Below are 40,507 nucleotides of genomic sequence, written 5' to 3' on the forward strand. Positions count from 1 at the left end.
GCCGGCTGCGGGTCGCACGCCGGTGGCGGGGTCTGCGGTACGGCCGCCTCGGCCGCGCCGACGGTGAGCGAACCCCGTACGGACCTGGTCGCCGTACGCCGCCGAGGCGCCGGAACGGATCTCGCGCCCAATGCCTGATCTGCCCGGTCTGCCGGTGCCGGAGCTGCTGGCGCTCGACCGGCGGCACGTGTGGCATCCGTACGGTCCGATGCCCGGCCGGGTCGACCCGCTCGTCGTGGAGTCGGCGAGCGGGGTGCGGCTGAAGCTCGCCGAGGGCCCGGAGCTGGTCGACGGGATGTCGTCCTGGTGGTCGGCGATCCACGGCTACAACCACCCGGTGCTGAACGAGGCCGCGCGCGAGCAGCTCGGGCGGATGAGCCATGTGATGTTCGGCGGGCTCACCCACGAGCCCGCCGTCCGCCTCGCGAAGCTCCTTGTCGACATGTCTCCCGACGGCCTGGAGCATGTCTTCCTCACCGACTCGGGGTCGGTGTCGGTCGAGGTCGCGGTGAAGATGTGCCTGCAGTACTGGCGCTCGCTGGGCCGCCCGGGCAAGCGGCGCCTGCTGACCTGGCGCGGCGGCTACCACGGCGACACCTGGCAGCCGATGTCGGTGTGCGACCCCGAGGGCGGGATGCACGAGCTGTGGTCGGGGGTCCTGCCCCGCCAGGTGTTCGTGGACGCGCCTCCGGCCGAGTACGAGGAGTCGTACGCCGACGAGCTGCGCGGGGCGATCGAGCGGCACGCGGACGAGCTGGCCGCGGTGATCGTGGAGCCGGTGGTGCAGGGTGCGGGCGGGATGCGGTTCCACTCCCCCGCGTATCTGCGGGTGCTGCGCGAGGCGTGCGACGCGCACGACGTGCTGCTGGTGTTCGACGAGATCGCGACCGGGTTCGGCCGTACGGGCGCCCTGTTCGCGGCGGAGCACGCCGCGGTGACGCCGGATGTGATGTGCGTGGGCAAGGCGCTGACCGGCGGTTACCTGACGATGGCGGCGACCCTGTGCACGCCGGGGGTGGCCGACGGCATCTCGCGCGGCGAGGTCCCGGTGCTCGCGCACGGCCCCACCTTCATGGGCAACCCGCTGGCCGCGTCGGTGGCCTGCGCGTCGATCGGGCTGCTGCTCGGGCAGGACTGGCTCGCCGAGGTCAAGCGGATCGAGGCGGGGCTGCGGGAGGGGCTGGCGCCGGCTCGTGAGCTGCCGGGTGTGAAGGACGTACGGGTTCTCGGCGCCATCGGGGTCGTACAGCTGGACCATGACGTCGACATGAAGGCCGCGACGGAGGCAGCCGTGCGCGAGGGCGTGTGGCTGCGGCCGTTCCGCGACCTCGTCTACACGATGCCGCCGTACGTCACGGGTGACGAGGACGTGGCACGGATCGCGCGTGCGGTGTGCGCCGCCGCGCTGGAGGGATGACATGCCGGTACTGGTGATCACGGGCACGGGCACGGAGGTCGGCAAGACCGTCACCACGGCCGCGGTGGCCGCCGCCGCGCTCGCCGCCGGACGGACGGTCGCCGTCCTGAAGGCCGCGCAGACGGGCGTACGGCCGGACGAGCCCGGGGACGCCGAGGAGGTGGCGCGGCTCGCGGGTGCCGTGACGAAGGCCGAAGTCGCCCGCTATCCCGAGCCGTTGGCGCCGGCGACGGCCGCGCGGCGGGCCGCTCTCGAGCCGGTGCGCCCGCATCAGGTCGCGGAGGCCGCCGCCAAGCTGGCCGTCGAGCACGATCTGGTCCTGGTGGAGGGGGCGGGCGGGCTGCTCGTCCGCTTCGACGACGAGGGCGGGACGCTGGCCGACGCGGCGGAGCTGCTGCGGGCGCCGGTCCTGGTCGTGGCGGCGGCGGGACTGGGCACGCTCAACACCACGGAGTTGACGGCCCGTGAACTGCGGCGCCGTCGGCTGGAGTTGGCGGGCGTGGTGATCGGCAGCTGGCCCGACTCCCCCGATCTCGCCTCGCGCTGCAACCTCGCGGATCTGCCGGACGTGTCCGGGGCTCCGCTGCTCGGGGCGCTGCCGGCCGGGGCAGGTGGGCTGGCGCCCTCCGCCTTCCGTGCCGCGGCTCCGGGTTGGCTGGCCCCGCGGCTGGACGGAACGTGGGACGCGGCGGCGTTCGGGGTGCGCGACTTCGCCCGGTGAGTGTCCGCAGGGGTGCGACGGGGTCCCGCGGGGGACAATGGCGGTGAGGTCAGTCCTGTCCTGCGAGGGAGGCTGCCATGGCGCCGCGGCTCGCCGGTTCCGGCAAGGTGTCCCGGGACCCCGTCCACCATCCGCTGTTCGCCCGGTACTACGCCCGGGTCAGTGTCACCGCCGAGAGCAGATGGGGCATGGCCGGGGTGCGTGAGCGGCTGCTCGCCGGGCTGTCGGGGCGGGTGATCGAGATCGGCGCGGGCAACGGCCTGAACTTCACGCACTATCCCGGCGCGGTCTCCGAGGTGGTGGCGATCGAACCGGAGCGCCGGCTGCGGCGGTTGGCGGTGGAGTCCGCCCTGCGCGCGGAGGTGCCCGTCGACGTGGTGCCCGGGGCCGCGGAGGCGCTGCCCGTCAAGAGTGAGGCCTTCGACGCCGTGGTGATCTCGCTGGTGCTGTGCAGTGTGCGCGATGTCCGGCGGGCGCTCGGCGAGGTGCGCCGGGTGCTGCGGCCCGGCGGGGTCGTGCGGTTCTTCGAGCACGGCAGAGGTGGCGGCCCGGCGATGCGCTTCACCCAGCGCGCCCTGGACCGCACGGTGTGGCCCCCGCTCAACGGCGGCTGTCATCTGGCCCGCGACCCGGTCGCGGCCCTGCGGGAGGCCGGCTTCGAACTCGGCCCGTACCGGCGGGTGCTGATACCGGAGAAGGGGCCGACGATGCCTACGTCCTTCTGCGTGCTGGGCACCGCCTGGCGGCCGCCGCTTGAAGAGCCCTGATCACAGGGTCCACCTGCGCAGCTCGCGCGCGATGTCGTGCACCGAGGCGTCGCCCTTCTTGGCCACCTTGGCGAGGTCCCGGACGAGTTCGGGCGAGGTGACGACCCTCAGTCCGCTCGCGACGAGATAGGCGTACCCGACCGCGCAGGCGAACAGCACGTTGGTGCGCTCCAACGCCGGGACGTGGATGAGGAGTTGCAGCAGAGCGGCGGCGCGCAGGTGCGGGCTGTCGTAGACGGGGATGTCGAAGATCTCGGCCTGGTGGCGTGCCACGGCGGCGACCAGGGCGCCCCAGTCGGTGACCTGGGGATCGCCCGGGGTCTTCTGCTCGGCGAGCATCAGGAGCCAGGCGAGATCGATGTGCAGATCGCTCAACGAGTCTCGTGGTCCTTGCCGAACTCCTCCGCGAACACGGATTCGTACTGCTTCATGAAGTCGGCCGCGGCCTCCACGAAGGCCTGGCCCGCCTCGCCGGTGTCCTTCATGACCAGTTCCTCGATGTAGCGGTTGACGCTCACGCCGCGCGCGAGGGCACGTTCACGGGCGGCGCGGGCGGTGCCCTCGTCCACCCGCACGTTCAACTGAGTCTTCGCCATACCTCGAAGCTAGCGCCGAAGTGCTAGCAACGGCAAGAGGTGCCTGCGACGGGTGGAGGGTGTCCCTTACATCGATATCGGGGGCCCGACCTGCGGTGGAGACCGTCTCGACCCCACGGGGGATATCCGGTGTGGGGTGGGTCACATTACCCTCGGCCGGATGAGGACCGCCCGGTCCGCGAGCGACGTCACGAGCGAGGAGAGAGCCTTGTCCACAGCTGCTGCGGAGCACGCCCCGGCCGACACGATCGCGGCCCGCGCCCGTGGTCTGACGAAGGCCTACGGCTCGGGCGAGACGGCCGTGCTCGCCCTGGACTCGGTGGACGTCGACATCGCGCGGGGCCGCTTCACCGCGGTCATGGGGCCCTCGGGCTCCGGGAAATCGACCCTGATGCACTGTCTGGCGGGACTCGACACCGTCTCGGCCGGCCAGGTGTGGCTCGGCGACACCGAGATCACGGGGCTCAAGGAGCGTGAGCTGACCCGGCTGCGCCGGGACCGGATCGGGTTCATGTTCCAGTCGTTCAACCTGATCCCGACGCTGAACGCGGCCGAGAACATCACCCTGCCCATGGACATCGCGGGCAAGAAGCCCGACGAGAAGTGGCTGGACCAGGTCATCGACACGCTGGGCCTGCGGGATCGTCTCAAGCACCGGCCCTCGCAGCTCTCGGGCGGTCAGCAGCAGCGCGTCGCCTGTGCACGTGCGCTCGCCTCCCGGCCCGAGCTGATCTTCGCGGACGAGCCGACCGGCAACCTCGACTCACGGGCGGGCCTGGAGGTCCTCGGGTTCCTGCGCGAGGCCGTCGACCAGCTCGGGCAGACCGTCGTCATGGTCACCCACGACCCGGGCGCCGCCGCCCACTCCGACCTGGTGCTCTTCCTCGGGGACGGACGGATCGTGGACAGGATGGAGCGGCCCACCGCGGAGGCCGTGCTGGAGCGCATGAAGCGGTTCGACGTGATCCGCGGCCAGGTCGACGCCGACCGCGACGCCGCTCCCGGCGCCGCTCCCGACGAGGGATGATCCCGTGCTGAAGGCGACGCTCCGCAGTTTCCTCGCCCACAAGGGACGGCTGCTGCTCTCCGCGCTGGCCGTGGTCCTGTCCGTGGCATTCGTCTCGGGCAGCCTGATCTTCTCCGACACCCTGAGCCGCACCTTCGACCGGCTCTTCGCCTCGACCGCGCCCGACCTCACGATCAGCCCGAAGGAAGATCTGAAGGAGGCCATCCCGTCGGGCACGACGGCCACCCTGCCGGCCTCGCTCGCGGGCCGGGTCGCCCGCGTCGACGGGGTCGGCGCCGCACGCTTCGACGCGGAGGACGACGGGATCACCGTCGCCGACTCCGAGAACGAGTCGGTGGGCTCGACCACCGGCGCCCCCACCATCGGCACCGACTGGAACCCGACCTCGCGCAGCCCGGTCAAGCTCACCTCCGGCCATGCCCCGCACGGCCCGGCCGAGGCGCTGCTCGACTCGGAGACCGCCGACCGCAAGGACCTGCGCATCGGCGACCCGCTGACCGTGATCGCGGGGCCCGGCTCGTTCAAGGTGCGGATCGTCGGCATCGTCACGTTCACCACCACCAACCCCGGTGCCACACTGCTGTACCTCGACCCGCCGACCGCGCAGGCGAAGCTACTCGGCTCCGCCAAGGCCGCCACCAGCATCTCGGTCGACGCCGCCGAGGGCATGAGCAACGACCGGCTCAAGCAGCGCGTGGCCGCCGCGCTCGGCACGGGCACCTACGAGTACCGCACCGCCGAGGAGCAGGCGAAGTCGGACGTCGCCCAACTGGGCGGATTCCTCGACGTCATCAAGTACGTCATGCTCGGCTTCGCGGGCATCGCCGTCCTGGTCGGCATCTTCCTGATCGTCAACACCTTCTCCATGCTGATCGCCCAGCGCACCCGTGAACTGGGCCTGTTGCGGGCGCTCGGCGCGGACCGGCGCCAGGTCCGCCGCTCGGTGCTCACCGAGGCCACGCTGCTCGGCCTGGTCGGCTCCACGGTCGGGCTGGGCACGGGCATCGGGCTCGCCGTCGGACTCATCGCGCTGATGAACGCCTTCGGCATGAACATCCGGACGAGCGAGATGGTCATCGGCTGGGGCACCCCCGTGGCGGCGTACGTCGTCGGCGTGGGCGTCACCTTCGTCGCGGCCTATCTCCCGGCCCGGCGCGCGGCGGGCGTCTCCCCCATGGCGGCCCTCTCGGACGCGGAGATCGCCGGGATCGGACGGCCGCTCCGGATCCGCGCGATCGTGGGCGGCCTGGTGGGCGCGGCGGGCACGGCCGCGCTCGTCGGTTGCGCCCTGTCGTCCAAGACCGCCTCCGCGGCATCGCTCCTCGGCCTCGGCGTCGTCCTGACGCTCCTGGCCACCGTCATCGCCGGACCGCTGCTGGTGCGGCCGGTGATCCGGGTGCTGGGCGGCGCCTTCCCGGCCCTCTTCGGTCCGGTCGGGCGGATGAGCCAGCGCAACGCCCTGCGCAACCCCCGCCGCACCGGCGCCACCGCGGCCGCCCTGATGGTCGGCCTCGCCCTGGTCGGCGGGATGTCCGTGGCCAGCGCCTCCATGTCCAAGTCCTTCGACGACCAGATCGACAAGACCCTGGGCGCCGACTTCGTCGTGCAGAACGGCAACTTCCTGCCGTTCCCGCAGGAGGTCACGGACGCGGTGCGCAGGACCGACGGCGCCGGGCTCGTCGTACGGTCGAGGTTCGCACCCATCGCCGTACGGCTGCCCGACGGCAAGCGCGTCGAGACCACCGCTGCCGGGTACGACCCGCAGCTCGACGAGGTCGCCCACATCACCTACGCGCAGGGCGACACCGCGGCCGCGCTCGCCTCCGGGCACCTGGCCATGGATCTGGACTTCGCGCGCGACCACGACGTGAGGGTCGGCAGCAGGGTCCCCGTCGAGTTCCAGGGCGGGCGCCGGACCGAGCTGACCGTGGGCGCCCTCACCGACCAGGACTCGGCCGACGGGTTCGGGACGCAGGGCGGCATCTACTTCGGCCTGGACACGCTGGAGCGGTTCACGCCGGGCGGCCAGGACTCCGCGCTGTACGTCAACGCCGTCTCCGGCACCGGCGCCGACCGGCTGCGCGCGGGCCTGGAGAAGACGCTCGACCCGTATCCGCAGGTCCAGGTGCGCGACCTCGCCGACTACAAGGACCTGGTCCACGGCCAGATCGCGGTCCTGCTCTATCTCGTGTACGCGCTGCTCGGGCTCGCGATCGTCATCGCGGTGCTCGGCGTGGTCAACACCCTTGCCCTGTCGGTCGTGGAGCGCACCCGGGAGATCGGGCTGCTGCGTGCCATCGGGCTCGCCCGGCGGCAGCTGCGGCGGATGATCCGGCTTGAGTCGGTGGTCATCGCGGTGTTCGGCGCGGTCCTGGGGCTCGCGCTCGGGCTGGTGTGGGGGGTGTGCACCCAGCAGGTGCTGGCCCTGCAGGGTCTCAACGCGCTGGCGATCCCCTGGGGCACGATCGTCGCGGTCGTCGTCGGCTCGGCGGTGGTGGGCATCGTGGCGGCGCTGCTGCCCGCGTTGCGTGCATCGCGCATGAACGTACTGGCGGCGATCGCGCACGAGTGATGCAATCGCGGGGCAGACAACTCAAGTCGCTTGTCGCTGAGGAGAGTTCATGCCCCGCCCTTTTCGCTTCGCCGTCAACCTGACCGCCGCCGCCACCGACGCCGACTGGCGGGCCAAGTGCCGACGGGCCGAGGAACTCGGTTACGACGTGATCCTGGTCCCCGACCATCTCGGCAAGGTCGCGCCGTTCCCGGCGCTGGTCGCTGCGGCGGCGGTCACCGAGCGGCCCCGGCTCGGCACGTTCGTCCTCAACGCCGGGTTCTGGAACCCGGCACTGCTCGCCCGTGAGGTGGCCACGGTGGACGCCCTGACCGGCGGCCGCCTCGAACTGGGCCTGGGCACCGGCTATGTGCGGTCCGAGCACGACCGGGCGGGGCTGCCCTTCGGCTCGGCCGGTGAGCGGGTGGACCATCTGCGGCGCACGGTCGAGGAGTTGGAGCGGTTGCTGTCCTCACCGGACCATGTGCCGCAGCCGGTGCAGCGGCCCCGGGTGCCCCTGCTGATCGGCGGCATAGGCAACCGGATGCTGGAGCTGTCCGCCGAGCACGCCGACATCGCGGCCTTCACCGGGGCGACCCTGGTGCCGGGCGACACGGCCGGCAGGCTGACCCCGACCACCGCCGGGCAGCTCGACGAGCGTGTCGCGCGCTATCGGCGACTGGCCGAGGGACGCAAGGAGCCGGCCGAACTGAACCTGCTCATCCAGACGGTGGTCGTCACCGACGACCGCGAGGCCGTCGCCACCCCGTTCCTGCACCGGCTGCCGGACCTGACCCTCCGGGAGGCGCTGGAGCTGCCCATCATGCTGATCGGCACGGTCGACGAGATCGTCGCGCAGGTGCGGGCACAGCGCGAGCGGTACGGCTTCACCTATCTGACGGTGCTGGAGGCGTCCATGGAGGCGTTCGCACCGGTGATGGCGGAGCTGCGCGGCGGCCGGTAGCCGTCCGCATCGTGGAATTTCCCGTCCGGCGGGGAACGGGGGGTGATGGGATCGCCGTATGACCGATCTGCGGATACGGGCCGCGACGCCCGACGACCTCGACACCCTGCTGGCCTTCTGGAAGCAGGCCGCCGAGGGCACGAGCATCAGTGACGACCGGGACGGCGTGGAGCGGCTGGTCACGCGGGACCCCGAGGCGCTGATCCTCGCCGAACTCGACGGCCAACTCGTCGGCACGGTGATCGCCGGCTTCGACGGCTGGCGGTGCCATCTGTACCGGCTCGCGGTGCACCCGGAGCGCCGGCGGCGCGGGATCGGGACGGCACTGCTCGCGGCCGCGGAGGAGCGGTTCGTACGGCTCGGGGGGCGGCGTGGGGACGCGATGGTGCTGGTGCGCAACGAGACGGCACAGCACGCATGGCGTGCGGCGGGGTATGCGCCCGAGGAGAAGTGGCGGCGCTGGGTGAAGCCCCTCGCCGGGTAGGACGGGCGATCCTGGGGACCCTGTCCGATCATGGGACGGAGGTGACCCGATGACCGAAGTGCTCCTCCTGCTGCTGGCGATCCTGCTCTCGCTGGCCTGCGGTGCCTTCGTGGCGGCGGAGTTCTCGCTGACCACGGTGGAGCGCGGACAGCTGGAACGCGCGGCGGAGCGGGGTGAGCGGGGTGCGTCCGGCGCCCTGAAGGCCGTACGGAATCTGACGTTCCAGCTGTCCGGGGCGCAGCTCGGGATCACCGTGACCAACCTGGTCGTCGGCATGCTCGCGGAACCGTCGATCGCCGCGTTGATCGCGGGCCCCCTGGAGTCGCTCGGGATCTCACGGTCCACGTCCCGGTCGCTGGCGCTGGTCCTGGGCACCGCGCTGTCGACCGTCTTCCTGATGGTGGTCGGTGAGCTGGTGCCCAAGAACTGGGCGATCTCCTCACCGTTGGCCATGGCCAAACGGGTGGGCACCGCGCAGAGCTGGTTCAGCGCGGCCTTCCGTCCCTTCATCACGCACCTCAACAACACGGCCAACCGGGTGGTGCGCCGTTTCGGCCTGGAGCCCGCCGAGGAGCTGGCCTCCGCGCGCGGTCCGCAGGAGCTGGCCGCGCTGGCCCGGCACTCCGCCCGGGCGGGCGCGCTGGAGGCGGACACCGCCGAGCTGTTCGTACGGACGCTCAACCTCGCCGACCTCACCGCGGAGAACGTGATGACCCCGCGGGTGCAGGTGATCGCCCTGGACGTCCAGGCGACCTGCGAGGACGTGGCGAACGCGACGCGCGCGACCGGGCTGTCGCGGTTCCCCGTCTACCGCGGCAGCCTCGACTCGGTCGTGGGCATCGCACACATCAAGGACATCCTGGCGGTACCGGCCGAACGCCGGCCCCGCGCCTCGGTCGCCGAGCTGCTGCGCGAGCCTCTGCTGGTGCCCGAGTCGCTCACCGTGGACCGGCTCCTGGACCGGCTCTCCGGCAAGCGCACGATGGCGGTCGTCATCGACGAGTACGGCGGTACGGCGGGCGTGGCCACGCTGGAGGACATCGTCGAGGAGGTCGTCGGCGAGGTGCGCGACGAGCACGACCCGCACGAGACGCCCGACCTGGACCCCGCGGGCACCGACCAGGAGGGCAGGGAGCTCTTCCGGGCCGACGGTTCGCTGCGGGTGGACCAGCTGGCGCGCGTGGGCCTGCGGACCCCCGAGGGACCATACGAAACGCTGGCCGGACTCCTGGCGACGGAACTCGGCCGCATCCCGGCCGTCGGCGACTCGGTGGAGGTCAACGGCTGGCAACTCGACGTGCTGGACGCACAGGGCCGCAGAGCCGCGAGGGTGCTGCTGCACGCACCTCTGGCCGGGGAGGGGACGGGATCATGACAGCTTCTCGGTCGGCGGAGGGGGCGGCCCGAGCGGGGGCCGCCGGCCCGCCGCCCCACAAGGTGCGGCCACCCCGCGAGGGGAGGGATGAGCGATGACCGCCGTCCAGTTGCTCATCGGTCTGGCGACGCTTGTCGTGAATGCCTTCTTCGTGGGGGCCGAGTTCGCGCTGATCTCCGTGCGGCGCAGTCAGATCGAGCCCTATGCCGATCAGGGGGACCGGCGTGCGAAGGGCGTGCTGTGGGGGCTGGAGCACGTGTCCGCGCTGATGGCGGCCGCGCAGCTCGGGATCACGTTGTGCACGCTGGTCCTGGGTGTGGTCGCGGAGCCCGCGATCGCGCATCTGCTGGAGCCGGTGTTCCACGCCGTGGGCGTGCCGGAGGGCGCGGGGCACGCCGTGTCCTTCGTCATCGCGCTGACCCTGGCGACCTATCTGCACATGCTGCTCGGCGAGATGGTCCCGAAGAACATCGCGCTCGCGGAGCCGGTGCGCAGTGCCCTGCTCCTCGGCCCCCCGCTGGTCGCCCTGGCCCGCGGACTGCGCCCCGTGATCTTCGCGGTCAACGCCTTCGCGAACGCCCTGCTGAAGCTGCTGCGCGTGGAGACCAAGGACGAGGTCACGGCCACCTTCTCGGACGCCGAGCTGGCACGGATCGTGCGGGACTCCGGCGAGGCGGGACTGATCGACGAGCGCGCGCGGGAGCGGCTGCACGACGCGCTGGAGCTCGGCCGACGGCCGGTACGGGACGTGGTACTGCCCCTGGAACGCGTGGTCTACGCGCGCGTGGGCGTCACCCCCGAGGAGCTGGAGGCACTCTCGAACGAGTCCGGGTTCTCACGGTTCCCCGTGGTCGACGAGGGACGCCGGATCGTCGGCTACCTCCACGTCAAGGACGCCCTGGACGCCTCACCGCGGGATCTGCCGTTCCCGGTACGGGACATGCGGCCGATCGCACGGATCCGGGAGAGCACACCGCTGGACGACGTGCTGACGGCGATGCGGCGCAGCCGGACGCATCTGGCCGCGGTGCTCGGCGCCGACGGCCGGCTGGCCGGACTGGTGACGATGGAGGACGTACTGCGGGAGCTGTTCGGACGGCAGTCGTGACGACCCGAACCCACCGACCGGCAGGTATGTGACCGCGTTACCATTTCTTCCGCCATGCAGACGAATCCCACTTACTCCAGCCTGGTCGCGGTCGGCGACTCCTTCACCGAGGGCATGTCGGACCTGCTTCCGGACGGCTCCTACCGGGGCTGGGCCGACCTCCTGGCCGGCCGGATGGCCGCCGTGACACCCGGCTTCCGGTACGCCAACCTCGCCGTGCGCGGCAAGCTGATCCAGCAGATCGTCGAGGAGCAGGTCGACGTGGCGGCGGCGATGCAGGCGGACGTGATCACGCTGGTGGGCGGCCTCAACGACACCCTGCGGCCCAAGTGCGACATGGTCCGGGTGCGCGACCTGCTGACGGAGGCCGTGGAGCGGCTCGCCCCGTCCTGCAAGCAGCTCGTCCTGATGCGCAGCCCCGGCCGCCAGGGGCCGGTTCTGGAACGCTTCCGGCCGCGCATGGAGGAACTGTTCACGGTCGTCGACGAGCTCGGCGCCCGGCACGGCGCGGTGGTCGTCGACCTGTACGGCGCCCCCTCGCTCTCCGACCCGCGCCTGTGGGACGTGGACCGGCTGCACTTGTCGGCCGAGGGCCACCGCCGCGTCGCCGAGGCCGTGTGGCAGACCCTCGGCTACGACCCCGAGGACACGGAGTGGCGTACGCCGATCCCGGCGACGGTCCCCCCGAGGTGGCTCGCCCGGCGCATCGCGGACGCGCGCTTCGCCCGACAGCATCTGCTGCCGTGGATCGGACGGCGCCTGACGGGCCGCTCCTCGGGCGACGGCCTGCCGCCGAAGCGGCCCGACCTGCTGCCGTACGAGCACCTGCCGTACGAGCACTGAGGTCGTCGTGCACACGCGCGTGGTCAACGTCAGGGGCCGTATCCACGAGGTCGGCCCCCGCCTCGAACACGCGCCGGCCGACCTCGTCTACGTCGGCCGCCGCTGGACCATGGGCGACTGGGACCTGCCGAAGCACCCGCTGTACAACCCCTTCGCCTACGACACCCCCGCGCGCCGCAGGGACGGCACGCGGGCCGAGGTGATGGCGAAGTACCGGGCGTATCTGCTGGGGCGGCCGGATCTGCTCGCCCTGGTCCCCCCTCTGCACGGCAAGGCGCTGGCCTGCTGGTGCGCGCCCGAACCGTGCCATGCCGAGGTCCTGGCGGAGCTCGCGGAAGCGCTCTCGTACGACGAACGGGGCCCGGGCGCCGGCCTGCACGAATCGCCAGTAGAATCCGCAGGCAGATTCTACTGATCAATCCGAATGCCCAGGTCAGAGGGTCTTTATTGCTCCCTGCGGGGGCACGTGTCTCACATTCCTGTCACCGTTTGACGGCTCTATGGCGGGAGGGTTGTCGCCGTGCCTGTCGCGACTCGCCGCGGTAGGAGCGTCCGTCGATGGGTGTGGGCGGCCCGGCTGGAATGCCTGAGCCCGTACGCATTCGGCCTCACTGCTGAGTGGGTCGCAACTCGACTGCGAGTCACTGCGATCGGGCAGGATCTTTTCGTGGACGCCCACAAGATCCGATTGTGCCCGTAGTTGAGGGCGCCGGCACCGGCGAAGAAGTCGATGAAGGACCGTCCGGACTCGTCGAGCAGGACGGCGCCGCGTCCGGTGGTGAACACGGTGGGCCAAGCCCTGCTGTAGCTGCGGACCTCTGATTCCATGGTGCCGAGCTGGTGCGTGCGGGTGGGGCAGGTGGCGTGGCCGGGGTCAGTCGGCTACGGCGTGCTGGTGGCGCTGGTAGAGCACCAGGGCCGCGGCGGTGGGGTCCTGGGCGGTCCACAGGACCCGGCCGATCAGCAGGGTGTGGTCGAGCACGGTGGGCGCCTGGTCGAGGCGGCATACCACGGTTGCGGCGGTGGCCGCCAGGACCGGGCAGCCCTGCTCGTCGCGGTGGGGGACGCCGTCGAAACGTTCCGCCGCGGGAAGCCGGGCGAAACGGTGCATCAAATCCCTTTGCTGCCAAGTGAGGATGTTGACCGCGAAGCCGCCGTGTGTGCGGGCATGCCGTACGGTGCGGCCGCTGGTGGCGAGCGAGACGAGCACCGAGGGCGGTTCGGTAGACAGGGAGAGCACCGCGTTGGCGGTGCAGCCGACCGGGCCGTCGGGTCCGGCGGTAGTGATGACCGCGACGCCGGTGGCGAGCTGCGCCATGGCGGAGCAGAACTCCTCACGGCCGGGCAGGGCGGTGGGGGTGGTGGGCGCGGTCACGTCACCGGGTTCCTTCCGGGAGGCGGGTGCAGTGGGTGCTGATGGCGGGCGGGCCCTTGGGAGTGGGGCGGAGCGGGCCCGACACGGCTGGGCGGGCGGTGTTCAGGGTGGCCTGGACGGCCTTGCGGTCGGTCTTTCCGTCGAGGTTGAGGGGCAGTTCGAGCAGGCGCAACAGGGTGTGGGGCACCATGTAGGCGGCCAGACGCTCCCGCAGGGCCGCGAGCAGCGGGGCGGGGTCGGGGGCGTCTCCGGTGTAGACGGCTCCAAGGACGGGGGTGGACCGGCCGGTGCGAGGGACGACCCGTCGGCAGCGCCGGGGCACAAGCGCAGAGCCTTCTCGACCTCGCCCAGTTCGACGCGGTAGCGGCTGATTTTGACCTGGTTGTCTAGGCGGCAGAGGTGGACGAGGGCGTCGCCGTCGCGGGTCACGCGGTCACCGGTCCGGTACCAGTGGGTGCCGGTCAGCGGGCCGCCCTCGTAGGGGGTGAGCCCGGCGTCCGGCTCGCCGGTGGCGAACCGTCCCGGGTTGACCGCCGGATCGAGGTAGCCAGGGAACCGCTGTGGGCCGCGCACGAGGAGTTCGCCCTGGTCGGCGGGGCGCATCCGCTCGTCGACGACGAGGTTCTCGGCGCCGGGGTGGGCGGTGCCGATGGGCACGGTGCCGTTGGCGGTGTGCGGCCAGTGGGCCGGGCCGGCGGGCAGGCGGTAGCCGGCGCGCGTGACGGTCAGTTCGGTGGGGCCGTAGAGGTTCTCCAGGCGGGCCACGGGCGCGGCCGCGGCGAAGGCGCGGGCCTGCCGGACGCTGAGAGGTTCGCCTGCGAAGGCCGCGTAGCGCAGCGTCGGAAGGGAGTCCGGCGGCAGTCGGCGCAGCCGGGCCGCTAGCGAGACGACCGACGGAACAAAGAACCAGTGGGTCAGCCGGTGCCGCCGGACGAATCCGGCCGGGTCCATCAGGTCGTAGGCGCTGGGCACGACGAGGGCCGCGCCGGTACGCCAGGCCGGAGCGTTCGGCCCGGACGACGAGGTCCCGGGTGGTCGCGCGGTCGCGGAAGCAGTACACGTGAAGCCACAGCGGTGCCGTAGCGGCGGAGATGTCCTCCAGGGTCCGCCCGGCGAATGTGCTGACGACGAGGGGGACACCCGCCGCGTCCGCGCCGCGTGCCGTTGCCACCTCGCCCTCGGGAGCCGCCATCGTGGGGCAGGCCATGGGCGCGATCGTGGTCGGCGCGGCCCAGGTCCGGCCGAGAACACGCGTCGCGGTGACGGGAGCACCGGCGCCGGTGAGGATGCCGGGATGCAGCCAGAGGCGGTCGACGCCTCGGTGTTGGCGCGAAGCGTCCGCTCCTCGCCCGCGCCCCCCTCCAGGAAATCCCGGGTCTCCGGGGCCAGCCGGGCGCGGGCGAGACGCGCCAAGTCGTGCAGGGTGAAAGCGTCCTCGGCTACCGGTCCCGGAGCCGCGCCGGTCATTCGGCCTTCAGCCGGTCTCGCTCCACTGCCTCGTAGAGGGCCCTGATGTTGGAGCTGCCGAAACCGCGGGAGCCGCGGCGCTGGATGAGTTCGTAGAAGAGGGTGTTGCGCTCGTAGGGCGAGCGGCTGAACAGCTGGAGCAGATAGCCCCATTCGTCCCGGTCGGCGAGAACGTGGGCGGCCCGCAGAGAATCGATCTCCGAGTGCAGCCCATCGTGCCGTTCGAGGAGCATGCCGTAGTAACTGGCAGGCGTGTTCAGGAAGTCCACGCCCCGCCCACGGAATGCGTGCACGGTGGGGACGATGTCGTCGACGAGGAACGCCAGGTGCTGGACGCCCGGGCCCGCGTTGCGTTCCAGGTACGCGTCGAGCTGCCCGGACCCCAGGCGGGGGTCCGGCGCGACGAGGGTGAAGGTGACACGTCCCGACGCGCTGCGGACGACGATGGAGTCCATGGCCTGTCCTCCGACGTCCACGTACTCCGAGGAGTAGCGGGAGAACCCGAAGGCGTCCCGGTAGAGGTCGGCGTACTCCTCCAGGGTGCCGCCCTCCAGGCAGACGGCGACGTGGTCGAGCAGGCGGATGGGGTCAGGGCGGGACTGCCGTGTGCCTGGGGTGGGCTCGGGTATCCAGGAACGGTCGTCGGGCAGGACCGGACCGGCGTTTTCGGCTGCGGGCAGCAGGGTGTGGCAGACGTCCCCGAATCCCGAGACGACCGTGCGGCTTCTCGTTCCCGGCGTGATGATCCTCGCCCCGGCCGCCGCTGCCGCGTCCCGGGTACGTACGACGTCGTCGCAGCGCAGGGCGATGTCCGCGACGCCGTCGCCATGGGCGTCCAGGAACTTCCAGGTCGCCGGGCCCGAGGAGACGACGAGGCATACGTCTCCCTGCCGCAGGAACACCGAGCTTCGTTCGGACTCCGTGGACCTGGCCACCTGACTGAAGCCCATCGCCGCCTGGAAATAACCGACGGTGCCCTGTTCATCGCTGGTGAGCAGTTCGACATAGGCGATGTCGCGCACTGTCATTTTGAGAACCCTCCCGAAAGCAGAATGGCCAGGAGCGGCCGAGCAGCGGTCATTCCTGTGCCGTGAAATCAATCGGAGCGGCTTCGCCCCCTCATGCTCGGCGGATCGAAGCGGCGGTCGACAGCAAAATACAGCGCGCATCCGGTCTCGATTGCCCGAAGAATGGGATCGCTCAAGAGGAATACCCGACCACTATCTCGGGAGTGGCGCCGTTAATCAACGGCATGGGCGGTTAACAAATCCCGGCCAGCCGCCGGCGCTCGGCGCGCGCTGCCCCGTTGTCGCACTCCTCCAGCTCCTGCGCAAAAGCGCTCCATTTCCTGGCGTACTGGTGCGCGAGTTGCGCGATGAGGGCGCGCCAGTGCGTGGCACCGCGGCGATAAGCCGGGACCGTTCCCGCAGGACGACGGCGTTGTACTGGAGCAGACGCAGCGGGCCCCCCGTCCTTGCGCCGCCGCAGCGAAGGATCGCCCATCAGCTGTTCGATCACCGCGTCTGGATCGGGCGCCGGCTGGCGCTTTCCTTGACACGAGGCCATCCGGGACGCGCGCGGCTCTCCCGCGCAGCCGGGCCCGCCACCCGCGGTGGCCGCTGCCGGCTCCGCCCTCCCCGTGCCGTCCGGAACGGTTCCGTCCTCATTCGCGGGCCCGGCCGGGTCGTGCTTCGGTCCGGCCGGCGGCAGGCCGGACGCGAGGCGTCTGCGGACGTCAATCACGGCCGCCGGGGGCCCGACCAGTGCGGCGATGTGGCAGCGAGGCGTCGGGATGCTCGGTGATGAGTTCTGCCGCCCGCGGCAGGGCCTTGGCGGCGTCCAGGGGGCACATCCGGCCGTCCCGGCCGCGTCTGGCGTTCAACTGCGGCTGGCCCTCACTTGAACCAGCGCGCAGCGCGGCCACCGCGTTGCGCAGAGACCCGATATGCAGGCGATCGCCCGGTGACAGCGGCAGTCCGTGGTCCACGTTCGCCGACACGGCGAACAGGAAGGCGTCCTCGCCGGTTCCACCGAAGAGTTCTGCCTCGATCGTCTGCCGGCCCTGCGCGACGGCGGCGAGCACGCGGTGTGTCCCGTCGTTGATCCGCATCGTGCGCCGCTTCCTCAGGATGGGGGGAAGCGGCTGGTCCACGGTCATGAGTCTCGCGACGGGTTCGGCGTCGTATCCCTGGGAGCGTGGGGACTCGCCTGGCAGCAGTGAGGCGAGGAGCAGGACGACCATGGGTCTTCCGTCGAGTGTCCCGCTCCGGCCGCTGTCAGCCGGTTGAGCTCAGCCCTCGACCCAGCCGTGCTTCTTGACGAACGCCGTCAGCTCTCGTCTGATCTCGACAATCTGAACAGTCGTCAGCGATGACGTGCGGAGCAGGAGTCGAGTCAGGTCCACGGTGAACTCGTCCTCGCGCACGACGTCGTCGACAACGTTGGCTCCCGCCGAGTTCCGTGCCACTGGAAGAGGCAATTCGGCCCCTCGGCCAGCCGCACCGAGGACGCCTGCGGACCCCTGTCACCGACGTTGATATCGAATTCCACCGCGAGGCCGGACCTCAGGTGGGCCTCGGGAATGAGGAGGTCGTTGGCGTGCAGAAAGACGTCCTCCTCACCGTTGTCCGGGGCGATGAACCCATATCCTCGAGCACCGTCGAACCTCGCCACACGACCGGCGACCACACCAACCTCCGAGAAGCCGTCTCTGTATGCCACAACACCGGAGCGCACTGATCCCGTCACTCTCCCGCGGCGGGACGGCGGGCCGACTGCACCTTCTCGTCGAGCTTCTGGGCGAACTCCAGCCACGTCTCCGCGTAATGCCGGGCGAGGTTCACCACCAGCGCACCGCAGTGCGGTGGGACCGCGGCGGTGAGTTCTGAGCGCTGGCGCATTCCGATGGCGTTCTGGTGCAGCAGGCGCAGCAGGTTCCTGCCCTCCTCCTTGTGCCGCAGGGAGGGGTCGCGCAGCAGCTTCTCCAGCACGATGATGAGATCGGCGTCGAGCAGTTCCTCCTTGCGCTCGCCGCGCAGCCTTCGCACCCGCGTGGGTGCGTCGGTTGCCTTGCCCCCCTGCGCCGGCTGCTCGCCGGAGACCACCGGGGGCTCGCCGGCCCGCAGGCGCCTGCGGACGTCGCTGACCGTCGCCGGAGAGATCCCCGCCAGCCGCGCGATCTCCCGCAGTGAGGCGTCCGGGCGCTCGGCGATCAGTTCCGCCGCCCGTCTGCGTCCTTCATCACTGCTCAGCGGGCGGACCTTGCCGTCCCTGCCGACCCTGGCGTGCAGCTGCACCACCCCGCCGGCCTGACGGCGGATCCCGGCCACCATCTTGGCACCCAGGCCCGCGGCACGTGCGATGGCCCGATCGGACAGGTGCGGGTGCGAGGCGACGATCTTGGCCGCGGCGGCCCGACGGTCGGCCTGCGACAGTGGAAGACCATGCGTCACGTTCGCCTGTACCGCATGTAGGAACGCGTCCTCGGTGCTGCCCTCGAAGAATTCCACGCTGATCATCTGGTCGCCTCGAACGAAGGCAGCCATCAGACGGTGCATTCCGTCGATCACCCGCATGGTGCGGCGGTCGACGAGAATGGGCGGAAGAGCGTCTTCGATTTCAACGAGGCGAGCGACGTGTTCCGTGTCCGGTCCTTCGGACCGGGGCGAAATACCGGGAAGTAAAGTCGATATGGGTACACACTCGGGGCTTGGCCGCACCTGGGGCGACGGTGATCCGGACTCTGAGATTCCGGATCCATCGCCACCGGTGCCCGTGGTGTGGGCATCAGCGGCCGATGGAGGGTTGACGACAGCGTGAGGGACTCTGGCTGGAAATGGTTGATGCAATCTACTCACCCCGTTGGTTGACTGCTCCGTACCTGACGCTCGCGGGATCTCAGGGCAGGGGAATTCCAGCTCACCGCCGGGCCATGCCGTCCCGACCATCGACATGAAGCACTGGGTCGGACGCGAGGATCATACGGAACAAAGGGTTCCGGTCACATTGCGCTTGAGTTGGTCAAAGCGACAGGAATCGACCTGGCGGATACTCTGTCCGGGCCTGACGCCCGGGATCCCCAGCACCTTTCACCGAGATCATCGCCCCCGCCCCGCTCTAGATGTTGCCGGTTGGTTACAAGCAATGCTCACGTGTACCGCATGTCGTGTCGAGCCACTCAGGCCTCAATCGGCGAAGTCCTTACGGATTCCATACCGATCTTTGAGGGGCCCATTCCGCATTGGCCAGTGGCGCTCCGTGCCACCGACGGTCTTTTTGACCAACGGTTCTGTTTTCACGGTGGCCCCGTCGGAATCTCGCAGGTTTTGAACAGGTACTTTCCCTCGTCCCGCACAGCGGACGTGACCGGCCGCCAGTCCCCTCCCTGCCAGCGGTACCCCTCGTACGCCAGGGAACGAGTGAGGCTGCTGACGATGTCCGGCTCGCATCGGCCCTGGCGGACCGGTCCGCCAGGGCCGATGCGCAGCAGCAGGGCCGGCCGGTCGCGCAGCAGCGTGACGAAGGCGTCCAACAGCAGGCCTGGCTGGGCTTTCCGGACATCGGCCTTGATGAAGTCGACCTTGGGCAGTTCCGCCTGCGCGCACACGGCGTCCACCCCGTCCGTGGACCGGTGTACGACAACGTCGGCTCCGCCCAGCATCGAGGCCATCGCCGACCACCGGGCGGGCCGGTCCGGCGAGCCGAGACAGTGCACCTGGCCACCGGTCCCGGCGAGCAGCGACAGCGCCCCCGTGCAGATGTCACAGGCACCGCCCACGACCAGGCAGACGGCCCCCGGGCGCACCGCCCCGACCAGCTCCGCGGCCTCGGGGTGCATCAGGTTCCACCATGCCGCCGCCCACGGCGCGACGGCGGACTGCGGAGCGGAGTGCCGATCCAGGGGCCGCCCCTGAGAAAGAGCGCGCCGTAGCAGCCGGCCCCGGTCACGCTCGCCGCGGATCACGGCCGCCCGGCCGGCGGTCTGTCGGTAATACGACGGGCCGGGGTTCGCTGGGGTGCCACGCCACATCAGTCCTTCCGGTCCGTCCAGCCCTGCCGCGGTGTTCCCCACCGACGGCGCCTGACGGTACGAGGCCAGGACCGGCTGCTGACCCGGCGCGTCCCCCCACGAGGGCACATCGGATCATGCCGTTGCCCGGCCCGGTGCCGTTTCATCCCGTCGACGTACGCCCGTGGGCCGAGCCCCTCACTGAATGCGCCACCCCTGGGAGTGGAGCGCGTCCTCCAGGGCAGGTGCGGCGCGCTGGTCGACGCTCAGCCGGACGACGCCGGTGAGCCGACCCGTGCAGTGTTCCAGATGGATGTCCTCGATATTGACGCCGGATCGGTCGGCGTCGGAGAACAGCCGGGCCAGCTGGCCGGGTTGGTCGCCCACCACCACTCCGAGCGTCCGGTAGCGGGCGGGCAAGATGCCGTGCTTGCCGGCGATCCGCCGACGGCCCGACCTGCCCTGGCGCAGCAGGTCGTCGACGCACTGTCGGCCGGCATCGCGTTTGGCCTCGTCCGTGGCCGCCATGGCGCGCAGGGCGGCCACAGCGTCCCCCAGGTCGGAGCCCAGCTCTTCCAAGATGTCGGCGACGATACCCGCGTTGGCCGAGAGGATGTCGGCCCATAGGTCCGGATCACCGCCCGCGATCCGGGTGAGGTCCCGCACGCCCGGCCCGGCGAGGCTCACCGCCCGTTCGCCCGCCTTGGCAAGGCGTTTGGCGACCAACGCCGCCACGACGTGCGGGGCGTGGGAGACGAGGCCGACCGCGCGGTCGTGCTCGGCGGCCGCCATCACGACGGGGGTGCCCCCGCAGGTCGCCACGAGCTCCAGGGCGGTGTTGAGCGTCTCCGTGCCGGTGTCCGTCGTCGGAGTGAGCACCCAGGTGCAGCCTTCGAACAGGTCGGCGCGGGCGGCTGTGGGTCCGCTGACTTCTCCGCCGGCCATGGGATGACCGCCGATGTAGCGGGCGGTGTCGCAGCCGAGCACGACGACGTCCTCCCGCGGCTCCGCCTTGACGCTCGCCACGTCGGTGTAGTGGCGGGCGATCCCGGCCGCCTGAGCGTCGGCCAGGACGCTGCCGACCAGGGCGGGAGGCACCGCCAGCACGGCCAGGTCGGCAGCCGCGGTCGGGGCCTCCACGGTCCCGGCGCCCAAGGAGGCGGCGATGTCGGCCGCCTCGGGATCCGCGTCCCGCAGGTGCACCGCCACGCCCTGGGCGCTGAGCGCGAGCGCGACGGATGTTCCGATGAGGCCGGTGCCGACCACAACTGCGGAGCGCATGACAGCTACTTCCTTCTCCGGCGGTCCGGTGGCCGGTGTCAAAGGCGGCGGGCGGGATCATCCGGCGGTCAGCCGGTGGTGGTTCCCCGCTTTCCGCGGGGCCAGGACCTGTGCGGCATCGCCGCCGGACCCGCCGCGCTGGACGAGTTCGATGGGGAGGGCGCCGCTCAGGCGGGGAGGGCGTGCGGCGGCGATGTCATCGACCAGGAAGGACAGCTGCCGCACGCCGGGCCTGTCATCGTCCCCCGCCTGTGAGGTGGACTCCCCTGACAGAGGGCGTGGTTGATGCCGGAAGAAGGCGAGGGTCGTGCCGCCGTCGGCGCATTCCAGAAGGACGGCTGACGGTTCCTGCGCAGCCCCGGACGCGTTTCCCGGCCGCTGCCGGACGAACCCCAAGGCGTCCACGTAGAGGGGGAGGTACGCCTCCGGATCCGGCCCGTCGACCGCGATGCTCACCCGGTCGAGCCGCCAGTTCCCTTCAGCCGACGGCCCGAGATCCTGGGGCAGTTCGACCCAGCGGTGGCCCGCCGGCAACAGATCCGCGGTCCGCGTGGCCGGCAGCAGGGTGTGGGTGAGGCCACCGGCCACGGACAGGATCGGGTTGCCGCGTATGGAACCGGTCAGGCCGGCGCCGACCCGCACGGCCCGCTGCGCCGTCGCCGTGACGTCGGCGCAGAGCAGGGCGATGTCCGCGACGCCCTCCCCGTGCGTGTCCAGGAACTTCCAGGTCGCGGGACCCGAAGTGATGACGAGGTGGGCGGCGCCCTGCCGAAGCAGCAGGGAACTGCGGTCCGGCGCCACCGAGTCCGCCACGCAGGTGAAGCCCAGCGAGACAAAGGAGTGGGCGGTCTGCTGCTTGTCCTTGGCGTACAGCTCGACGTACGCGATGTCGCGCGCTGCCATGCCTGTCCTTCCTGCGAGCGGTGGGGCGGAGGTCGGCGGTCCGGGCGCTCCGTGAGATCCACTGTTCAACTGTGACCGTGCGGCAGTTGAACAGGCGGCACGAGATCGGGCTGGGGCACCCCGGACGCGACGTCGGTGTCCTCGGGCGCCTGCTCGGCGAACTGGGTGCGGTACAGGTCGGCGTACAGCCCGCCCTGGCTGATCAGCTCCGCGTGGGTTCCGCGCTCACGGATCCGGCCCGCCTCGACCACGAGGATCTGATCGGCCTCGCGGATGGTGGACAGGCGGTGGGCGATCACGAGTGACGTACGGCCGGCCAGCGCGGTCTTCAGAGCTCGCTGGATGGCGGCCTCCGACTCGGAGTCGAGGTGGGCGGTGGCCTCGTCGAGGACGACGACGGCCGGTGCCTTCAGCAGCAGCCGCGCGAGGGCGATGCGCTGCTTCTCCCCGCCGGACAGCCGGTACCCCCGGTCGCCGACCACGGTGTCGAGGCCGTCGGGGAGCGCCTGGACGGTGTCCCAGATCAGGGCTGCCCGACATGCCTCCGTCAGGTCCTTCTCGTCGGCGTCGGGCCGGGCGTAGAGCAGGTTGGCGCGCAGTGTGTCGTGGAAGAGGTGCGCGTCCTGGGTGACCACGCCAACGGTGTCCCGCAGCGACTGCAGGGTCAGGTCGCGGATGTCGTGGCCGCCGATGCGCACCTGGCCCTCGTTGGGGTCGTAGAGGCGCGGCACCAGATGGGTGATGGTGGTCTTGCCCGCTCCTGACGGGCCGACCAGGGCGGTGAGCTTGCCGGCAGGAGCGCGGAAGGTCAGTTCGTCCAGGGTGAGGACGTTGTCGGCGCGTTCCGGCCTGCGCAGCGCGATGGTCTCCAGGGAGGCGAGGGAGACCTCCTTCGCGACGGGATACCGGAATGAGACGTGGTCGAACTCGATGTCGGGGGCGGAATCGGCGGCAGGCAGCGCGCGCGCCGTGGGGCTTTGGCTGACGATGGGCTTCAGATCCAACACCTCGAACACCCGGTCGAAGCTGACCAGGGCGATCATCGCGGTCGACTGCATGGTCGTCAGCTGGTTGATCGGCCCGTACAGCCGAAGCAGCAGCGTCACCATGGCCACCAGCGTGCCGATCTCCAGCGTCCCGTCGATGGTGAGGACGCCTCCGAGGCCGTAGACAAGAGCCGTGGTCATGGCGGTAAGGACGCTGACGATGATGAACAGGAGCCGCCCCCACACTACGCCGACCGCGGCGACGTCCCGCACCCGGGCGGCCTTGCCCGCGAACATCGTCTCCTCGTCCGTCGAGCGGCCGTAGAGCTTGGCGAGCATCGCCCCGGAGACGTTGAAGCGCTCGTTCATCATCGAGCTCATCTCGGCGTCGAGCTGCATCGTCTCCCGGGTGAGCCGTTGCAGGCGGCGGGCGATGAGCCGAACCGGCACGAGGAAGAGCGGAATCATCACCAGCGCGGCGACGGTGATCTGCCACGACAGGTAGAACATCGCACCGAGCACGAGGACCAGCGTCAGAAGCGTGGAGACCGACTGGGACAGCAATGTGGTGACCGCTTGCCGGGCACCGACGACGTCGGCGTTGAGCCGGCTGACCAGCGCACCGGTCTGTGCCCGGGTGAAGAAGGCCAGGGGCTGCTCCTGCACATGGGCGAAGACCTGGGTGCGCAGCTCGTAGACGATGCCCTCGCCGACCCGAGCCGAGCACCAGCTCTGGACGTACACCGCCGCGGCGTCGACCAGCGCCAGTCCGGCGACCGCCAGGCACAGCCCCACCACGACTGAACGGTCCCTCGGCTCGATGCCGTCGTCGATGATCATTTTCAATATCAGCGGGGTGGCGACCGCGGTGCCCGCGTTGACGACCGTGGTCAGCATCAGCAGCAGCAGCGACCCGCGGAACTTCTTCGTATACGGGATGATCCGGCGCACCGTACCCGGCCTGATCCGTTGCCGGGTGATCGACTCATCGTCCAGCCGCAGCCCTGCCGGGCCCGGGGCCGGGCCTCCGCCACCCATCATCGACACGGACATCCGCCTCGCTTCTCATGCAGCCGCGCATGGCGCGCCGCCGCGTGCTCAGTACTTGTCGAAGAACTCGATGACGGCCGCGTTGACCTCGTACGGGCGTTCCAAGTAGCCCAGGTGGCCGCAGTCCGGTATCTCCACGAAGTCGCAGCCAGGGATGGCGTCGGCCACCTCGGCGACCAGGTGGGGCGGGCTGATCAGGTCGTCCGCGAACGCGATGGCCCGGCACGGCACGGTGATGTCGCCCAGCGCCTCCCGGCGGTCGTCGAGCCGCTCGACGACCGCTGCCTGCCCCGTGGCGGTGTTCCCGCCTCCGGCCAGCTCGAAGAGTTCCAGCATCGGGCCGACGGCGGCGTCGTCGTTGAGCGTCGCCGGCGAGAACATCTCGGCGACGGTCTTGACCGCCTCGTAGTCGGCGGGCAACCGCACCCCACTCTCCCGCAGCGCCTTGTCCGCGGCGAGCTGGGCCCGCCGGAAGGTGTCCGACCGGGCTCTGCCGGCGATCAGCACCGCCGAACGGACCAGTTCGGGCGCGGCGAGCGCCAGCTCCTGGGCGACCATGGAGCCCAGCGATGTTCCCACAAGGTGGCAGGGTCCCAGCTCGAGCCGCTCGATGAGGCCCTTGGTGTCGGCCACCAGGTCGGCGAGCGCGTAGTCGCCCCCAGGCGCGTCGGACGGGGGAACGCCCCGGTTGTCGAAGGCGACCGTCTCGTACCCGGCACGATTCAGGGCCGGTGTCTGGTGCAGGGTCCACACCCGGCCCGAGGCCGAGGACCCCATGATCAGCAGGACGGGCACACCGCTCCCCGACCGCTGGTAGGAGAGCCGGATGCCGTTGGTGCTCACGAATGGCATGACGAGCTCCTTCTCGTAGGGGGTGACACACACGCCCCGCGCGGCGCGGGAGCGGTCCCGGGTGGCCGCTTCGCCGGCGATCTCGTTCCAGCTCTGCTTCCAGGACAGGCTGTTATGCGCGGCTCACCCCTGCTGCGCCGCGGCTCACGATGGCATCGCAGCGCTGCGGCGATCAAGGGTCGCCGACCGCGGACACCCGCACCGCGGGTGTTCAACCGCCGCGGCGACGCAGTTGAGCACACACCGGGCGACACCCCTCCGTCCATCGGATGACGCCGGCGTTCCGTCCCCGGGATGCCGCTTCGGCAGCGGCCCTCCGGCCGCTCTGCTTTGAGAGGGCCGGTTCGCCTCCCCGGGGTGGCGTGCGAGCCACGTACAAGCCAGGAGCGACCAGTGACGACAGCATCCACGGCCGCACAAGCGGCCGCCGCACCGGGCGGGGCCACGACAGCGGCCTCCGCGCGGGGCGTCACGAAGACCTACGGTGCCGGAGAGACCCGCGTCACGGCCCTCGACGCGGTCGACGTGGACATCCCCCTCGGGAGGCTCACCGCGATCATGGGTCCCTCCGGTTCGATGCAAGTCGACCCTGATGCAGCGCCTGTCCGGATGCAGTGCCTGGCCGGCCTCGACACGGTCACCGAGGGCCGGATCTGGATCGGCTCCACCGAGGCGACCGGACTCAAGGACAGGGAGCTGACCCGGCTCCGCCGGGGCAAGATCGACTTCCTCTTCCAGGCCTTCAACCTGCTTCCCACGCCGAACGCGCTGGAGAACATCACCTTGCCGATCGCATCGCCGGGCGTCGGCCGGACCAGGCGTGGCTGGACCATCTCGTGGCCACGGTCGGCCTGGCGGAGCGGCTCGGCCCTCCCCGCTTTCCGGGCTTTCCGGAGGCCGGCAGCGGCGGGTCGCCGTGGCCCGGGCACTCACCCCGTCCCGAGATCATCTTCGCCGACGAACCGACCGGAAACCTCAACTCCTGGGCCGGCGCAAAGGTCCTGACTTCCTACGCCGCTCGGTCGACGAACTGCGGCAGACCGTTCGTGATGGTCACCCACGACACGGTGGCGGCGAGTTACTCGGACCGCGTGCTGTATCTGGCCGATGGCCGCATCGTGGACGAGATGACCAACCCGACGGCTGATTCCGTGCTGGAACGTATGCGGCGCTTCGACGCCAAGCGCACGAGCTGACCGCGGGTTCGCGCGCCGGTGCCCCGCCACCGGTGCGCGGACCCGCCGGGCGGACGTCGCAACGGCGTCGCGGCCCGAGCCCCTCTCAGCCGACGGCCGAGGCCGCCACTTCTCCATTCCCCCGTCGAGGTGGCCGGCCTCGGCCGTCCTGCACGTGATCACCGGGACGCCGGGACGTCACGGTGCGTGCGTCACTGGGACACGGAGACCAGGCCCGCCTCGTAGGCGATACGTCCGCTGGACCCTGACCGCCGTGAGCAACGGGAAGATCCACCTCAGCGAACCCAAGACCGAAGCCAGCCGCGCCTGGATCAGCCTCTCCCCAAGAGCCATGGCCCACCGCCAAGCCGCCCTCCAGATGGCCGCCCACCCCGACAGCCGCCTCGAAGGCCTCGTCTTCGCCCGCCCGTGCGGCGAGCCCCTGCGCCCGCAGCGGGTCCTCGACCAACTCCGCAAACGCACCGCCGAACTCGACCTACCGAAGATCGGCCTTCACGACCTACGCCATACTGCGGCCAGCATCATGATCGCCGTCGGCATCCCCCCGCTGTCGTCTCCAAGACGCCGCGAGCCAGGCCCGCAGCGGCACTCCGCGGCCAGGTCGAATGTGTACGCGGTTGCCCGAGCCACCGCGCCGGCCAGGTCCGCAGCGTCGACCGTCCCTCCCGGAAGCTTCGCCGGGACCTCTGCGGCGGCAAGGTCGAGCGCTGCCGGTTCACCCGGTTCGCCTGACTGTTCCGGGTCGACGACCTCGACCACCGACAGCTTCCACAACAGGGCGTCGAGCTCCACGATCTGTTGAGGGGCGGCCGTCGAGCAGTGGGAACGTGGCGCGCAGCACCTCGTGGCGCCCGATCACGTCCCGCAGGGACGCGCTGAGCGCCCGATGGTCCAGCTTGCCGGTCAGGCGCAGCACCATGCGGTTGTTGTAGGTCGCGTTCGGCCCTTGGAACTGCGCAAGGAAAGAGCCGACTCTTTGCGAGAACGACAGTGATATCACCGGGACTCCTCCTGCTTCCGCATCGGTCGCAGCGCGGGCCTGGCCTTCTTCGGGCCGACGGTCTGATCGGCAAGCCAGGCGGCGAGCCCGGCCGGGGTCGGCATCTCGAACAGGGGCGGCATCGGCAGGTTCACTCCGACGTCGCCGCGCAGTCGGCCCACCAGTCGCGTGACCAGCAGCGAGTGACCGCCGAGAATGGTATCTTCCGCAGCACCCGATCCGCGCCCGTGAGCCCGTACTCGTCCTGCAGCCACAGCCAACCGGTTCACGATCCCCGTGTGCGGTGCCGGTGCGGGCGGGCGTCACAGGGCTTCGGCTCCTGCCGTCAGCTGCCGTACCGCTGATTCGAGTTCGGTGTGCAGAGCAGTGATCGCGCCGGCCAGGAAGCGGTCGCGCATTGCGGCGCGCTGGATCTTGCCGCTGGTGGTGCGGTCGACGCTGCCGCGCCGCACGAGCAGGACGTTGCGGACCGGCGCACCGGTGGCGGCGGTGAGGCGGCGGATGACGGCTGCCGCGGCGGCGCGCAGTTCCTCGGCCGATACGGTCGGGCTGACCTCGTGCACCAGCACGATCCGCTCGTCGGGTGCCTGGACGCCGAAGGCGGCGCCGACGAACCTCTCCAGCGCGGGGTGGGCGGCGCGCGCCTCGTGTTCGAGGTCGTGCGGGTAGAAGTTGCGGCCGTGGACGATCATCACCTCCTTGAGCCGACCAGTGATGAACAGCTCGCCGTCCACCAGGGCGCCCAGGTCGCCGGTGCGCAGCCAGCCGGGTTCGGCGTCGTCAGCACCGGCGGGGCGGGCGTGGAAGGCACGGGCGGTGAGGTCGGGTTTGCCCCAGTAGCCGCGGCCGACGCTGTCGCCGCGCAGCCAGATCTCGCCGACCTCGCCGGCGGACAGGGGGCGCAGGGTGGCGGGGTCGACGATGAGGGCGTCGAAGGCCTCGGGGCGTCCGAGGCCGGTGATCTCCTTGCCGCGGCCGTCACGGGCGGGAACCAGCGCGGGGTGGTGCGCGTCAGCGAGGCGCTGGGCGTCGACGACCAGGACGGTCGGCGGGAGCGGGATGGGGGTGCCGCTGGCGTAGACGGTGACCTCGGCCATGCCGTAGCCGGCCACGACGGCTTCGGGGCGCAGGCCGATCTGCGCGAATCGCTTGGTGAATGCGGCGATGGTGGGCGCGTGGATCGGCTCGGAACCGTTGCTCAGGAAGCGCAGCGGTGACAGGTCGAGCCCTTCGAGGTGTTCGTCCTTGATGAGGCGCAGCGCGATGCCGTACGCGAAGTTGGGGGCGGAGCTGGCGGTGGTCCGGAGTTCGCTCATCATCCGGAACCACTCGACGGGCCGGCGGGCGAACACCGTCGGCGGCATCAGGACCGATGTTGCGCCGAAGAAGAGTGCGCCGCTGAGCTGACAGAAGAGACCGAAGTCATGGTGCAACGGCATCCAGCTGCCGAACGAGTCGTCACCGTTCAGGCCCATGACGGAGTGCAGGGCCGCGAGGTTCGCCTGGACGTTCCCGTGAGCGAGCATCACGCCCTTCGGGGTGCCGGTGGAGCCGGAGCTGTACTGGAGGACGGCGAGCGAGTCATGGTCGGCGTGGCGGCCGCGGAGCGCCGCTGGGGCTGCCTCACCGGCCGGCACAGGGGAGGCGGCCCGGACGGGGACGCGACCCAGGCCCTGCGCGTGGAAGCGCTCGGCGAGCGTGTCGACGTCCCCGGCGTCGGCGAACACCAATCCTGGGGTGCAGTCCGCGGCGATCGCGGCGACGCGCTGGGCGGCGCTGCTGGAGCGGGTCGCCGGCGGGGCGGGCACGGCGGTTACACCGGCCAGCAGGCAGGCGAGGTAGAGCTCGACGAACTCGGTGCCGGTGGGCAGCGCGATGAGGACGCGCTCGCCGGGAACCAGGTGCTGCGTCAGGTCGGCGGCGCGCAGGCCGGCCCGGCGGGCGAGTTCGGCGTAGCTGAGGCTTTCGTGCGCGGCCTCGGCGGAGTCGCGGTAGATGGTGATCGCGGTCTTGTCAGGGTGTTGGGCGACGCGCGCGGCAAACGCGTCGCCGAGGTTCCGGTAGCCGGTCAGCTCGAAGGCCATTGCTTCCCCTTGGGCTTGGCGCTGCGTCGATCTGGGCGGCGCGCGGACATGCACGGCGGCGCGCGCCGCGCGGCTGAGTGATGTCGTTCTCGACTGTCGCGATCAGGCAGTTCGGCCGCAGCTCTGCCCGCGGTAACTCGATTCGGGTCCAGGCGTCCTGACGTCCTGACATCCGGCCTCGCCGAACTCCGTCGGTTCCTGGCGGCGCAGACCACTATGCCCCAACCACTGGTGATGGTGCGGGCGTTCAACTCGGTGCAAATGATCAGCACGGGTGTTCAACCATCGCCGTGCCCAGTTGGACGAGAACCGTCGGAGGTGGATGCCGCGCCCCCGGCACGGGGGATTCCGGGAGCGCGGCGGTCTCACCCTGGGCGACGGGGTGGAGCCCATGCGTCGCCCCACCGGACGACTGCAGGGGCCGTGGCCTCCATCGCAGGGATGCGGTCGGACAGCCAAGGGCGGCCGGGCCCGCGCGCGAAGCGGGTGCCGGGGCAGCGGGTGGCGCGGGAAGCGGTCTGCAGCCCGGTTGGCTGATCACCGGAGCCTCGGGGCAATCCGCCGCAGCGGCCGGGGCGTTCGGGGACCGACCACGGCTCGTGCCGCATCCCTGACGCTCGATCCGCAGCAGCAGCGGCAGGTTGTCGGAGGTCATGCCGGGGACGGCGAGTTCGCACGGTTCGGTGCGTCCGACGACGGGCAGGCCGATGACGATGTCGTGCTGTCCGGTGAGGCAGTCCCGGTAGATGGCGGCGGCGCAGGCCACCAGGCCGGAAAGGCTGGTGCAGGCGGCGCGCGGCGGTTCTGAGTTCGGCGAGTCGTCCCAGCCAACGAAACAACTCCAGTTGCCCTGAGCACCGTTCAACCCCGACACCGTTGAACACACTTGCCGGGGACTGCGGGTAACCCGCGGCCAGGCCCGTCTTCGTCGATATCCACCGGGTCCACTCTGACTGCTCCTCGGGCCGCGAAGTACGAGTCGTCCACCTGGAAGGCGGCGTCGACGAGGTACGGCGGGTCGCAGCCGGTAGGTCGGCTCAGGGCCAGGGCGCTGGCCAACTGACCGTCCTGTCAGGCCGGTTCGTCGGTCAATCGCGAGTTGTGGACGGCACTGCCGCACCCTGAAGGGTCGTGATCCGGCCGTTTCCGACACCGGCGTGCGACCGGGCCCGCCGGTGGCCCAGGCTGCCTCAGCAGACCGGCCCAACAGCAGGGGCGCCACTTCTTCATCGCCTCGATCAGGCTCCTGGTCGGGACTCCACCGACAAGCCGTGTCAGGCCACCCGCACCAGCCTCCAGACACCCAAGAGCCCTAGTTCCGCCATGCGGCCTCGCGTCACTATGGTGCAGGCCACACGGCTGATCAGTCCTTGATGATCACACAGCCACCGTTCAACTGCGTTGGCGCGCCGGTTGAACGACGCCGAGCAACCGCCCGGGCTATCGGCACGGCCGACGCTCCTGGCAGGCGGCCGAACCGAACCGGTGCGTCCAACTGCGGCGCCCCCGTAGGTTCACCGACTCGACGCCCAACGCCCCAACCACCAAGGAGATCCCCATGAGCGTTCAGCAGGGCTGGGCACCGCAACGGTTCACGCCCGAGAATACCGGCGCCAGCGCGACCACCCGGGGACTGACGGAGTACCTCGACTCGGTCGCCGTCGGCGAACTGCTGGGCCGTCACCAGGCCCTGCTGTTCCGGGGTTTCGACGTCACTGAGGCGTCCTTGGCGGACGTGATGCCCGCCCTGCTGCCCGAGCGCCTCGCGTACGTGCACGGCAACACGCCCAGGACCAAGGTCTCCGACAACGTCTACACCTCGACGGAGTACCCGCCCGAGTACGCGATCTCCATGCACAGCGAGCTCTCCTACGCCCACGCCTGGCCCTCCCGGCTGCTCTTCTGCTGCGTACAGCCGGCTACCACGGGAGGTGCCACTCCGCTGCTGGACGGCGCCTCCTGGCTGGCGGCACTCGACGAACGGATCCGTGCGGACTTCAGCGGCGGTGTCTGCTATCGGCAGTACCTGCACGGTGGCAGGGGCTTCGGCAAGAGCTGGCAGGCGACGTTCGAGACGGCCGACCGAGCGGAGGTCGAGAAGCTGCTGGCCGAGGCGGGCGTGAGCTGGGAGTGGACCGCCGGCAATGCGCTGCGGACGCGTCAGGTCCGGCCCTCGACGCTCCGGCACCCGCTCACCGGTGAGGAGGTCTGGTTCAACCAGGCGGACCAATGGCACCCCGCGACGCTGGGCGAGGAGACCATGCGCGAGCTCGCGGCCATCGTCCCCGCGGACGAGCTGCCGCAGTCGGTGACCTTCGCCGATGGCTCCCCCATCCCCGACGAGTACGTGCTCGAGATGCGCGAGAAGGGACTGACGCTGGCCGTTGACGTCGACTGGCGGCAGGGCGACGTCCTGGTCATCGACAACGTCGCCGTCGCACACGGGCGCAGGGCGTTCGCCGGAAGCCGCCGGGTCCTGGTCGCCATGTCGGGCTGAGAGCACCGGGCAGCAGGCGGGAGCCCTGGTCCGCAGCTGGTGGACCAGGGCTCCCGGTTCGGGTCGGTGGCGACCGAGGCGTCACTCAGGCGGCGGGACGATCTTCGCCGCATGGGCGGCAATGGCGAGCTGCACCCGGTCGCGTGCATTGAGCTTGGCGAGCAGGCGCGCCACATGGCTCTTGGTGGTGGCCATGCTGATGTACAGGTGGGCGGAGATCTCACTGTTGGACATGCCGCGCCCATCAGGGTCAGGACTTCGAGCTCTGAGGGGCCACGCAGTTTCCGGACAGGCACCCAATAGGGTTGTCCTGAACAAGGAAACGAGGCAGGATTGGCGCCACCCAGAAGACGGTCTCCGAAATCGCCTGGGAGCTCGAGCACGACGTAACCGTGAGCTGGAGATGGAGATCACCTTCCTGAAGTAAGCCGCAGCGTACTTCGCGAAGGATCCTCGGTGGCAAGCAAGTACGAGTTCATCGACAAGATGCGACTCGACACCGAGAAGTACGCATGCAGCGTCGAGCTCATGTGCGGCCGACTCGGCGTATCCAGATCCGGTTACCGTGACTGGCGATCCCGCCCGGAATCCGCGACAACTCAGCGGCGCGAAGAACTGAAATTGCTCATCGAGAAAGCCTTCGACACGTCCGACAGCGCCTACGGGCACCGGCGTATCCAGGCCCAACTGCACCGCTGGGGCGTCGCCGCAGGCGTTGAGTCGGTCGGCCGCCTCGTGCGAGAACTGGGCCTGGTGCCCTGCCTACCACGGCCGAAGACGTTGAACCTCACGCAGGCTGCGGTCGGCCAGGTGTCGGACCTCGTCGGCCGCGACTCCACCGCGGATGCGCCCGGCGAGCAGCTCGTCGGTGGCATTACCCATGTCGCGACCGAGGAAGGCTGACTGTGCCTGCAACGGTCATCGACTGTGGGTTGCCGCCCTCCCCGCGAAGTCCACGCCGAGTTCGAGAAGGTGCGAATCGCCAGCTGAAATAACGGTCAGAAGCCTGTCCGGAAACTTCGTGGCTCCTCACTCGCGGTCGGTGAGCTGCTCGATCCTGCGGCCTGCAGCAATGGCCTGCCGATCAGCCCGTTGAACGCCTTAACGTGGCGCAACCGACCCTCCTAATATTGGGACAATAACCGGTCCAAAGAACTGGAGAGGACCTGATCGAATGGCACATACGCTGAAATGGCAGGCCGTTGAGGGCAAGCCGGCCATAACGCAGGTCGCCGGTCTCACCGGGATGGCACAGGTCCGCGCGTGGCTCGAGGATGTCCGTCCGCAACTGACAGCGGCTCTGGGGGAATACGGCGCGATCTACCTGCGTGGTCTGCCCATGGCGACCATCGAGGACTTCGCGCAGATCCGAGACGTGCTCATCAGCGAGCGGACGCCGTACCGGGAGAAGACCACTCCCCGCAGCCGGCTCGGCGACGACGTCTTCTCTTCGACGGACCTCCCGGCCGCGCAGTCGATCCGGATGCACAACGAGAACAGCTACACGCTGACCTTCCCCGGCCGGTTGTTGTTCGGCTGCCTGATCGCACCACCGCAGGGCGGGGCGACACCCGTCGCGGACTGCCGGAAGGTCCTCGACGCGCTCCCCGATCAGGTGGTCGAGAAGATCCGGACCGCCGGGTGGCGACTCTCGCGCAGCTACTCCGAGCACATTTCCACCGACTGGCAGACCGCGTTCGCCACCGATGACGTGGACGAGGTCGCGCGCTACTGCGCGGACAACCTCATCGGCCACCAGTGGTACGACGACGGCACCCTGAAGACAAGCCAGATCCGTCCCGGCATCATCACCCACCCGTCGAGTGGCGAGGAGGTCTGGTTCAACCACCTGCTCTTCTGGAACGAGTGGGCGCTGGACGAGGACCTGCGGGAGGCGCTGGTCGATGAGTTCGGACGCGACGGTCTCCCGTTCAACACCGAGTTCGGTGACGGTGTCCCGCTGAGCAACGAGGACCTCCGGGCCATCCAGGCGGCCTATGACGCGACCACGGTGCGCGAGAGCTGGCAGCCGGGCGACGTGATGCTGGTCGACAACATCCTGACCGCACACGGCCGGGATCCGTTTCGCGGCGACCGGAAGATCGTGGTGGCCATGGGCGACCCGGTCGAGCTCTCTGAGTGCCGGCCGACCGTGGAGCCCGCGCCCGCGTTCGCCTGAACCTGACCGGCGCCGTCAGACCAGGTCGGTCCGATGGCCGCGCCATGTCTCATTCCTGTGCACAAGGAGCTCGTTCTCGTGACTGAACTCGCCCAGAAGCCGGTTGACCTGGTAGCACGCTTCCGCGCTACCGCGCAGCACGCCCCGGACCGGATCGCCGTACGGGGCACGGACGGTGAGCTCACCTTCGCCGAGCTCGACCGGCGAACCGCACAGCTCGCCGGTGCACTGGCCTCCCGTGGCATCGGCGTTGGCGACCTGGTCGGGGTCAGCCTGCCGCGCAGCACCCAACTGGTCGTATCGCTGCTCGCGCTGTGGCGGGCGGGTGCGGCCTACCTCCCGCTGGACCCCCGCTACCCGGTCGAGCGCCTGGAGTTCATGGCCAAGGACGCGGGCATCCGGGTGCTGGTGGGGGTGCCGAGCCACGTCCTTTGGGGATCCGGTCTCGACATCGTCGCCCCGGACTCCGTGGCCGGCGACCCCGAGGCCGCCGACACGAAACCGGTGGCCGCCCATCCGCTCGACCCGGCGTACGTGATCTACACCTCGGGCTCGACCGGTCGGCCCAAGGGAGTCCAGGTCGGACGGGGATCCGTCGCAGACCTGGTCACGGCCCTGGAGCGGGCCGGCGTCTACGCCGACGAGCCTCGGGTCGTCGGCTGGAACGCCAGTGTCTCCTTCGATTCCTCGGTGAAGCAGTGGGCGCGGATCTGCCGCGGCGACACCATCGCCATCCTCGACGAGGATCAGCGCACCGATCCCGTCCAGCTCCGGACCCTGCTCGACGCGTACGGCATCCAGGACCTCGACCTCACTCCCTCCCACTGGGAGCTGGTGCGGACCTGCCTGCTGGACAGCGCTGCCGACGGCCCGCTGCCGCGTCTGTTCATGGGCGGGGAGCCGGTGCCGGAGCGGACCTGGCAGGAGATATCCAAGGCGACCGCGAACGGGCTGCTCGAAGCGGTGAACCTCTACGGTCCGACCGAGTGCACCGTGGACGCCACCAGTGCCTGGATCACCGGTGGAGGAGCGCACATCGGCCACCCGCTGCCGGGCACCCGGGCGTACGTGGTCGGAGACGACCTCCGGCAGGTGACCGCTCCCGGTGAGACGGGCGAGCTGTACTTGGCAGGCGAGGGCCTGGCCCTGGGCTACCTCAACCGGCCGGCCCTCACCGCCGAGCGCTTCGTCGCCGACCCGTTCGCGGCGAACGGCAACGGGCCTTTCCTGCCCGGTGGCGGGCAAGGTGGGAGGATGTACCGCACCGGAGACCAGGTCCGCCTGCGAGCCGACGGTTCGCTGGACTTCATCGGCCGGGTCGACCGCCAGGTCAAGATCCGCGGCTACCGGATCGAACTCAGCGAGGTCGAGGCCGCGGTCTCCTCGCACCCCCGGGTGACCACCGCCGTGCTCACCGGCTACCGGGACCCCGCGCTCGGTGACCAGTTGGTGGCCTACTACGTCGCCGACGAGTCGCCGACCGGCGGGGAGTTGCGGGACCACTGCGCGGCAGTGCTCCCCGAGTTCATGGTCCCTTCGGTCTTCGTGGCGGTCGACGCCATTCCGCTGACCGTCAATGGCAAGGTCGACTGGGAGGCACTGCCGGCGCCGCATGCGGCACCCGCCGAGCAGTTCGTCGAGCCCCAGGGAACGGTCGAGAAGCTGCTCGCCGAGGTCTGGTCGGAGGTCCTGGGCCGGGACCGGATCAGCGCCGACGACAACTTCTTCGCACTGGGCGGCCACTCACTCGTCGCGCTGCGCGTCATCAGCCGGCTCAAGCGCGAGCTCGGCCTCGCCGTGCGGACCAAAGAGGTGTACCAGCACCCGCAGTTGCGCGAACTGGCCGGGTACGTCGAGGCCAAGCTCGCCGCAGCACCTAAGACCTCCTGACCCATCACATCACAAGGATTCCCGCCCATGGCTACCGCCCAGGACCTCATCGTCGTCCGATCCCGCCGAACCGAGAACGCCGCCCGCACCCTGATCTGCCTCGGCTTCTGCGGCGGCGGCACCGGGCAGTACCACCAGTGGGGCGGCATGCTCCCGGCGGACGTCGACCTCGCCGCCGTCTGCTACCCGGGCCGCGAAGGCCGCTTCATGGAGGACTTCGCCCAGACCTGGGACGCCCTCGCCGACGACACGACCCAGGCCGTGCTCTCCGCCGCGGCCGAGGGCCCCTATGTGCTCTTCGGTCACAGCATGGGCAGCTGGATGGCCTTCGACGTCGCCGTGCGCATCGAGCGGCTCGGCGGCCCCGCGCCCGAGGCGCTCGTGGTGTCCTCCGCCAACGCGGCCCACCGCGGGCTGACCGCCCAGGACGGGTCTCCGACTCAGCAGGACAGCGACGAGCAGCTGCTCGGCTGGATGACCATGCACGGGATGTTGCCCGAGCACGTCGCCAACGACCCGGACCTGAAGGAACTCGCGGTCGAGCTGATGCGGGCCGACATCCGGGTCCGGGACACCTTCCACTATGTTCCCGGCTCGAAGGTCAGTGTGCCGCTGCAGGTCCTGACCGGCGAGACGGACACGGTGATCGAGCCGAACGCCGGCGAGCACTGGCGGGACCTCGCGACCGGTGACTTCCGGCACGACGTCCTGCCCGGCGGCCACTTCTACACGCCGGAGGTCTGGAGTCGGATTCCGACCTACATCCCGGCCCTCTCCGGAGCCTTCGACTCCCGCTGACGCCCCCCGGAGGCTCTCGGACCAACAGCGCGGGTGCCGAGGCTGTATCACAGCTTCGGCACCCGCGCTTCGGCGTTCCCGCCCGCCGACCCCGAGCCCGCGCCGTCCGACGACCCGGCCGCGACCTGGGCTCTGACTCGGGCGTGACCGGGCTGGCCCGGACCAGAGCCCAAGCCCAAGCCCACCGCGGAGGCATTGCCGCACCAGCGCCCCACGCTGAGTAGCCCAGGGGAATATCATCCCCGGCCCTCGCAGAGTGGAGTAGGCCGCCGACGAGGTGCCCGTGGTGCGGGCCCTTTTCCGACGGCCCCTTCCCGAACGGGACGGGCCGGCTTCCCGGCATCCCGCTCAAAGGGGAAACGGGAGGGCCGCCACCCGCGGTGCGGATGACGGCCCTCCCCTTCGCTTGCGGCGTGCCTACCGCTGCGCCCCCAGGAGACCGCTACGACCGGCCCGAGCCCAGCCACCCCTCGACGGCGGCCCACACCTGGCCCAGCGTGTGCGGCCGCATCATGTCGGCGTGCGCGAAGGGAAGGCGCACCCCGGTGATCTCCCCGGAGATGTACGGCTCCCACCGCTGCGCCCACGGCACATCGGTCGCCTTGCCCTCCGCTGCGACCACCACCAGGGCGTCCCCGCCGAACCGACCGGTCCGGTGCTCCACCCGCAGCTGGCTGTTGTTCTCGTAGACGCGCAGGACGCGGCTCAGCTCCTCGTCCGAGATCCCGCCCAGGACAGCGCCCATATCCGCCCGGAGCTCCCGGAGTCTCTGGGCGCGCACGTCGTTCTCGCCGGACGCCGACGAGCTCGCCGGGTCGTCGGACCGGTCCGCCTCCCCAGCGTTGCGGGATGCCTCGCCGACCGCGGCGGGATCCGCGTCCTGCTCCGCCGGGAAGGTGTCCAGAATGACCAGCGCGGCCACCTGCTCACCCGCAGCCTGGAGTTGCACCGCTATCTCATGCGCCACCGTCCCCCCGAAGGAGTAACCCACCAGATGGTAGGGGCCGCTCGGCTGCACGGAACGAATCTGCTCAATGTACGCCGCAGCCATCTCCACAGCGGAGGGCGCGAGTTCACTCGTGCCGTCGAGCCCGTCGGCTTGCAACCCGTAGAGCGGATACTCCTGCGGGATGTACCGGGCCAGCGGCAGGTAGCACCAGCTCGACCCGCTTCCGGGATGCACGAAGAAGAACGGCGACTTGCTGCCGCTCGACCGAATGGAAAGCATGCCGCCGAGCGCGTCCTTGACCGACGACAAGGACAGCCTGCTGAGCAGTCCCGCCACAGTCGGGTTGGTGATCAGGCCGCGCACCGTCACCGACAAACCACGCGACCGCAGCTCCTCCGCCAGCGACACCGCCAGCAGCGAGTGCCCGCCCAAGGCGAAGAAATCGTCGTCGAGCCCGACGCTCTCCAATCCCAGCACCTTCGCGAACGCGTCGCACACGGTCTGTTCGAGGGCACTGAGCGAGCCGGCGCCGTCGGGAGCCTTCGCACTCACGGCATACTGCGGGGCGGGCAGGGCCTTGCGGTCCACCTTGCCATTGACGGTCAGCGGCAGCGCGTCCATGACCACGACCGCGGCCGGGACCATGTACTGCGGCAACCACTCGGCCGCGAAAGCAGCCACCCCGGCCGCCAGTTCCTCGCCCGTACCATCAACGGCCGGCACCACGTAGGCCACCAGACGCTTGTCACCCGGCACGTCCTCACGCACCACCACCACCGCCTGAGCGACCTGCGGATGCCCGACCACCACCGACTCGACCTCACCCGGCTCGATCCGGAAACCCCGGATCTTCACCTGCTCGTCCGCACGACCCAGATACTCCAGCTCGCCATCGGCGTTCCAGCGGACCCGGTCTCCGGTGCGGTACAGCCGGCCACCCGCCGGCCCGTACGGATCGGCGACGAACCGCTCAGCCGTCAAACCGGCACGACCCAGGTAGCCGCGGGCCAACTGCGCACCCGCGATGTACAACTCACCCGCCACACCCACCGGAACCGGCTGCAGGAACCCATCCAGCACATACAGACGCGTGTTGGCGATCGGACGACCGATCGGCACCGTATCGGCAATGTCCTGGCCCGCGGTGAGCTCGAAGACGCAGCAACCCACCACCGCCTCGGTCGGCCCGTACTCGTTCACCACCACCGAACCCGGAACCCGCGCCAACCACGCCCGTACGTCAGCACCGTGCAGCGCCTCACCACCCACCACCAGACGACGCGTCGAACCCGCAGCGTGCTCGTCCGACACCAGCTCGGCCAAGAGCGGCAGATGACCCGGCACCGCCTTCACCAATCCGAACCCACCCCGGCCATTGAGCAGTTCGGCCAGACCCTCCGCACCACCAGCCTCACTCGCCACCACCGCCGAACCCGACACCAACGGCACCACCACACTCGTCACCGTCAAATCGAACGACAACGACGAATGCAACGGCGCACCACCACCCCCCTCCATCCCATACGCCCCAGCCGCCCACCGCACATAGTTCGCCAACCCACCATGCGTGACCGCCACACCCTTCGGCCGCCCCGTCGACCCCGACGTATAGATCACATACGCCAACTGCGCAGGCAACACCTCGACCTCAGGAGCCGTCACGGGCTGCCCCGCCAAGGCCCCCACCACCAGCGGCTCATCCACCGCGATCGTGCGAACCCGCCCCACCGGCAGCTCGTCCAGCACCTCCTTCACACCCACCAGCACCGACGCACCACTGTCCCGCAACATGAATGCCAACCGCTCCGCCGGATACTCAGGATCCAACGGCACATACGCCGCCCCCGCCTTCCACACCCCCAACACCGCGACGACCATGTCCACACCACGCGGCAGACACAACCCCACCAACGACTCCGCACCCACACCCTGCAACCGCAGAAAATGCGCCAACCCGTTCGCCCGCGCATCCAACTCCGCATACGACAGCTCGACACCCTCAGACACCACTGCCACCGCATCCGGCATCCGCGCCACCTGCCCCGCGAACAGCTCTGGCAACGTCGACGGCGCCACCTCGACCGCCGTCTCGTTCCACTCCTCCAGGAGCAGGCGACGCTCATCCGCGCCCATCACATCCACGGCGCTCAAACGCGTCCCCGGCTGCGCCGTCACCGTCTCCAGAACCTGGACCAACCAGCCCGCGATCCGCCGCACGGTCTCCGCATCGAACAAGTCCGCCGCCGCCAGGAGCACACCCCGCAAGCCGGCCGGCGCACCGTCAGCATCGAACGTCTCGCTCAGGTTCAGGTCCAGGTCGAACCTGCCGAGCACCAGACCGGGCGACACGCGTTCGGCGCGCAGACCGGGTAGCTCCAGCCGTGCCGAAGCCGTGTTCTGCAGGGCGAGCACGACCTGGAACAGCGGCTGGCGTGCCATCGACCGAGCCGGCGACAGCTCCTCCACCAGCTTCTCGAACGGCACATCCTGATGCTCGAACGCCCCAAGACTGGCCTCCCGGACCCGCTCCAGCACCTCGCCGAAGGTCGGATCACCGGACAGGTCGGTCCGCACCACCAAAGTGTTGACGAAGAACCCGGCCAGGTCGTTCAGCGCCTCGTCGGTGCGCCCGGCGACCGGCGACCCGATCGGGATGTCCACCCCCGCCCCCAGGCGGTTCAACGTCACCGCCAACGCCGCCTGCAGCACCATGAACAGGGTCGCTCCCCGCTCCAGGGCCAGCGCCGCCAGTCGCTGGTGCGTCTGCGCGGAGACGGCCAGCTCCACGCTCTCACCGCGGTACGAAGCCGTCGCCGGGCGTTGGCGGTCCACCGGCAGCTCCAACTCCTCCGGGACCCCGGCCAACGCCTCGCGCCAGTACGCCACCTGCCCGGACAGCACACTGCCCGGATCGTCCTCGCTCCCGAGCACCTCCCGCTGCCACAACGCATAGTCCGCGTACTGCACCGGCAGCGGCTCCCACTCCGGGACCCGACCCGCGGCCCGCGCCGCATACGCCACCGACGCATCCCGCGCCAACGGCGCCGTCGACCAGCCGTCCCCGGCGATGTGGTGCACCACCACCACCAGCACGTGCTCGGCCTCACCGAGCGCGAACAGCGTCGCCCGAATCGGGATC

Annotated in this window: 32 protein-coding genes and 7 pseudogenes; 18 read left to right on the forward strand and 21 right to left on the reverse strand. The window is 70.4% G+C overall.

Annotated elements, in window-relative coordinates:
• The 4 genes and pseudogenes from ACIRP7_RS43380 to ACIRP7_RS43395 all read left to right on the forward strand — a co-directional run.
• A pseudogene (locus tag ACIRP7_RS43380) lies at positions 1–138 on the forward strand (biotin synthase BioB); the annotation flags it as partial.
• Positions 131–1,417 (forward strand): adenosylmethionine--8-amino-7-oxononanoate transaminase, encoded by a 1,287-nt coding sequence (locus tag ACIRP7_RS43385; RefSeq protein WP_403671881.1) that lies wholly within the window; start codon positions 131–133, stop codon positions 1,415–1,417. The pseudogene ACIRP7_RS43380 and the gene ACIRP7_RS43385, both read left to right, overlap by 8 nt.
• Position 1,418: 1 nt before the next feature.
• Positions 1,419–2,138 carry a dethiobiotin synthase gene (bioD, locus tag ACIRP7_RS43390; protein WP_403671884.1) on the forward strand — a complete coding sequence of 240 codons (720 nt, stop codon included), beginning with the start codon at positions 1,419–1,421 and terminating at the stop codon, positions 2,136–2,138.
• A 77-nt stretch (positions 2,139–2,215) separates the two neighbouring features.
• Complete coding sequence (locus ACIRP7_RS43395) at positions 2,216–2,905, forward strand: class I SAM-dependent methyltransferase (protein ID WP_403671887.1); 690 nt, start codon at positions 2,216–2,218, stop codon at positions 2,903–2,905.
• On the opposite strand, the gene ACIRP7_RS43400 is transcribed toward ACIRP7_RS43395, so the two are convergent.
• Both ACIRP7_RS43400 and ACIRP7_RS43405 read right to left on the reverse strand, forming a co-directional pair.
• The gene (locus tag ACIRP7_RS43400) at positions 2,906–3,280 is read right to left on the reverse strand and encodes a fic family toxin-antitoxin system, toxin component (RefSeq protein WP_403671890.1); all 375 of its coding nucleotides are present in this window, start codon (positions 3,278–3,280) and stop codon (positions 2,906–2,908) included.
• Positions 3,277–3,501, reverse strand: coding sequence for a hypothetical protein (locus ACIRP7_RS43405; protein WP_007380443.1), 225 nt, complete (start codon positions 3,499–3,501; stop codon positions 3,277–3,279). The genes ACIRP7_RS43400 and ACIRP7_RS43405 overlap by 4 nt, the downstream gene beginning before the upstream one ends.
• A gap of 160 nt (positions 3,502–3,661) precedes the next feature.
• Between ACIRP7_RS43405 and ACIRP7_RS43410 the strand changes: the two genes are divergently transcribed.
• The 8 genes and pseudogenes from ACIRP7_RS43410 to ACIRP7_RS43445 form a co-directional block, all read left to right on the forward strand.
• Entirely contained in the window at positions 3,662–4,528 is an 867-nt protein-coding gene (locus tag ACIRP7_RS43410; RefSeq protein ID WP_403671893.1) for an ABC transporter ATP-binding protein, read from the forward strand.
• Between the two features lie 4 nt (positions 4,529–4,532).
• Positions 4,533–7,100 carry an ABC transporter permease gene (locus ACIRP7_RS43415; RefSeq protein WP_403671896.1) on the forward strand — a complete coding sequence of 856 codons (2,568 nt, stop codon included), beginning with the start codon at positions 4,533–4,535 and terminating at the stop codon, positions 7,098–7,100.
• Between the two features lie 49 nt (positions 7,101–7,149).
• Positions 7,150–8,043 carry an LLM class F420-dependent oxidoreductase gene (locus ACIRP7_RS43420; RefSeq protein WP_403671899.1) on the forward strand — a complete coding sequence of 298 codons (894 nt, stop codon included), beginning with the start codon at positions 7,150–7,152 and terminating at the stop codon, positions 8,041–8,043.
• 58 nt (positions 8,044–8,101) lie between these two features.
• Positions 8,102–8,527: a GNAT family N-acetyltransferase gene (locus ACIRP7_RS43425; RefSeq protein ID WP_403671902.1), complete on the forward strand. Its 426-nt coding sequence runs from the start codon at positions 8,102–8,104 to the stop codon at positions 8,525–8,527.
• 49 nt (positions 8,528–8,576) lie between these two features.
• Positions 8,577–9,902 (forward strand): hemolysin family protein, encoded by a 1,326-nt coding sequence (locus ACIRP7_RS43430; RefSeq protein WP_403671905.1) that lies wholly within the window; start codon positions 8,577–8,579, stop codon positions 9,900–9,902.
• Positions 9,903–9,996: 94 nt separating this feature from the next.
• Positions 9,997–11,010, forward strand: a complete 1,014-nt coding sequence (locus tag ACIRP7_RS43435; RefSeq protein ID WP_403671908.1) for a hemolysin family protein — start codon at positions 9,997–9,999, stop codon at positions 11,008–11,010.
• Between the two features lie 54 nt (positions 11,011–11,064).
• Positions 11,065–11,853, forward strand: a complete 789-nt coding sequence (locus ACIRP7_RS43440) for an SGNH/GDSL hydrolase family protein (protein WP_403671911.1) — start codon at positions 11,065–11,067, stop codon at positions 11,851–11,853.
• A gap of 7 nt (positions 11,854–11,860) precedes the next feature.
• Positions 11,861–12,193, forward strand: a pseudogene (locus ACIRP7_RS43445) (DUF4326 domain-containing protein); the annotation flags it as partial.
• Positions 12,194–12,540: 347 nt separating this feature from the next.
• Here the strand turns inward: ACIRP7_RS43445 and ACIRP7_RS43450 are convergent.
• The 14 genes and pseudogenes from ACIRP7_RS43450 to ACIRP7_RS43515 all read right to left on the reverse strand — a co-directional run.
• A pseudogene (locus tag ACIRP7_RS43450) lies at positions 12,541–12,681 on the reverse strand (diaminobutyrate--2-oxoglutarate transaminase); the annotation flags it as partial.
• Between the two features lie 46 nt (positions 12,682–12,727).
• Positions 12,728–13,228 carry a flavin reductase family protein gene (locus tag ACIRP7_RS43455; protein ID WP_403671914.1) on the reverse strand — a complete coding sequence of 167 codons (501 nt, stop codon included), beginning with the start codon at positions 13,226–13,228 and terminating at the stop codon, positions 12,728–12,730.
• Positions 13,229–13,330: 102 nt separating this feature from the next.
• Positions 13,331–14,215, reverse strand: a pseudogene (locus ACIRP7_RS43460) (AMP-binding protein); the annotation flags it as partial.
• 19 nt (positions 14,216–14,234) lie between these two features.
• Positions 14,235–14,576: pseudogene (locus ACIRP7_RS43465) on the reverse strand (alpha-hydroxy-acid oxidizing protein); the annotation flags it as partial.
• Between the two features lie 115 nt (positions 14,577–14,691).
• On the reverse strand, positions 14,692–15,723 hold the full coding sequence (gene hppD, locus ACIRP7_RS43470; RefSeq protein ID WP_403671917.1) for a 4-hydroxyphenylpyruvate dioxygenase: 1,032 nt from the start codon (positions 15,721–15,723) through the stop codon (positions 14,692–14,694).
• Positions 15,724–16,430: 707 nt separating this feature from the next.
• Entirely contained in the window at positions 16,431–16,805 is a 375-nt protein-coding gene (locus tag ACIRP7_RS43475; RefSeq protein ID WP_403671920.1) for a hypothetical protein, read from the reverse strand.
• Between the two features lie 180 nt (positions 16,806–16,985).
• Positions 16,986–17,162, reverse strand: a complete 177-nt coding sequence (locus ACIRP7_RS43480; protein ID WP_403671970.1) for a hypothetical protein — start codon at positions 17,160–17,162, stop codon at positions 16,986–16,988.
• Positions 17,090–17,509 (reverse strand): cold-shock protein, encoded by a 420-nt coding sequence (locus ACIRP7_RS43485; protein ID WP_403671923.1) that lies wholly within the window; start codon positions 17,507–17,509, stop codon positions 17,090–17,092. Before ACIRP7_RS43485 ends, ACIRP7_RS43480 begins: the two co-directional genes overlap by 73 nt.
• Positions 17,440–18,213 (reverse strand): transcriptional regulator, encoded by a 774-nt coding sequence (locus ACIRP7_RS43490; RefSeq protein WP_403671964.1) that lies wholly within the window; start codon positions 18,211–18,213, stop codon positions 17,440–17,442. Before ACIRP7_RS43490 ends, ACIRP7_RS43485 begins: the two co-directional genes overlap by 70 nt.
• A 776-nt stretch (positions 18,214–18,989) precedes the next feature.
• Positions 18,990–19,532 (reverse strand): hypothetical protein, encoded by a 543-nt coding sequence (locus tag ACIRP7_RS43495; protein WP_403671926.1) that lies wholly within the window; start codon positions 19,530–19,532, stop codon positions 18,990–18,992.
• 369 nt (positions 19,533–19,901) lie between these two features.
• On the reverse strand, positions 19,902–20,984 hold the full coding sequence (locus tag ACIRP7_RS43500) for a prephenate dehydrogenase (RefSeq protein ID WP_403671928.1): 1,083 nt from the start codon (positions 20,982–20,984) through the stop codon (positions 19,902–19,904).
• Positions 20,985–21,041: 57 nt separating this feature from the next.
• Positions 21,042–21,887 carry a 4-hydroxyphenylpyruvate dioxygenase gene (locus tag ACIRP7_RS43505; protein WP_403671931.1) on the reverse strand — a complete coding sequence of 282 codons (846 nt, stop codon included), beginning with the start codon at positions 21,885–21,887 and terminating at the stop codon, positions 21,042–21,044.
• Between the two features lie 65 nt (positions 21,888–21,952).
• On the reverse strand, positions 21,953–23,926 hold the full coding sequence (locus ACIRP7_RS43510) for an ABC transporter ATP-binding protein (RefSeq protein ID WP_403671934.1): 1,974 nt from the start codon (positions 23,924–23,926) through the stop codon (positions 21,953–21,955).
• Between the two features lie 45 nt (positions 23,927–23,971).
• Positions 23,972–24,775, reverse strand: a complete 804-nt coding sequence (locus ACIRP7_RS43515; protein ID WP_403671937.1) for an alpha/beta fold hydrolase — start codon at positions 24,773–24,775, stop codon at positions 23,972–23,974.
• 525 nt (positions 24,776–25,300) lie between these two features.
• On the opposite strand from ACIRP7_RS43515, the pseudogene ACIRP7_RS43520 reads away from it, so the two are divergent.
• Positions 25,301–25,971, forward strand: a pseudogene (locus tag ACIRP7_RS43520) (ABC transporter ATP-binding protein).
• 492 nt (positions 25,972–26,463) lie between these two features.
• Here the strand turns inward: ACIRP7_RS43520 and ACIRP7_RS43525 are convergent.
• The 3 genes from ACIRP7_RS43525 to ACIRP7_RS43535 form a co-directional block, all read right to left on the reverse strand.
• Entirely contained in the window at positions 26,464–26,763 is a 300-nt protein-coding gene (locus ACIRP7_RS43525; protein ID WP_403671940.1) for a hypothetical protein, read from the reverse strand.
• Between the two features lie 204 nt (positions 26,764–26,967).
• Positions 26,968–27,240 carry an acyl carrier protein gene (locus ACIRP7_RS43530; protein ID WP_403671943.1) on the reverse strand — a complete coding sequence of 91 codons (273 nt, stop codon included), beginning with the start codon at positions 27,238–27,240 and terminating at the stop codon, positions 26,968–26,970.
• A 33-nt stretch (positions 27,241–27,273) separates the two neighbouring features.
• The gene (locus ACIRP7_RS43535) at positions 27,274–29,055 is read right to left on the reverse strand and encodes a fatty acyl-AMP ligase (protein WP_403671946.1); all 1,782 of its coding nucleotides are present in this window, start codon (positions 29,053–29,055) and stop codon (positions 27,274–27,276) included.
• Positions 29,056–30,613: 1,558 nt separating this feature from the next.
• Between ACIRP7_RS43535 and ACIRP7_RS43540 the strand changes: the two genes are divergently transcribed.
• Entirely contained in the window at positions 30,614–31,552 is a 939-nt protein-coding gene (locus ACIRP7_RS43540; protein ID WP_403671949.1) for a TauD/TfdA family dioxygenase, read from the forward strand.
• A gap of 84 nt (positions 31,553–31,636) precedes the next feature.
• On the opposite strand, the pseudogene ACIRP7_RS43545 reads toward ACIRP7_RS43540, so the two are convergent.
• A pseudogene (locus tag ACIRP7_RS43545) lies at positions 31,637–32,245 on the reverse strand (hypothetical protein); the annotation flags it as partial.
• On the opposite strand from ACIRP7_RS43545, the gene ACIRP7_RS43550 reads away from it, so the two are divergent.
• The 4 genes from ACIRP7_RS43550 (at position 32,174) to ACIRP7_RS43565 (ending at position 36,419) form a co-directional block, all read left to right on the forward strand.
• Positions 32,174–32,455 (forward strand): IS3 family transposase, encoded by a 282-nt coding sequence (locus ACIRP7_RS43550; RefSeq protein WP_403671967.1) that lies wholly within the window; start codon positions 32,174–32,176, stop codon positions 32,453–32,455. The pseudogene ACIRP7_RS43545 and the gene ACIRP7_RS43550 sit on opposite strands and share 72 nt — an antisense overlap.
• Before the next feature lie 271 nt (positions 32,456–32,726).
• Positions 32,727–33,731, forward strand: a complete 1,005-nt coding sequence (locus ACIRP7_RS43555; RefSeq protein WP_403671952.1) for a TauD/TfdA family dioxygenase — start codon at positions 32,727–32,729, stop codon at positions 33,729–33,731.
• 78 nt (positions 33,732–33,809) lie between these two features.
• Positions 33,810–35,621 carry an amino acid adenylation domain-containing protein gene (locus tag ACIRP7_RS43560; RefSeq protein ID WP_403671955.1) on the forward strand — a complete coding sequence of 604 codons (1,812 nt, stop codon included), beginning with the start codon at positions 33,810–33,812 and terminating at the stop codon, positions 35,619–35,621.
• Positions 35,622–35,648: 27 nt separating this feature from the next.
• Positions 35,649–36,419 carry a thioesterase II family protein gene (locus ACIRP7_RS43565; RefSeq protein WP_403671958.1) on the forward strand — a complete coding sequence of 257 codons (771 nt, stop codon included), beginning with the start codon at positions 35,649–35,651 and terminating at the stop codon, positions 36,417–36,419.
• Between the two features lie 442 nt (positions 36,420–36,861).
• Here ACIRP7_RS43565 and ACIRP7_RS43570 read toward each other — a convergent pair whose 3' ends face one another.
• Entirely contained in the window at positions 36,862–40,506 is a 3,645-nt protein-coding gene (locus ACIRP7_RS43570) for an amino acid adenylation domain-containing protein (protein ID WP_403671961.1), read from the reverse strand.
• Position 40,507 lies beyond the last annotated feature (1 nt).

Source organism: Streptomyces sp. NPDC102270 (assembly GCF_044766405.1).
Taxonomy (GTDB): Bacteria; Actinomycetota; Actinomycetes; order Streptomycetales; family Streptomycetaceae; genus Streptomyces.

What these genes read in the sequence shown, in the direction of transcription:
- ACIRP7_RS43510 (WP_403671934.1), bottom strand. Translation starts at nt 23,926, where the DNA reads ATGTCCGTGTCGATGATGGGTGGCGGAGGCCCGGCCCCGGGCCCGGCA.
- ACIRP7_RS43410 (WP_403671893.1), top strand. Translation starts at nt 3,662, where the DNA reads ATGAGGACCGCCCGGTCCGCGAGCGACGTCACGAGCGAGGAGAGAGCC.
- ACIRP7_RS43420 (WP_403671899.1), top strand. Translation starts at nt 7,150, where the DNA reads ATGCCCCGCCCTTTTCGCTTCGCCGTCAACCTGACCGCCGCCGCCACC.
- ACIRP7_RS43435 (WP_403671908.1), top strand. Translation starts at nt 9,997, where the DNA reads ATGACCGCCGTCCAGTTGCTCATCGGTCTGGCGACGCTTGTCGTGAAT.
- ACIRP7_RS43535 (WP_403671946.1), bottom strand. Translation starts at nt 29,055, where the DNA reads ATGGCCTTCGAGCTGACCGGCTACCGGAACCTCGGCGACGCGTTTGCC.
- ACIRP7_RS43385 (WP_403671881.1), top strand. Translation starts at nt 131, where the DNA reads ATGCCTGATCTGCCCGGTCTGCCGGTGCCGGAGCTGCTGGCGCTCGAC.
- ACIRP7_RS43405 (WP_007380443.1), bottom strand. Translation starts at nt 3,501, where the DNA reads ATGGCGAAGACTCAGTTGAACGTGCGGGTGGACGAGGGCACCGCCCGC.
- ACIRP7_RS43440 (WP_403671911.1), top strand. Translation starts at nt 11,065, where the DNA reads ATGCAGACGAATCCCACTTACTCCAGCCTGGTCGCGGTCGGCGACTCC.
- ACIRP7_RS43395 (WP_403671887.1), top strand. Translation starts at nt 2,216, where the DNA reads ATGGCGCCGCGGCTCGCCGGTTCCGGCAAGGTGTCCCGGGACCCCGTC.
- ACIRP7_RS43425 (WP_403671902.1), top strand. Translation starts at nt 8,102, where the DNA reads ATGACCGATCTGCGGATACGGGCCGCGACGCCCGACGACCTCGACACC.
- hppD (WP_403671917.1), bottom strand. Translation starts at nt 15,723, where the DNA reads ATGACAGTGCGCGACATCGCCTATGTCGAACTGCTCACCAGCGATGAA.
- ACIRP7_RS43430 (WP_403671905.1), top strand. Translation starts at nt 8,577, where the DNA reads ATGACCGAAGTGCTCCTCCTGCTGCTGGCGATCCTGCTCTCGCTGGCC.
- ACIRP7_RS43490 (WP_403671964.1), bottom strand. Translation starts at nt 18,213, where the DNA reads ATGATCAGCGTGGAATTCTTCGAGGGCAGCACCGAGGACGCGTTCCTA.
- ACIRP7_RS43515 (WP_403671937.1), bottom strand. Translation starts at nt 24,775, where the DNA reads ATGCCATTCGTGAGCACCAACGGCATCCGGCTCTCCTACCAGCGGTCG.
- ACIRP7_RS43565 (WP_403671958.1), top strand. Translation starts at nt 35,649, where the DNA reads ATGGCTACCGCCCAGGACCTCATCGTCGTCCGATCCCGCCGAACCGAG.
- ACIRP7_RS43475 (WP_403671920.1), bottom strand. Translation starts at nt 16,805, where the DNA reads ATGCGGATCAACGACGGGACACACCGCGTGCTCGCCGCCGTCGCGCAG.
- ACIRP7_RS43505 (WP_403671931.1), bottom strand. Translation starts at nt 21,887, where the DNA reads ATGGCAGCGCGCGACATCGCGTACGTCGAGCTGTACGCCAAGGACAAG.
- bioD (WP_403671884.1), top strand. Translation starts at nt 1,419, where the DNA reads ATGCCGGTACTGGTGATCACGGGCACGGGCACGGAGGTCGGCAAGACC.
- ACIRP7_RS43495 (WP_403671926.1), bottom strand. Translation starts at nt 19,532, where the DNA reads ATGCACCCCGAGGCCGCGGAGCTGGTCGGGGCGGTGCGCCCGGGGGCC.
- ACIRP7_RS43555 (WP_403671952.1), top strand. Translation starts at nt 32,727, where the DNA reads ATGGCACATACGCTGAAATGGCAGGCCGTTGAGGGCAAGCCGGCCATA.
- ACIRP7_RS43540 (WP_403671949.1), top strand. Translation starts at nt 30,614, where the DNA reads ATGAGCGTTCAGCAGGGCTGGGCACCGCAACGGTTCACGCCCGAGAAT.
- ACIRP7_RS43500 (WP_403671928.1), bottom strand. Translation starts at nt 20,984, where the DNA reads ATGCGCTCCGCAGTTGTGGTCGGCACCGGCCTCATCGGAACATCCGTC.